40 protein-coding genes (2 of these 40 cut by a window edge) are annotated in these 57,671 nt (G+C 72.3%); 26 read left to right on the top strand and 14 right to left on the bottom strand.

The window, feature by feature from the left end:
• Nucleotides 1–142 carry the 5' portion of a SpoIIE family protein phosphatase gene (locus A3IG_RS0107195; RefSeq protein ID WP_018382872.1) on the bottom strand. Its footprint begins 2,516 nt before the window's first position, so only the first 142 of its 2,658 coding nucleotides appear in the window; its start codon is at nt 140–142; its stop codon lies beyond the left edge, outside the window.
• A 539-nt stretch (nt 143–681) separates the two neighbouring features.
• On the opposite strand from A3IG_RS0107195, the gene A3IG_RS0107190 reads away from it, so the two are divergent.
• From A3IG_RS0107190 to A3IG_RS0107140, 9 genes are all read left to right on the top strand, one after another.
• Nucleotides 682–5,754 carry a HAMP domain-containing protein gene (locus A3IG_RS0107190; RefSeq protein ID WP_104530681.1) on the top strand — a complete coding sequence of 1,691 codons (5,073 nt, stop codon included), beginning with the start codon at nt 682–684 and terminating at the stop codon, nt 5,752–5,754.
• Between the two features lie 246 nt (nt 5,755–6,000).
• Nucleotides 6,001–6,651 (top strand): response regulator, encoded by a 651-nt coding sequence (locus A3IG_RS0107185; RefSeq protein ID WP_018382870.1) that lies wholly within the window; start codon nt 6,001–6,003, stop codon nt 6,649–6,651.
• 427 nt (nt 6,652–7,078) lie between these two features.
• Nucleotides 7,079–9,682 (top strand): DNA translocase FtsK, encoded by a 2,604-nt coding sequence (locus A3IG_RS0107175; RefSeq protein ID WP_018382868.1) that lies wholly within the window; start codon nt 7,079–7,081, stop codon nt 9,680–9,682.
• 237 nt (nt 9,683–9,919) lie between these two features.
• A complete protein-coding gene (locus A3IG_RS0107170) occupies nt 9,920–10,735 on the top strand; it encodes a helix-turn-helix domain-containing protein (RefSeq protein ID WP_018382867.1) in 816 nt (271 codons plus the stop codon).
• A 186-nt stretch (nt 10,736–10,921) separates the two neighbouring features.
• The gene (rimO, locus tag A3IG_RS0107160; RefSeq protein ID WP_018382865.1) at nt 10,922–12,373 is read left to right on the top strand and encodes a 30S ribosomal protein S12 methylthiotransferase RimO; all 1,452 of its coding nucleotides are present in this window, start codon (nt 10,922–10,924) and stop codon (nt 12,371–12,373) included.
• The gene (gene pgsA / locus A3IG_RS0107155) at nt 12,370–13,104 is read left to right on the top strand and encodes a CDP-diacylglycerol--glycerol-3-phosphate 3-phosphatidyltransferase (RefSeq protein ID WP_051087415.1); all 735 of its coding nucleotides are present in this window, start codon (nt 12,370–12,372) and stop codon (nt 13,102–13,104) included. The genes rimO and pgsA overlap by 4 nt, the downstream gene beginning before the upstream one ends.
• Nucleotides 13,101–13,628, top strand: a complete 528-nt coding sequence (locus A3IG_RS0107150) for a CinA family protein (RefSeq protein WP_018382863.1) — start codon at nt 13,101–13,103, stop codon at nt 13,626–13,628. Before pgsA ends, A3IG_RS0107150 begins: the two co-directional genes overlap by 4 nt.
• A gap of 106 nt (nt 13,629–13,734) precedes the next feature.
• The gene (locus A3IG_RS0107145) at nt 13,735–14,082 is read left to right on the top strand and encodes a helix-turn-helix domain-containing protein (protein WP_018382862.1); all 348 of its coding nucleotides are present in this window, start codon (nt 13,735–13,737) and stop codon (nt 14,080–14,082) included.
• Nucleotides 14,083–14,286: 204 nt separating this feature from the next.
• Nucleotides 14,287–14,514, top strand: coding sequence for a hypothetical protein (locus A3IG_RS0107140; protein WP_026219986.1), 228 nt, complete (start codon nt 14,287–14,289; stop codon nt 14,512–14,514).
• Nucleotides 14,515–14,538: 24 nt separating this feature from the next.
• Here the strand turns inward: A3IG_RS0107140 and A3IG_RS0107135 are convergent, their stop codons facing one another.
• Complete coding sequence (locus A3IG_RS0107135; protein WP_018382860.1) at nt 14,539–15,372, bottom strand: DNA-formamidopyrimidine glycosylase family protein; 834 nt, start codon at nt 15,370–15,372, stop codon at nt 14,539–14,541.
• Nucleotides 15,373–15,473: 101 nt separating this feature from the next.
• Complete coding sequence (locus A3IG_RS0107130; protein WP_018382859.1) at nt 15,474–20,171, bottom strand: Lhr family ATP-dependent helicase; 4,698 nt, start codon at nt 20,169–20,171, stop codon at nt 15,474–15,476.
• A gap of 216 nt (nt 20,172–20,387) precedes the next feature.
• On the opposite strand from A3IG_RS0107130, the gene A3IG_RS0107125 reads away from it, so the two are divergent.
• The 4 genes from A3IG_RS0107125 (at nt 20,388) to recX (ending at nt 24,270) form a co-directional block, all read left to right on the top strand.
• On the top strand, nt 20,388–21,926 hold the full coding sequence (locus tag A3IG_RS0107125) for a S8 family peptidase (protein ID WP_018382858.1): 1,539 nt from the start codon (nt 20,388–20,390) through the stop codon (nt 21,924–21,926).
• Between the two features lie 23 nt (nt 21,927–21,949).
• Complete coding sequence (locus A3IG_RS0107120; RefSeq protein ID WP_026219985.1) at nt 21,950–22,144, top strand: DUF3046 domain-containing protein; 195 nt, start codon at nt 21,950–21,952, stop codon at nt 22,142–22,144.
• 289 nt (nt 22,145–22,433) lie between these two features.
• A complete protein-coding gene (gene recA / locus A3IG_RS0107115; RefSeq protein ID WP_018382856.1) occupies nt 22,434–23,612 on the top strand; it encodes a recombinase RecA in 1,179 nt (392 codons plus the stop codon).
• A 7-nt stretch (nt 23,613–23,619) separates the two neighbouring features.
• Nucleotides 23,620–24,270 carry a recombination regulator RecX gene (recX, locus tag A3IG_RS28830; RefSeq protein ID WP_018382855.1) on the top strand — a complete coding sequence of 217 codons (651 nt, stop codon included), beginning with the start codon at nt 23,620–23,622 and terminating at the stop codon, nt 24,268–24,270.
• A 267-nt stretch (nt 24,271–24,537) separates the two neighbouring features.
• On the opposite strand, the gene A3IG_RS28825 is transcribed toward recX, so the two are convergent.
• From A3IG_RS28825 to A3IG_RS0107085, 5 genes are all read right to left on the bottom strand, one after another.
• Nucleotides 24,538–26,469, bottom strand: coding sequence for an FAD-dependent monooxygenase (locus A3IG_RS28825; RefSeq protein WP_018382854.1), 1,932 nt, complete (start codon nt 26,467–26,469; stop codon nt 24,538–24,540).
• Between the two features lie 231 nt (nt 26,470–26,700).
• Nucleotides 26,701–27,630 (bottom strand): amino acid ABC transporter permease, encoded by a 930-nt coding sequence (locus A3IG_RS28820; RefSeq protein ID WP_078500127.1) that lies wholly within the window; start codon nt 27,628–27,630, stop codon nt 26,701–26,703.
• Nucleotides 27,627–28,277 carry an amino acid ABC transporter permease gene (locus A3IG_RS0107095; RefSeq protein WP_018382852.1) on the bottom strand — a complete coding sequence of 217 codons (651 nt, stop codon included), beginning with the start codon at nt 28,275–28,277 and terminating at the stop codon, nt 27,627–27,629. The genes A3IG_RS28820 and A3IG_RS0107095 overlap by 4 nt, the downstream gene beginning before the upstream one ends.
• A gap of 166 nt (nt 28,278–28,443) precedes the next feature.
• Nucleotides 28,444–29,367, bottom strand: coding sequence for a glutamate ABC transporter substrate-binding protein (locus A3IG_RS0107090; RefSeq protein WP_018382851.1), 924 nt, complete (start codon nt 29,365–29,367; stop codon nt 28,444–28,446).
• Between the two features lie 111 nt (nt 29,368–29,478).
• Nucleotides 29,479–30,261: an amino acid ABC transporter ATP-binding protein gene (locus A3IG_RS0107085; protein WP_018382850.1), complete on the bottom strand. Its 783-nt coding sequence runs from the start codon at nt 30,259–30,261 to the stop codon at nt 29,479–29,481.
• Nucleotides 30,262–30,605: 344 nt separating this feature from the next.
• Between A3IG_RS0107085 and A3IG_RS0107080 the strand changes: the two genes are divergently transcribed.
• Together A3IG_RS0107080 and A3IG_RS0107075 are read left to right on the top strand one after the other, a co-directional pair.
• Nucleotides 30,606–31,301, top strand: a complete 696-nt coding sequence (locus A3IG_RS0107080; RefSeq protein WP_018382849.1) for a response regulator transcription factor — start codon at nt 30,606–30,608, stop codon at nt 31,299–31,301.
• A 6-nt stretch (nt 31,302–31,307) separates the two neighbouring features.
• On the top strand, nt 31,308–32,729 hold the full coding sequence (locus A3IG_RS0107075) for a sensor histidine kinase (RefSeq protein ID WP_026219984.1): 1,422 nt from the start codon (nt 31,308–31,310) through the stop codon (nt 32,727–32,729).
• Here A3IG_RS0107075 and A3IG_RS28815 read toward each other — a convergent pair.
• From A3IG_RS28815 to A3IG_RS0107055, 4 genes are all read right to left on the bottom strand, one after another.
• The gene (locus tag A3IG_RS28815; RefSeq protein ID WP_018382847.1) at nt 32,692–34,044 is read right to left on the bottom strand and encodes an MFS transporter; all 1,353 of its coding nucleotides are present in this window, start codon (nt 34,042–34,044) and stop codon (nt 32,692–32,694) included. The two genes, A3IG_RS0107075 and A3IG_RS28815, sit on opposite strands and share 38 nt — an antisense overlap.
• A gap of 5 nt (nt 34,045–34,049) precedes the next feature.
• Nucleotides 34,050–35,708 carry a B12-binding domain-containing radical SAM protein gene (locus A3IG_RS0107065; RefSeq protein ID WP_018382846.1) on the bottom strand — a complete coding sequence of 553 codons (1,659 nt, stop codon included), beginning with the start codon at nt 35,706–35,708 and terminating at the stop codon, nt 34,050–34,052.
• A gap of 266 nt (nt 35,709–35,974) precedes the next feature.
• Nucleotides 35,975–37,870, bottom strand: a complete 1,896-nt coding sequence (locus tag A3IG_RS0107060) for a bifunctional serine/threonine-protein kinase/glutamate ABC transporter substrate-binding protein (RefSeq protein ID WP_051087411.1) — start codon at nt 37,868–37,870, stop codon at nt 35,975–35,977.
• Between the two features lie 259 nt (nt 37,871–38,129).
• The gene (locus A3IG_RS0107055) at nt 38,130–39,164 is read right to left on the bottom strand and encodes a TAXI family TRAP transporter solute-binding subunit (RefSeq protein ID WP_018382845.1); all 1,035 of its coding nucleotides are present in this window, start codon (nt 39,162–39,164) and stop codon (nt 38,130–38,132) included.
• A gap of 125 nt (nt 39,165–39,289) precedes the next feature.
• Here A3IG_RS0107055 and miaB point away from each other — a divergent pair, with 125 nt between their 5' ends.
• The 7 genes from miaB to hflX all read left to right on the top strand — a co-directional run bounded on the left by miaB (nt 39,290) and on the right by hflX (nt 48,500).
• A complete protein-coding gene (gene miaB, locus A3IG_RS0107050; protein ID WP_026219981.1) occupies nt 39,290–40,792 on the top strand; it encodes a tRNA (N6-isopentenyl adenosine(37)-C2)-methylthiotransferase MiaB in 1,503 nt (500 codons plus the stop codon).
• Between the two features lie 9 nt (nt 40,793–40,801).
• Nucleotides 40,802–41,533 carry a class III extradiol dioxygenase subunit B-like domain-containing protein gene (locus A3IG_RS0107045; protein ID WP_018382843.1) on the top strand — a complete coding sequence of 244 codons (732 nt, stop codon included), beginning with the start codon at nt 40,802–40,804 and terminating at the stop codon, nt 41,531–41,533.
• A 217-nt stretch (nt 41,534–41,750) separates the two neighbouring features.
• The gene (gene miaA / locus A3IG_RS0107040; protein ID WP_018382842.1) at nt 41,751–42,680 is read left to right on the top strand and encodes a tRNA (adenosine(37)-N6)-dimethylallyltransferase MiaA; all 930 of its coding nucleotides are present in this window, start codon (nt 41,751–41,753) and stop codon (nt 42,678–42,680) included.
• A 125-nt stretch (nt 42,681–42,805) separates the two neighbouring features.
• A complete protein-coding gene (locus tag A3IG_RS0107035) occupies nt 42,806–43,315 on the top strand; it encodes a hypothetical protein (RefSeq protein ID WP_018382841.1) in 510 nt (169 codons plus the stop codon).
• 55 nt (nt 43,316–43,370) lie between these two features.
• Nucleotides 43,371–44,288 (top strand): diaminopimelate epimerase, encoded by a 918-nt coding sequence (gene dapF, locus A3IG_RS0107030; protein WP_018382840.1) that lies wholly within the window; start codon nt 43,371–43,373, stop codon nt 44,286–44,288.
• 229 nt (nt 44,289–44,517) lie between these two features.
• Nucleotides 44,518–46,764 (top strand): RelA/SpoT family protein, encoded by a 2,247-nt coding sequence (locus A3IG_RS0107025; RefSeq protein ID WP_051087410.1) that lies wholly within the window; start codon nt 44,518–44,520, stop codon nt 46,762–46,764.
• A 323-nt stretch (nt 46,765–47,087) separates the two neighbouring features.
• The gene (hflX, locus tag A3IG_RS0107020) at nt 47,088–48,500 is read left to right on the top strand and encodes a GTPase HflX (protein WP_018382838.1); all 1,413 of its coding nucleotides are present in this window, start codon (nt 47,088–47,090) and stop codon (nt 48,498–48,500) included.
• A 313-nt stretch (nt 48,501–48,813) separates the two neighbouring features.
• Here hflX and A3IG_RS0107015 read toward each other — a convergent pair whose 3' ends face one another.
• A complete protein-coding gene (locus tag A3IG_RS0107015; RefSeq protein WP_040910975.1) occupies nt 48,814–49,968 on the bottom strand; it encodes a trypsin-like serine peptidase in 1,155 nt (384 codons plus the stop codon).
• A 342-nt stretch (nt 49,969–50,310) separates the two neighbouring features.
• Between A3IG_RS0107015 and A3IG_RS0107010 the strand changes: the two genes are divergently transcribed.
• The 4 genes from A3IG_RS0107010 (at nt 50,311) to A3IG_RS0106995 (ending at nt 56,853) form a co-directional block, all read left to right on the top strand.
• Complete coding sequence (locus A3IG_RS0107010; protein WP_018382836.1) at nt 50,311–52,260, top strand: IucA/IucC family protein; 1,950 nt, start codon at nt 50,311–50,313, stop codon at nt 52,258–52,260.
• Entirely contained in the window at nt 52,257–52,910 is a 654-nt protein-coding gene (locus A3IG_RS0107005; protein WP_407701014.1) for a GNAT family N-acetyltransferase, read from the top strand. The genes A3IG_RS0107010 and A3IG_RS0107005 overlap by 4 nt, the downstream gene beginning before the upstream one ends.
• A gap of 122 nt (nt 52,911–53,032) precedes the next feature.
• Complete coding sequence (locus A3IG_RS0107000) at nt 53,033–54,802, top strand: IucA/IucC family protein (protein ID WP_051087413.1); 1,770 nt, start codon at nt 53,033–53,035, stop codon at nt 54,800–54,802.
• Entirely contained in the window at nt 54,799–56,853 is a 2,055-nt protein-coding gene (locus tag A3IG_RS0106995; RefSeq protein ID WP_018382833.1) for an ATP-dependent DNA helicase, read from the top strand. Before A3IG_RS0107000 ends, A3IG_RS0106995 begins: the two co-directional genes overlap by 4 nt.
• Nucleotides 56,854–56,931: 78 nt before the next feature.
• On the opposite strand, the gene A3IG_RS0106990 is transcribed toward A3IG_RS0106995, so the two are convergent.
• Nucleotides 56,932–57,671 carry the 3' portion of a sugar phosphate isomerase/epimerase family protein gene (locus A3IG_RS0106990; RefSeq protein WP_018382832.1) on the bottom strand. 217 nt of this gene lie beyond the right edge of the window, so 740 of the gene's 957 nt are visible here — the last part of the coding sequence; its start codon lies beyond the right edge, outside the window; it ends in the stop codon at nt 56,932–56,934.

Here is a 57,671-nt window from a genome sequence, read left to right as displayed (position 1 = left end):
CCAGTTCGCTGGTGAGGACCACCGCGTCGTCCACGATGTCGGAGAAGCCCCAGCCCTGGAGGGTGTCCCGGACGAAGGCGCGGGCGGTCGCAACGGAGCGCCCGACCGGTTCGAAGGTGGCGGCTGCCCGCGCGGTGATCACGGTTCTCCTTACCTGTGCCTGGTGGCCGGGGGGGATGTCGTCAGGGCCGGGGCATCCGCTCACGGCGGTTGGTTCGACGGCGCCAGGAGCTGGCCCGTGCTGCCCGATCACGACGGCCCCCCTCCCTCCCGGCCTGCCGGTGTGCGCCGTACCCCACGCGGGGTGGTCCGTGCCAGGTTACTTACCCACCGGGCCGCCGTGTGTCCCGGTCGTGGGTGTTTTCCAGCGGCGTCCGCTGGCGGCGCTGGCCGGAGTGCCGGACGGGCCGGGTGAAGCTCCGGAAGCGTTATGGCCTTGAGCCTTCGTGGTGAAACACTGGTGGTTGACCCGATGCTCATCCGGGTGGTGTTTTGGTTCGACCCTGCGGGAGGGACACGGTGGAGTCTGGCCCATCGGCGCGAGGTGGCGTCGCCTCGGGTGTGCAACGTGCTACTCGACGCGGCTCGTCCGCCGTGCGGAACGGTACGCGCGCCAGGGCCCGGGGGACCGTCGAGGTGGACGCCGCGTCGCTGAACCGGCTGCTGACGGCGCTGGAGGCGATGCGGGACGGCAACTTCCGCAAGCGCCTGACCGTGACCGGCGACGGTGTGATGGCTGAGATCGCCGCGGTTTTCAACCAGATCGCGGACCGCAACCAGCACCTCACCGGGGAGCTGTCCCGGGTGCGCAGGCTGGTCGGCCGGGAGGGCAAGCTCGCCGAGCGGCTGGAGACGGGGCCGTGTGACGGCTCCTGGGCCACGGCGATCGACCACTCCAACGCGCTCGTCGACGACCTGGTGTACCCGGTGGCCGAGGTGGGGCGGGTGCTCGCCGCGGTGGCCGAGGGGGACCTGGAGCAGCGGATGGAGTTGCGTCCGCGGTCCTTTGACGGCTCCCAGCACGCCTTGCGGGGTGAGTTCCTCAAGGTCGGCCGGACGGTGAACGGTCTGGTGGACCAGTTGTCCACGTTCACCGACGAGGTGACCCGGGTGGCCAGCGAGGTGGGCACCGAGGGCAAGCTCGGCGGGCAGGCCAGGGTGCGCGGCATGTCCGGGAGCTGGCGTGACCTGATCGACTCGGTGAACACCATGGCGGCGCAGCTCACCGCGCAGGTCAGGGACATCGCCCTGGTCACCACGGCGGTCGCCAGGGGTGACCTGTCCCGCAAGGTCACCGTGCGGGTGGACGGCGAGATGCTGGCCCTGAAGGACACCGTGAACACCATGGTGGACCAGTTGTCCACGTTCGCGGAGCAGGTGACCCGGGTGGCCCGGGAGGTGGGCACCGAGGGCAAACTCGGTGGTCAGGCGCAGGTGCCGGGTGTCGCGGGCACGTGGAAGGACCTGACGGACTCGGTCAACACCATGGCGGGGAACCTGACGGCGCAGGTGCGGGACATCGCGCAGGTCACCACCGCGGTGGCCAACGGGGACCTGTCGCAGAAGATCACAGTCAGCGCGAGCGGTGAGGTCGCACGCCTCGCTGAAACGATCAATGCGATGACGCAGACGCTGAGCACCTTCGCCGACGAGGTGACGCGGGTTGCGTCGGAGGTCGGTGCGGAGGGGCGGCTGGGTGGTCAGGCGCAGGTGCCGGGTGCCGCGGGCACGTGGAAGGACCTGACGGACTCGGTCAACACCGCCTTCCGCAACCTGACGGCGCAGGTGCGGGACATCGCCCAGGTGACCACCGCGGTCGCGTACGGTGACCTGTCGCAGAAGGTCGCGGTGGATGTCTCCGGCGAGATGCTGGAGCTCAAGAACACCGTGAACACCATGGTGGACCAGCTCTCCGCCTTCGCGGCCGAGGTCACCAGGATGGCGCGGGACGTGGGTACCGAGGGCAGGCTCGGCGGCCAGGCCGAGGTGCCAGGGGTGTCCGGGGTGTGGTGGGACCTGACGGACTCGGTCAACTCCATGGGCCGCAACCTCACCGACCAGGTCCGCAACATCGCGCAGGTGACCACGGCGGTGGCCCGGGGCGACCTGAGCCAGAAGATCACCGTCGACGCCCGTGGCGAGATCCTGGAGCTGAAGGACACCGTCAACACGATGGTGGACCAGCTCTCGGCGTTCGCGGCCGAGGTCACCCGGGTGGCCAGGGAGGTCGGTACCGAGGGCAGGCTCGGCGGCCAGGCCAAGGTGCAGGGCGTGGCGGGGGTCTGGCGGGACCTGACCGACTCGGTGAACGGAATGGCCGGGAACCTGACGGCGCAGGTCCGCAACATCGCCCAGGTCGCCACCGCGGTGGCCCGGGGCGACCTGAGCCAGAAGATCACGGTGGACGCCCGTGGCGAGATCCTGGAGCTGAAGAGCACCCTGAACACGATGGTGGACCAGTTGTCCACGTTCGCCGAGCAGGTGACCCGGGTGGCCAGGGAAGTGGGCACCGAGGGGAAGCTGGGCGGGCAGGCCGACGTCAAGGGCGTCGCCGGGACGTGGAAGGACCTGACCCAGTCCGTCAACGAGATGGCGAACAACCTGACGGCGCAGGTGCGGGGGATCGCCGAGGTCACCCAGGCGGTGGCCCGCGGGGACATGTCCAAGAAGATCACTGTGGACGCCAAGGGAGAGATCCTGGCGCTGGTGCTCACGGTGAACACGATGGTGGACCAACTCTCCGACTTCGGCGACGAGGTGACCCGGGTGGCCCGCCAGGTGGGCACCGAGGGGCGCCTCGGCGGTCAGGCCCGGGTCCGCAACGCCTCGGGGATCTGGAAGGACCTGACCGACAACGTCAACCTGATGGCCAACAACCTGACCAGCCAGGTGCGGAACATCTCGCAGGTCGCGTCGGCGGTGGCCAGCGGCGACCTCACCAAGAAGGTCACCGTGGAGGCACGCGGCGAGGTCGCCGAGCTGGCTGACACGGTCAACGAGATGACGGAGACGCTGCGCAAGTTCGCCGAGCAGGTGACCCGGGTGGCCCGTGAGGTGGGCACCGAGGGCCGGCTGGGCGGGCAGGCCGACGTGCCCGGGGTGTCGGGCACCTGGAAGGACCTCACCGAGTCGGTGAACTCGATGGCGTCGAACCTGACCACCCAGGTGCGGAACATCGCGCTGGTCACCACCGCGGTGGCCAAGGGCGACCTGACCAAGAAGATCGACGTGGACGCCCGGGGGGAGATCCTGGAGCTGAAGACGACGATCAACACGATGGTGGACCAGCTCTCCGCGTTCGCCGACGAGCTGACCCGCGTGGCCCGGGAGGTGGGTACGGAGGGCATCCTCGGCGGCCAGGCCCGAGTCCCCGGTGTGGTCGGCACCTGGCAGGACCTGACGGAGTCGGTGAACGAGCTGGCCAGCAGCCTGACCCGGCAGGTCAGGGCGATCGCCGAGGTGGCCACCGCGGTGACCCGTGGGGACCTCACCCCGAGGATCGACGTGGACGCCGCGGGCGAACTGGAGATGTTGAAGAACAACATCAACCAGATGATCCACAACCTGCGGGAGACCACGCAGACCAACCGTGAGCAGAACTGGCTGAAGACCGAGCTGGCCCGCATCTCCGGGCTGATGCAGGGCCGGCGGGAGCTCCGGGACGTCGCTGCGCTGATCATGAGCGAGCTGACCCCGGTGGTGGGTGCCCGGCACGGCGCCTTCTTCCTCGCCGAACCGGCGCTGGAGGCCGAGGGCGGCGACGAGGCCGGTCTCCGGCCGGGCAACGAGGAGGTGGAGCTGCGGCTGATCGGCGGCTACGGCTACTCCACCCGCTCCATGCCGACCACCTACCGCATGGGTGAGTCACTGGTCGGTCAGGTGGCGTTGGAGAAGGCGACGATCCTGGTGGAGTCCGCTCCGCCCGGCTACTTGAAGATCGCCTCGGGGCTGGGGGATGCCTCTCCGGTCAACGTGGTGGTGCTGCCGGTGCAGTTCGAGGGCCAGTTGCTCGGGGTGATCGAGCTGGCCTCGTTCCAGCCGTTCACCCAGGTCCACCGGGACTTCCTGGACCAGATCGCGGAGATGATCGCGGTCACCGTCAACACCATCGGGGTCAACACCAAGACCGAGGCGCTGCTGCGCCAGTCCCAGGAGCTGACCACCCAGCTCAAGGAGCGTTCGGCCGAGCTGGAGAGCCGGCAGGCGGCGCTGCAGAGGTCCAACGCGGAACTTGAGGAGAAGGCCGAACTGCTCGCCCGGCAGAACCGCGACATCGAGATCCAGAACAACAAGATCGAAGAGGCCCGGCAGGTGCTGGAGGAGCGGGCCGAGCAGCTCGCCCTGTCCATGCGGTACAAGTCCGAGTTCCTCGCGAACATGTCGCACGAGCTGCGCACCCCGCTGAACTCGCTGCTGATCCTGGCCAAGTTGCTCGCCGACAACGCGGAGAGCAACCTGTCGCCGAAGCAGGTGGAGTTCGCCGAGACGATCCACGGCGCCGGCGCCGACCTGCTCCAGCTCATCAACGACATCCTTGACCTGTCCAAGGTCGAGGCAGGGAAGATGGACGTCAGCCCGACCAGGATCGCGTTGGTGCAGTTGGTGGACTACGTCGAGGCCACGTTCCGGCCGTTGACCGCCGAGAAGGGCCTGGACTTCTCGGTCAGGGTCTCGCCGGAGCTCCCGCTGACCCTGCACACCGACGAGCAGCGACTGCTCCAGGTGCTGCGGAACCTGCTGTCCAACGCGGTGAAGTTCACCGACACCGGCGCGGTGGAGCTGGTGATCCGACCGGCCGGCGAGGACGTTCCGGTGTACATCAAGGAGCAGTTGCTGGAGTCCGGGGCGATCCAGGACCCGGAGCAGGAGATGATCGCGTTCTCGGTCACGGACACCGGGATCGGCATCGCCGCCAGCAAGATGCGTGTGATCTTCGAGGCGTTCAAGCAGGCCGACGGCACCACCAGCCGCAAGTACGGGGGTACCGGCCTGGGCCTTTCGATCAGTCGGGAGATCGCCAGGCTCCTCGGCGGGGAGATCCACGCGGACAGCCAGCCGGGGCGGGGCAGCACCTTCACGCTGTACCTGCCGCTGGTCTGCGGGGAATGGCCGGCCTCCGGCTACCCGCAGTTGTCCGCGCTGCCCGAGGGCGACTCCACGGAGGGCGCGGACGCCCCGCTGCACGACCTGGAGCCGTCGGCGACCACCCGCAGTAGGGCCGGGGGCGGCCTGGCCAGGATTCGCAGGAGTCGGGCGGCGCGTCGGGAGAGCGCGTCGGCCGCTGCGGCCGGCCAGCCTGCGGTACAGTCACCCGCGCGGGACTCATGGGTCCAGCCCTGGGAGGACTCCGCGGGTGGTGAAGGTTTCAAGGCCGGGTTCCAGGGACAGAAGGTCCTCGTCGTCGATGACGACGTCCGTAATGTGTTTGCGCTCACCAGCGTGCTCGAGCAGCATGGCCTGACCGTGCTGTACGCCGAGAACGGACGCGAGGGGATCGAGGTCCTCGAACAGCATGACGATGTCGCGCTCGTCCTGATGGATATCATGATGCCGGAGATGGACGGGTACGCAACGACGGCGGCGATCCGCAGGATGCCGCAGTTCGCCGGGCTGCCGATCATCGCCCTCACCGCGAAGGCGATGAAGGGGGACCGGGAGAAGAGCATCGAGGCGGGCGCGTCGGACCACGTGACCAAGCCGGTGGACACCGACCACCTGCTGACCGTCATGGGCCAGTGGCTGGGCGCGCGTTGAGCGGCTGACGACCCGTGGGCCACACGGTGCGGGCGGCGCTCAGCGGAACCTTCCCGGTCCGAAGCGCGTTCTCGGTACGTGCACAGTGACATGTCGGTGACAGGGTGTGGCGAACGGTGGGGTGCGGCTACCATGACCGGCACAAGGACGGGCGGCCTACAGAAGCCGTCCCTGGGGGCAGCGCCCGGTGCTTCCCCGAGCTCTTCGAGCAGGGGAGGCCCCATGCCGGGACGAGGAGGTTGGGCCATGGTGCAGAAGGCCAAGATCCTCCTGGTCGATGACCGGCCGGAGAATCTGCTCGCGCTGGAGGCCATCCTCTCCGCGCTCGATCAGACGCTGGTGCGGGCATCGTCCGGAGAAGAAGCACTCAAGGCATTGCTCACCGACGACTTCGCGGTGATCCTGCTCGATGTGCAGATGCCGGGCATGGACGGGTTCGAGACCGCGGCGCACATCAAGCGGCGAGAGCGGACCAGGGACATCCCGATCATCTTCCTGACGGCGATCAACCATGGCCCGCACCACACCTTCCGGGGTTACGCGGCGGGTGCCGTGGACTACATCTCCAAGCCGTTCGACCCGTGGGTGCTGCGCGCCAAGGTGTCGGTGTTCGTCGAGATGTACCGGCAGAACTGCCAGCTCAGGGAGCAGGCGTCGCTGCTGCGGCTTCAGGTGGAGGGCGGTCAGGGGGAGGGCGGCAGCGGCCCGGCCCAGGAGTCCACCGGCCTGCTGGCCGAGCTGTCGGCCCGGCTGGCCGCGGTGGAGGAGCAGGCCGAAGCGCTGTCCAAGCAGCTCGACGGCTCCTCGGACGCGGCGGCGATCGCCACCGCGGCCCATCTGGAACGCAAGCTCTCCGGGCTCCGGCGTGCCCTGGACGCGCTGGAGCCGGGCAGCTAGCCCCCGGTGCGCCCGTCGTCCGGTAGCTGGTGCCCCTGGTCGCGCCCCCTGGTCACACTGCATGCTCCGGGGTGCGGGTCACTGCCGGTCGGGCGCCGATCGACACGCGTACCCGGTGTACACGTGTTCCTGCGTGGGCGGAACGCTAATCTCCCAGCATGGCCACAGGTACGGCCCGGGGCGGGCCGGGAAGCAGGGGCGGCCCGCGGGCGCGGCGGCCACCAAGAGGGCTCCAGTGAAGAAGACTCCCGCCAAGAAGGCGCCGGCGAAGAAGAGTTCGGCGAGCAGGGCCGCGGCCAGCAAGGCCCCGGCGAAGCGGACCGGGGCGAAGAAGGCCCCGGCGAAGAAGGCTGCCGCCAAGGCCCCGGCGAAGAAGGCCCCGGCCAAGGCCGCGCCCCCACCGCCCCCGCCGTCGCCCACCCGTCCGGTGCTGCGGCTGCTGCGTGCCTGCTGGCTCGCGCTGGCCCACACCGTGGGGGCCGTGCTGCGCGGAATAGGCAAGGGGGCCAGGGGGCTGGATCCGGCGCTGCGCAAGGACGGGCTGGCGCTGTTCCTGCTCGGACTGTCGCTGGTGATCGCCGCGGGAACCTGGTCCCGGTTGGACGGGCCCGTCGGGGACCTGGTGACGTGGTTGATCACCGGTGCCTTCGGTCGGCTCGACCTCGTGTTCCCGGTGGTGCTGGGCGTGGTGGCGGTCCGGCTGATGCGCCATCCGGACCGGCCGGACGCCAACGGACGGGTGGTCATCGGCCTCTCCGCGCTGGGCGTCGGTGTGCTGGGGCTGGTGCACCTGTGGTGTGACGCACCGGAACGTGACGCCGGCTCCAGGAGGCTTCGCGAGGCGGGTGGCCTGGTCGGCTGGGGCGTCGCCAAACCGTTGTTGTTCACCGTCGGGTCGGCGTTGGCGCTCGTGCTGCTGCTCCTGGTGACCTTCTTCGGGTTGCTGGTGATCACCGCGACCCCGGTGAACGCGGTACCCCGGCGGATGCGGCAGTTGGGCGCCAGGATCGGCGTGGTGCGGGCGCCGGTGGCCGAGGGGGAGTGGGAGGACGAGCGAACCGGCGGCCACCCCGTCGCGGAAGACGGGGCCGAGGCGGTGCCGGCACCGCGTCGCCGCTCCGTCCGCCGTCGGTCCGAGACACCGCCGTTCGAACACCTGCCCGTTGACGAGGACGACCTCTGGGACGAGGCGGAGGAGGAGGCCGGTTCGCCAACCCCGCCGCCGTCCCCCCGCCGCCCCCGGCGCCGCTCCCGGGCGAGGACCGCGGCGCCCTCCTCGGACGCCGTGGAGGTGGCGCAGGCCGCCGCGGCGGCTCTGGACGGCGCGGTGTTGCACGGGGTGCAGCCGTCCCCGGTCGTCGCTGGTCTGCGGGAGACGGTACGGGGAGCGGGGGGCGCCGAGGGGGGCGAGCGGGACGCCGGCCGGGAGGCGACGCCCACCCCGCCACCGGCGCGGCCCCAGGCCCCCTCGGGGCACGAGTCGGAGGCTGCGCCCGAGGTGCCGCCGAGGACCGAGCCGCTGCCGCCCCGCGCCGAGCAGTTCCAGCTCTCCGGGGACGTCGGCTATGCGCTGCCGCCGTTGCGCCTGCTGGAGCGCGGCGGGCCGGGCAAGGCGAGGAGCCAGGCCAACGACGACGTGGTGCGGGCCCTGACCGTGGTGTTCTCCGAGTTCAAGGTGGACGCGAGGGTCACCGGGTTCACCCGTGGTCCGACGGTGACCAGGTACGTGGTGGAGCTCGGGCCCGCGGTCAAGGTGGAGCGGATCACCGCGTTGGCCAAGAACATCGCCTACGCGGTGGCCAGTCCGGACGTGCGCATCCTCAGCCCGATCCCGGGCCGCTCGGCGGTGGGCATCGAGATCCCCAACACCGACCGGGAGATGGTCAAGCTCGGCGACGTGCTGTGTTCCCAGGAGGCGGGGCAGGACGAGCACCCGTTGCTGGTCGCGCTGGGGAAGGACGTGGAGGGCGGCTACGTCGTCGCCAACCTGGCCCGGATGCCGCACGTGCTCGTGGCCGGCGCGACCGGCGCGGGCAAGTCCTCGTGCATCAACGGACTGATCACCTCGGTACTGGTCAGGGCCACCCCGGACCAGGTTCGGATGGTGTTGGTCGATCCCAAGCGGGTCGAGCTGACCGCGTACGAGGGCATCCCGCACCTGATCACGCCGATCATCACCAACCCCAAGCGGGCCGCGGAGGCGTTGCAGTGGGTGGTGCGCGAGATGGACCTGCGGTACGACGACCTGGCGGCGTTCGGCTTCCGGCACATCGACGACTTCAACCGGGCGGTGCGTACCGGCGGGATCACCCTGCCGCCGGGCAGTGAACGGGAACTGGCGCCGTACCCGTACCTGTTGGTGATCGTGGACGAGCTGGCGGACCTGATGATGGTCGCGCCGAGGGACGTGGAGGACTCCATCGTCCGGATCACCCAGTTGGCCCGTGCCGCGGGCATCCACCTGGTGCTGGCCACCCAGCGTCCCAGTGTGGACGTGGTCACCGGGCTGATCAAGGCGAACGTCCCGTCCCGACTGGCGTTCGCGACGTCCTCGCTGGCGGACAGCCGGGTCATCCTGGATCAGCCGGGGGCCGAGAAGCTCATCGGCAAGGGCGACGCCTTGTTCCTGCCGATGGGCGCCAACAAGCCGGTCCGGATGCAGGGGGCCTATGTCACCGAGCCGGAGCTCGGTGCGGTGGTGGAGCACTGCAAGGCCCAGCTCACCCCGACGTACCGGGAGGACGTGACCGTCGGCGGCGGCCGCAAGAAGGAGATCGACGAGGACATCGGGGACGATCTCGATTTGCTCTGCCAGGCCGCGGAGCTGGTGGTCTCGACACAGTTCGGGTCCACCTCGATGTTGCAGCGCAAGTTGCGTGTAGGTTTCGCTAAGGCGGGCAGACTGATGGACCTGATGGAGTCTCGCGGGGTCGTAGGCCCGAGTGAGGGATCCAAGGCCCGTGACGTGCTGATCAAGCCCGATGAGCTCGATTCCGTCCTGGCCACGCTCCGTGGGGACGGCCCGCCCTGAGAGCCGGTCGGCGATCCGCCGTCAGGCCGCCTGTTAGCTCGAACGAGTGAGACTTGTGGGGGAGGTGCATAACCGTTTCCGCCTTTCGTGAAAAGTGCCTGGGCAATGGTGGTGAACCCGGGGACGTCATCGGGCAATCCCGATGGCCGACAAACCGGCGCCACCGCTTGCCTATCGCTTTCCGACCGGTCCTAGACTGAATGACCAGCAGGTGGCTCACGCTCGAAAGGCGCTCTCGTGTCCATCGGCAACCTCCCTCCCGGTGACTCCGTTCCCGACCCACAGCCCTCGGTCGGCCGTGTCCTCGCTCAGGCGCGTCTGGACGCCGGCCTGACCGTCGACGAGGTCAGTGCCCGCACCCGGATTCGTGTCCCGATCGTGCGTGCGATCGAGGAGGACGACTTCTCCCGGTGTGGCGGCGACTTCTACGCCCGCGGCCACGTCAGGCAGATCGCCAAGGCCTTGGGGATCGATTCGGGCGCCCTGGTCGCGCGGTACGACGCCGAGTACGGCGCGCCCACACCCACTCAACCCGCTCAACTGTTCGAGACGGAGCGGGTCCGTACCGACCGACGCAGGCCCAACTGGACGGCGGCGATGGTGGCCGCCATCGCGGTGGTGATCGCGTTCGTCGGGTTCAACCTGGTCCGAGGCGGCGATGACTCGGGCTCTCCCAGGGCCGGCGGCTCGTCCGCCAGTCCGACCGCCAAGCCGACGGACAAGAGCAAGGAGCCCGGAAGCAAGGTGGGCCGGCCCGCGCCCACGGACAGCGCCATCGCCGCCGCGCCCCCGGACAAGGTCACGGTCAAGGCCACCGCGGTCGATGACCGCAGTTGGATCTCCGCGACCAGCAAGAACGGCAAATCGCTGTTCCAGGGGACGCTGGAGAAGGGCAGTTCCGAAACCTTCACCGATGACGAGGAGATCAAGCTGGTGATCGGCAACGCCGGTGCCATCAAGATGTTCGTCAACGGCAAGGACCTCGGGACGCCCGGCGAGCCAGGAGACGTCGCCCGACTGACCTTCACCCCCGGTGATCCGGAGGCCGGCTGACCGACGGCGCTGCCCGACCGGCGTCCTCCTCGGTGCCGCCGCGGTCCTGGACCGCGGCGGCACCGACGTGTCCGCCACCCCCGGCCCGCCCGCTCCTGGCCGGCGGCGGGCGGCGGGCGGCGCGATGTGAATACCTCACGTGGCCCGCGGGGTGGGCGCCGGGCTCGGACAAAGTAGGCTGACTCCATGCCCGAACGCCGTACCGTCGCCCTCGTCACCCTCGGTTGCGCCCGCAACGAGGTGGACTCAGAAGAGCTCGCGGGGCGCCTGGCGGCCGACGGGTGGCAACTCGTCGAGGACGCCGCGGACGCCGAGGTCGCCGTCGTCAACACCTGTGGCTTCGTCGAGGCGGCCAAGAAGGACTCGGTGGACGCCCTGCTCGAGGCCAACGACCTCAAGGGCGTCGGGCGGACCCAGGCCGTGGTCGCCGTCGGGTGCATGGCCGAGCGCTACGGCAAGGAACTCGCCGACGCCCTCCCGGAGGCGGACGGCGTGCTCGGCTTCGACGACTACGAGGACATCTCCGAGCGGCTGCGCACCATCCTCGCGGGAGGGGTGCACGCATCCCACCTCCCACGCGACCGGAGGAAGCTGCTGCCGGTCAGTCCCGCCCTGCGGCAGTCCGCGCAGGTCGCGCTCCCCGGGCACGGCGCGGCGCCGGACACGGGCCCCGCGGACCTGCCGCCCGGGGTCGCCCCCGCCTCCGGCCCCCGCACGCTGCGGCGCCGTCTCGCCGACGGGCCCTTCGCGGCGGTCAAACTGGCGTCTGGTTGTGACCGCAGGTGCGCCTTCTGCGCCATCCCCTCCTTCCGCGGCGCGTTCGTCTCCCGCCGCCCGTCCGACGTGCTCGCCGAGACCCGCTGGCTCGCCGAGCAGGGCGTGCGGGAGATCATGCTGGTCAGTGAGAACAACACCTCCTACGGCAAGGACCTGGGCGACCTGCGGCTGCTGGAGACGCTGCTGCCGGAGCTCGCCGCCGTCGAGGGGATCGAGCGCGTGCGGGTGAGCTACCTCCAGCCGGCCGAGATGCGGCCCGGGCTGATCGAGGTGCTGACGTCCACCCCCAAGGTCGCCCCCTACTTCGACCTGTCGTTCCAGCACTCCGCGCCGGCGGTGCTGCGCGCCATGCGCCGTTTCGGGGACACCGACCGCTTCCTCGAACTGCTGGCCCAGGTCCGGGCGAGGAGCCCCGAGGCCGGGGTGCGTTCGAACTTCATCGTCGGCTTCCCCGGTGAGACCGAGGCCGACCTGGCGGAGCTCGAGCGCTTCCTGGGGCTGGCCGGGCTGGACGCCATCGGGGTGTTCGGGTACTCCGACGAGGAGGGCACCGAAGCCGCCGGCTACCCGGGCAAGCTGGAGCCGGACGAGGTCGCCGACCGGCTGGCCCGGGTCTCCAGGCTCGCCGAGGAGCTCACGGCCCAGCGTGCCGAGGAGCGCCTGGGCAGCACGGTGCGGGTGCTGGTGGAGTCGGTCGAGGACGGGGAGGCCACTGGCCGCGCCGAGCACCAGGCGCCGGAGACCGACGGCCTGGTCCGGCTCGTCGGCGGTGACGTGCGCGTGGGCGCGATGGTGGAGGCCAAGGTGATCGACACTGAGGGAGCCGACCTGGTGGCCGAGTGCTGTGGGGCGACCCCGTGAGCTCGGTCCCCGCCTCCGGCGCGCCCGTCCCCGGTGTTCCGGGCACGGGTGCCTCCGCCTCGGTGCCGCAGCCGGGGGGAACGTCGGGGCGGGGGGCGACCCGTGGTGTGCGCCGGCCGGTGCCGCCCGCCGGTCTCGGTGACCGTACCGTCCGCGCCGTCAGCCTGTGGAACATCGCCAACGCGCTGACCATGCTCCGCCTGGTGCTCGTGCCGGGGTTCGTGGTGCTGCTGGTGCACGACGGCGGTGACGACCCGGCGTGGCGCTCCTTCGCCTGGGCCGCGTTCAGCGTGGCCATGATCACCGACCTCTTCGACGGCGAGTTGGCGCGGCGGAACAACCTGGTCACCGACTTCGGTAAGATCGCCGACCCGATCGCCGACAAAGCGATCATGGGGGCGGCGCTGATCTCGCTCTCCGCCCTCGGGGACCTCGCGTGGTGGGTCACCGCGCTGATCCTCGTCCGCGAGCTGGGCATCACCCTGATGCGGTTCTGGGTGATCAAACACGGAGTGATCCCGGCCAGCCGGGGCGGCAAGCTCAAGACCCTCACCCAGGGCATCGCGGTGGGGATGTACGTGTTGGCCCTGACCGGCCCACTGGCCACGGCCCGTGCCTGGATCATGGCGGCGGCGGTGGTGCTGACCCTGGCCACCGGCATCGACTACGTCAGGCAGGCAGTGGTCCTGCGTCGGGCCGGGCTGCGCCGGGCACAGGAGGGGACACGTTGAACCTGGCGGCCGAGGTCCTCGTACTCCTGCGGGAGCGCGGGGCCACCCTGGCCGTGGCCGAGTCGCTGACCGGTGGCCTGGTCGCGGCGGAGCTGACCGCGGTCCCGGGGGCGTCCCAGGCAGTCCGTGGCTCGGTGACCGCCTACGCCACCGCTGTCAAGAGGTCGGTGTTGGGGGTCGACCCCCGACTGCTCGAGGAGCGAGGGGCGGTCGACCCGCAGGTGGCAGAAGAGATGGCACGGGGTGTACGGCGGCTCCTCGGAGCTGATTACGCAATAGCCACTACGGGAGTAGCGGGTCCCGAACCGCAGGACGGCAAGGCGGTCGGCACGGTATACGTAGCGGTGGTCGGACCGGAGGGTTCCACAGCCGTTCGTCCCGCCGTCACCGGCGATCGGGACGGGATTCGCAAGGGCACGGTGGACGCGGTGCTCGGCCTGCTGCGCGACACGCTCCGTGGCGCACCGGGCGCCCGCCCCGACCAAGGGAGGGGATCAGTGGAGGAGCAGGGGGACAGCGGATGATTGCAGCCCTGAGTGAACACGACTTCGCTCCCCGCACGCTCGAGGCCGAAGGCGGTACGGTGGGGCAGAGACATTGCGCGACAACGGTCCGAGGAGGGAGCCACCGATGATCCTGCTTCGTCGCCTGTTGGGTGACGTGCTGCGTCGGCAGCGCCAGCGCCAGGGCCGTACCCTGCGTGAGGTGTCGGCTTCGGCTCGGGTGTCGTTGGGGTACCTGTCAGAGGTGGAGCGCGGGCAGAAGGAGGCGTCCTCCGAGTTGCTCTCCGCGATCTGCGACGCACTCGACGTGCGGATGTCCGAGGTGATGCGCGAGGTCAGCGATGACCTGTCGCTGGCGGAGCTGGCCCAGGGAGAGTCGGTGCGCCCGGTGCTGGTCGAGCCGGTCACGGTGCCGGAGGAGCGGGTGGGAAGCCTGGACTCCTCCGCCCAGGCGGTGGACGTGGTAGCCGCCTAGGCTCCAGCCGGCGGCCTCGGGCCAGGTCGTTGTCCGCGGCTTCGGCTCCTCGCATTCGGCACCCGGTGCCACCCTGGGCGGGCGGATCTCCAGTTCCCCGGACGTGGTGTGCCCCGGCGGAAGGCCCGTGTCCTGGGTGCGCCGGTCGGGGTGCCCACAGGCGCCGCGGATGCGAGACGCCCGTGCCGGGGGCAGGGTGGAGCCATGACCGAAGGCGTGTACCCCGCTATGGCCCCGATCATCGTCCTGGGTGTCAATGCCGCTGACCCACCCTTCCGCATCGTGGAGATCAAGGGCGAGGTGGTGGGCAAGGCGTTCGACCTGCGGGACGTCCTGGAGTTCGCTCGCCGCGCCGGGCTCGAGGACCTCGATCTGGACGATCCCAAGATGGTCACCTGGGTCGGTGGGGACCGGTACACCTGGCACGCCTGACCGAACCCACCACGAGGTGGTCCCTCAGTACGTGGAGGGCGGTGTGGGGGTGCGGCGGGTCGGTGCCGGAGCCGGGCCGTCCTGGCAGACCAAGCACCAGAAGGTGATCCGGGCCTGACCGGGCGGACCCTGTTCGGCACCGACGACCGTGGTGCCGCAACGCCGGCAGGGGCGCCCCGCCTGCCCGTAGACCCAGTGGCGGCGGCCGGGGCGGGTGTCCCCGGTGGTGACGTGACCGACGCGGTTCTTGTTCGCCTCCAGGGTCCGCTTGGCCAACGCGACCAGGCGTTCCGGCTCCGGGACGTCGGCCACCGGCGTCCAGGGCGTGATCCCCCGGAGAAAGCACAGCTCCGACTTGTAGACGTTGCCGATGCCGGCCAGGACCCGCTGGTCGAGCAGGGCCTCTCCGACCGGGCGACCGGGGTCGGCGACGAGCCGGCGCACCGCCTCGGCCGCGTCCCAGTCCGCGCCGAGGAGGTCCGGGCCGAGGTGACCGACCACCCGGTGTTCCTCCGAGGTGGGCAGCAGGTCCAGGACCGGAAGCCGGTAGCCGATGGCGACCCGCCGCACGTTGCCCAGGACGGCCCGCACCTGCCAACCCGGGCCGCCGCGCCAGCGTTCCCCGGCCGCCTGGACCCGCCAGGACCCGTCCATCCGCAGGTGGCTGTGGAGGGTGACCCGGCCGTCCACGCGGATCAGCAGGTGCTTGCCACGGGACAACACCTGGGTCACCCGCCGGCCGGTCAGGTCCACGGTGGCCAGCGCGGGGGTGCGCAGGTCGGCCGTGGTCAGCTCCCGTTCGGCCAGGGCCTCGCGAAGCCGCTGGGCGGTCAGCCAGATGGTGTCGCCCTCAGGCATGTCCTCTCCTCACCGGGCGCCCGTCAGGGCCCCGAACCGTCGGTGGGTGGCGGGCACGGGCCGACCGCGTGTCCGCACGGGCCCGGCGGGGCGCCGCAGGCTCAGGCCCGCAACAGCAGCCCCCTGGGGGTGGCGTGGAACCCCGCGGCTTCCAGGGCCCGACCCACTGCTGAGCCCAGGGCGGGCTCACCGTTGGCCCGTTCCACGGTGATCCTGCCGAGGGCCCCCTCCCGGACGGCGAGGGCCAGGGCGTCAGCCGCGCTCTGGAGCCGCTCGGGATCGGCCTGCCAGCAGATCAACGACTTGCCGCCCCGCTCCACGTACAGGGCGAGCTCGCCGTCGGTGAGCACCACCAGCGCCCCCGCCTTGCGCCCCGGTTTGTGGCCGTGGTGGGGCGGGTCGGGCCAGGGCAGGGCGGCGCCGTAGGCGTTGGCGGGGTCCGCGGCGGCCAGCACCACGGCACCGGGCCGCTTCCCGCGGTCCTCGGCGCCGTTCCTCTCCCGCGCGGTGTGCACCGCACGCAGCCGGTCCACCGCGCCGTCCGTGGCGAACTGGGCCGCTCCCAGGGACTCCACCACATAGCCGCGCCTGGCCCGTCCGGCCTCCTCGAACGCCGACAGCACCCGGTACGCCGCGGAGAACCCGCCGTGCACCCCCTCCGCCGCGACCGCGCCCCTGGTGACCACGCCGTGCCGGTCCAGCAGGGCCTGGGCGACGGCGTGCGCCCGGTGTGTGGAGTCGGTGACCCGGCCGGGGAGCAGGGACCAGCGGCCCGCGGTGGTCGGCGGCCCGGCCCGCGAAGCCGCGCTCCGGGCCGCCAGCAGCGGGCCGCCACCGACCCGCGGCAGGCCGTACCGGCCGCGGGGCACCGCGCGTGGTGCCCGGTGCGCGGTTGCCCCCGCCGTCCGCCCGGACCCCATCAGGGCACGCAGCGGGGCGAGGGTGTCGTTGGTCAGGTGTCCCGCCCAGGCCAGCTCCCACAGGGCCGCGGCCAGGGTGGCGTCGTCCACGTCCAAGCCGCTGGCGCCGACCCGGTCGGCGAGCTGGCGGAAGAACATCCCGTAGCCGCCGGCCAGCGCCTGGAGGACCGCCCGGTGCACCTCGGAGAGCTCCACCGGCTGTGGCTCGGGCAGCAACAGCGGCGCCGTGTCCGCCAGGTACAGCGCGACCCAGCCGTCCTTGCCCGGGGCCGCCCCGGCGCCGGCCCACACCACCTCGCCGGACGCGGTCAGCTCGTCCAGCATCGACGGCTGGTAGCCCGACACCCGGGAGGGCAGTACCAGGCGCTCCAGGGCCGAGGCCGGCACGGGAGCGCCCTGGAGCTGCTCCACGACCCGCAGCAGCCCGTCCACTCCGCGCAGGCCGTGCGCACCCAGGTGTTGCCACTGGGGCAGGAACGCGGCCAGGGCGCCCGGCGGGACCGGCTCCACCTCGCGCCGCAGCGCCGCGAGGGACCTCCGGCGCAGCCTGCGCAGCACCTCGGCGTCGCACCAGTCCTGGCCGGTGCCGCCGGGCCGCAACGCGCCGTGCACCAGCCGCCCGCCCGCGGCGAGCCGCTGGAGCGCCCCGGTGACCACGGCGGTGCCGAGCCCGAAACGGGCCGCCGCCTGGTCCGCGGTGAACGGGCCGTGTGTCCGGGCGTACCTGGCCAGCAGGTCACCCAGCGGGTCAGCGACCGGCTCGGTGAACGCCTCCGGCACCCCGACGGGCAGTGCGGTGCCCAGGGCGTCCCTGAGGCGGCCGGCGTCCTCGATCGCCGCCCACCGGTCCTCGCCCGCCACCCGCACGGTGATCAGCCGCCGGGCCGCGGCCAGCTCCGCCGGCCAGGACCGCTCACCGCCTCTCTCCTCGACCTCCGCGGTGGTCAGCGGGCCGAGCAGCCGCAGCAGGTCGGCCACTCCTTCGGCGTCCCGGACCCGGCGGTCGTCGGTGAGCCGTTGGAGCTCGCGCTCCAGCTCCTCCAGCGCCTCGGGATCGAGCAGCTCGCGCAGCTCGGCCTGCCCCAGCAGCTCGCCCAGGAGGCGGGAGTCCAGCGAGAGCGCGGCGGCCCGGCGCTCCGCCAGCGGCGAGTCGCCCTCGTACAGGAACTGCGCCACGTACCCGAAGAGGAGCGAGCGGGCGAACGGGGAGGGCTCCGGGGTGGTCACCTCGACCAGCCGCACGCGACGCGCCTGGACGTCCCGCATCAGCTCGACCAGGCCGGGTACGTCGAACACGTCCTGCAGGCACTCGCGGACCGCCTCGAGGACGATCGGGAACGAACCGAACTCCGACGCCACCTGGAGGAGCTGGGCGGCTCGCTGCCGTTGCTGCCACAGCGGGGTGCGCCGGCCCGGGCTGCGCCGGGGCAACAGCAGCGCCCTCGCCGCGCACTCCCGGAACCGGGAGGCGAACAACGCCGAACCGCCCACCTGGTCGGTGACGATCCGCTCGATCTCGTCCGCGTCGAACGTGACGGTGTCCGCGCCGACCGGGACGCCTTCGGGGGCGTCGCTGCTGGGGTGCGCGACCCCGGAGACCGGGGGCGGGGCGTCCAGCAGGTCCAGGCTGAGCATGTCCGCGTCGGGCAGCCGCAGCACGATCCCGTCGTCCGCGTGCATCACCTGGGCGTCGAACCCGTAGCGTTCGGTCAGTCTGGCGCCGAGCGCCAGCGCCCACGGGGCGTGCACCTGGGCACCGAACGGCGAGTGCACCACCACCCGCCAGTCACCCAGGTCGTCGCGGAAGCGTTCCACCACGATCGTCCGGTCGTCCGGGACGTGTCCGCATGCCTGCCGTTGCTCGGCGAGGTAGGCCTGGAGGTTCTCCGCCGCCCAGTCGTCGAGGCCGGCGGCGCGCAGCCGCTCTGCGGCCCGCTCCGGGGTGAGCCGGCCGACCTCCCGCAGGAACCCGCCGATCGCCCGCCCCAGCTCCAGGGGCCGGCCGAGCTGGTCCCCCTTCCAGAACGGCAGCCGGCCGGGGACGCCCGCGGCGGGGCTGACCAACACCCGGTCCCGGGTGATGTCCTCGATCCGCCAGGAGGTGGTGCCCAGGGTGAACACGTCCCCGACCCGGGACTCGTACACCATCTCCTCGTCGAGCTCGCCGACACGGCCCCCGCCCTTCTTCGGGTCGGCGCCGACCAGGAACACCCCGAACAGACCGCGGTCGGGGATGGTGCCGCCGGAGGTCACCGCGAGGCGCTGCGCCCCGGGGCGCCCGGTCACCGTGCCGGCCACCCGGTCCCACACCAGGCGCGGGCGGAGCTCGGCGAACGCGTCCGAGGGGTACCGGCCCGCGAGCATGTCGAGCACCGCCTCGTACGCCGACTGCGGCAGTGACGTGAACGGCGCCGCCCGCCGCACCAGGGTCAGCAGCTCCTCCACGTCCCAGGTGTCCAGCGCGGTCATCGCGACGATCTGCTGGGCGAGCACGTCCAGGGGGTTGCTCGGCACCCGCAGTGCCTCGATCCCGCCGGAACGCATCCGCTCGGTGACCACGGCGGCCTGCACCAGATCGCCCCGGTACTTGGGGAACACCACGCCGGAGGAGACCGCGCCCACCTGGTGGCCGGCCCTGCCCACCCGTTGCAGCCCGGAAGCCACCGAAGGCGGCGACTCCACCTGGACCACCAGGTCGACCGCGCCCATGTCGATGCCCAGCTCGAGGCTCGAGGTGGCCACCACGGCGGGGAGCCGCCCGGCCTTCAGGTCCTCCTCGACCAGGGCGCGCTGTTCCTTGGAGACGGAGCCGTGGTGGGCGCGGGCGAGCACCGCGGGAGCGCCCCTGGCGGCCCCGGACCCGGCCATGATCTGCGCCGGGGAGCCCGGCTCGGGCAGCGGCTCCCCGGTGGCGCGCTCGTGGCCGATCTCGTTGAGCCGGTTGCACAGGCGCTCGGCGAGGCGGCGGGAGTTGGCGAAGACGATGGTCGAACGGTGCTCCCGCACCAGGTCCGCGATGCGCTCCTCGACGTGGGGCCAGATCGACGCCTGCCGTTCCGGGCCCGCCGCGGGGCCGCTGTGCTCGGTCACGGGGGAGCCGCCGAGCTCGCCCATGTCCTCCACCGGGACCACCACGGAGAGGTCGAACGTCTTGTTGGACGGCGGCTGGACCACCGTCACCTTCCGCTGCGGCGACAGGAACCGCGCCACCTCGTCCACCGGCCGGACCGTCGCGGACAGACCGATCCGCCGCGCCGGGCGTTCGAGGTGGTGGTCCAGGCGCTCCAGGGTGAGCGCCAGGTGCGCCCCGCGCTTGGTGCCCGCCACCGCGTGCACCTCGTCCAGGATCACCGTCTCCACGCCGCCGAGCACGTCCCTGGCGGCGGAGGTGAGCATCAGGTAGAGCGACTCCGGAGTCGTGATCAGGATGTCCGGGGGCCGGGTGACCAGGGCGCGCCGCTCCGCGGCCGGGGTGTCTCCGGAGCGGATGCCCACCCGGACCTCGGGCTCGGGCAGCCCGAGCCGGACCGCCTCCTGGCGCAGACCGGTGAGCGGGCTGCGCAGGTTGCGCTCCACGTCCACGGCGAGGGCCTTCAACGGGGACACGTACAGCACCCGGCAGCGCTTGCGCGCCTCGGCCGGCGGCGGGGTGAAAGCCAGCCGGTCCAGGGCGGCGAGGAAGGCGGCCAGCGTCTTGCCGGACCCGGTGGGCGCGACCACCAGCACGTCGAGGCCCGCGCCGAGCGCCTCCCAGGCCCCCGCCTGCGCGGCCGTGGGCGCGCGGAAGGCCCCCGTGAACCACGCACGGGTGGCGGGGGAGAACGCGGCCAGCGCGGCCTTCGCCGACTGGTCCGCGCCCGGCGAACGCGGGTGCGACATTCCTCCATCCTGCCTCGCCCCACTGACAGACGGCCGACCGGTGGCCCCGACCGGTGGGGGGCCGCAGGGTGGCGGGGGACCGGGTGGCTGCGGGTGACGTCTCCCGGGACGTGCGGGCGACGCGTCTGCTTAATACCACCACTTATTAGGACATGCGAATAAAGTTCCCGTGGTGATCGCAGGCATGGGCGTGCGGCGCGACGGAGTGGAGGTGCCGTGCACCGAGGACGGACGGCCCTGTCGTGGTTGCCGACCGGTTCGGCGCTTGGCCGGTTCTGCCTGGTGCTGGTCTGCCTCGGTGCCGCAGTCCTCGCTTCCGCCCCGGTGCCCCGCCCCGACTTCCTCAGCTACCTGGTCGTGGCTGACCGGGCGAGTCCCGCCGGCGCCGCGGACGCGGCCGGCGCGGTGCGCTCCGCGGGGGGTGTCCTCGGCGCCGTCCACCGGTCGATCGGGGTCGCGGTCGGCTACGCGACCGACCCGGGTTTCGCCGACAGGGTCCGCGCCGCGCCCGGGGTGCGGGCCGCCGGGGCCACCCGCACCGCGCCGCTGCCGGTTCCGCCGGCGCCGCCCCGGAGGCCTCCGGGGGCGGCCGGGGCGGGGGACGGTCACCGCGCCTTCGGGGACGGGGGGGACGCGCCCCCGGGCTCAGCGGGAGCCGGTCCGCCCCGGACCGCTGCTCCGGGCGCCGCGGCGGGGCCCGGCGTCCCGTGGCGCGCCGGCGTGCGGCCGGCGCGGGAGGTGGAACCGCCTCTGGTCCCCGACCCGGGTGAGCGCCCCACCTGGAACCTGGCCATGATCGGTGCGGGGCACGGCCACCGGGGCCCGCCGCCGGGCCTGGCGAGGACCGTCGTCGCCGTCATGGACTCCGGGGTGGACGACACCCACCCGGACCTGCGGGCCGCGGTGGACCCGGAACGTTCCGTGTCCTGCGCCAGTGGCCGCCCCGACACCACCCCGGGGGCCTGGCGCCCCGTGCCCGAGGTGCTCGACAGCGGTCACGGCACCCACATCGCCGGAACCATCGCCGCCGCCAGGGACGGTCGGGGGATCGCCGGGGTCGCGCCCGGGGCGCGCATCGCCGCCGTGCGCCTGCTGGGCCCCGTGGGCCAGTACTACCCGGAGAACATCGTCTGCGGTCTTCTCTGGGCCGCTGACCACGGAGCCCGGGTGATCAACAACAGTTACTTCGCGGACCCGTGGAAGTACCACTGTCCGAGTGACCCGGACCAGGCGGCGGTCATCGCCGCGGTGGCCCGCGCCGTCGGCTACGCGCAACGGCGCGGGGCCCTGGTGGTCGCCTCCGCGGGCAACGACGGCCAGGACCTGCGGGCCGTCCGGATCGACCGGCGCAGCCCCAACGACCGGGTGGGCGGACCCCGTCCGGCCCGTCACCTCGGGGCCGACTGCATCCGGCTGCCCAGCCAACTGCCGGGTGTGCTCGCGGTGCGCGCGCTGGACCGGACGGGATCGGTGACCGTGTACTCCAACTACGGCGCCTCGGGTGCCTCGCTCGCCGCCCCGGGAGGCGACCCCGGCGCGGGACCGGACGGACAGATCATCTCGACCTGGCCCGGTGGTGGCTACGCCGCGCTGTCCGGGACGTCCATGGCGGCGGCCCACGTCAGCGGGGCCGCGGCCCTCGCCGCGGCACGCCACCCCGGGGCGACCCCGAAGGAACTCCTCTCCCTGCTCCGCGCGGGGCCGGAGAGCGGTGGGTCCCCGTCCGGCCAGCGCATCCTCGCCGTGGTCGGGTGACGGGCCGGGCGATACTGGTGGGCATGAGGTTGACGGAGTTCTGGCGGCGGATGCGCGAACAGTTCGGGGAGGCGTACGCCGAGTCGTTCGCGTCCGACTACGTGATGTCCGAACTCGGTGGGCGCACCGTGCGCGAGGCCCTGGACGCCGGCTGGGAGGCCAAGGACGTGTGGCGCGCGGTCTGTGATGCCATGAACCTGCCGAAGTCGAGCCGCTGATCCGGGTGGTTGCCGGGGCGACGGCTCGTTCGGCCGGGGCGGTGAGGACCGGGCCTGCCGCGGATCTCCGCGATGCGAACCCACCGGGCGTGGGGCCGTCGCGCGTGGGGGCCCGTCCCGCGTGCTGCTCGCCGGGGCGCCGCTCGGACAGGTAATCGAACATGCATTCACCTAGGATGGGTGTCCGGAGAGTTATCCACAGGCGGTGTCCGGACCGGGCGCGTTGTCGGTGGGACCGGCTAGCGTCGGGGACGTGAAGCGCTCAACACAGACCACCAGGGTGGAACCGATGGCAGGAACCGACCGCGAGAAGGCGTTGGACGCCGCCCTCGCGCAGATTGAACGGCAGTTCGGCAAGGGTGCCGTCATGCGCCTAGGCGACGGGGCGCGCGAGTCGGTGGAGGTCATCCCGACCGGGTCCACCGCTTTGGACGTCGCCCTGGGGATCGGCGGCCTGCCCCGGGGGCGGGTCGTGGAGATCTACGGCCCGGAGTCCTCCGGCAAGACGACAATGACCCTGCACGCGGTGGCCAACGCCCAGCGGCTCGGCGGCGCCGTCGCCTTCGTGGACGCCGAGCACGCCCTCGACCCCGAGTACGCCAGGAAGCTCGGCGTTGACACCGACTCACTGATCATCTCCCAGCCGGACACGGGTGAGCAGGCGCTCGAGATCACCGACATGCTGGTCCGCTCCGGCGCGCTCGACCTCATCGTCATCGACTCGGTGGCCGCACTGGTCCCCCGGGCCGAGATCGAGGGTGAGATGGGTGACTCCCACGTGGGCCTCCAGGCCCGCCTCATGAGCCAGGCCCTCCGCAAGATCGCCGGTGCGCTCAACCAGTCCAAGACCACCGCCATCTTCATCAACCAGCTCCGGGAGAAGATCGGCGTCATGTTCGGCTCCCCCGAGACCACCACCGGTGGTCGGGCGCTGAAGTTCTACGCGTCGGTACGGATGGACATCCGGCGGATCGAGACCCTGAAGGACGGCACCGAGGCGGTCGGCAACCGCACCCGCGTGAAGGTCGTCAAGAACAAGCTGGCCCCGCCGTTCAAGCAGGCGGAGTTCGACATCCTCTTCGGTCAGGGGATCAGCCGCGAGGGCGGCCTGATCGACATGGGCGTGGAGCACGGCTTCATCCGCAAGTCCGGCGCCTGGTACACCTACGAGGGCGACCAGCTCGGCCAGGGCAAGGAGAACGCGCGGAACTTCCTGCGGGACAACCCCGGCCTCGCCGACGAGATCGAAAGGAAGATCAAGGAGAAGCTGGGCATCGGCCCCAAGCCCGCCGCGACCGAAGGCCCGGCCCCCGAGGCGCCCGCCGCCGACAAGTCAGACAAGGGCGACAAGGCCGTCGGCAAGGCCACCGCAACCCCCGCGGTGAAGGCCGTCGCCGCGGCCCCCAAGACCCCCAGGGCGGCCAAGGCGACTGCGGCGACCACGTCGACCACGGCGGTCAAGGGCTGAGGCGCCGATGGTGGCCGAGGAGGACGAGGTCCTCGGGGCCGCCCGGCACCCCGAGGACTCCCAGGACGGGGAGCGGCCACGGGGCAGGCGCCGCAGGGGGCGACGGCCCACGGAGCGCGCCCGAACCCCCGGCGGAGGCACCGCCCCGCGGCCGACGGACCCCGAGGAGGCGGCTCGGGCGCTGTGTCTGCGCCTGCTCACCGGTACGCCGCGGACCCGCAAGCAGCTCGCGGACGCCCTGCGGCGCGCGGAGACGCCGGACGAGGTCGCCGACCGTGTGCTGGCACGGTTCGAGGACGTCGGCCTCATCGACGACGAGCTCTTCGCCAACGCCTGGGTGGACTCGCGGCACCACGGCCGGGGCCTTGCCCGGCGGGCCCTGGCCCAGGAGCTGCGCCGGCGCGGTATCGACGAGACGCTGGTGGCGGAGGCCGTCGCCAGGGTTGACTTCGACCAGGAGGAGGCGACCGCCCGGGAGCTGGTTGAACGCAAGCTGCGGGCCACCCGTGGCCTGGACCGGGACCGCCGCATCCGCAGGCTCGCCGGGATGCTGGCCCGCAAGGGATACCCGGAGGGGCTCGCGCTGCGCGTGGTCCGGCGGGCCCTGGAGGAGGAGGGAGAGGACCCGGAAGTGCTGGAGGCCTACCTCCCCGACTGACCTGCCCGCCGGCACGCCCCCAATGAAATCCCGCCCGTGGACCGCGGGGCACCTCGAGGGGCGCCCCCTCCCTCGGACGCCGCCTTACCGGCAGGCCGGGCCCGGCCGGGCATTGGCCTCCCCCGGAACCCACGTCCCTGGGGGAAGGCGCCTCCCGGGACGGGCAGCGGAGGATCCGGCCACCAGGTGCCGCGGTCACCTGAGGTTCGCCGGCGGCTCGGGCGCGGTTGCTGACCGGCTGTGCGGGACGCTGTCGCCCCCGGAAGGTCAGGCGCTGGTGGGCAGGGAGGGCTCGGCGTCGGCCGTTCCGCCCTCGTCGTCGAGGAGCAGCTCGGTGTAGGCGAGGAGCTCCGCGGGGCGGCAGCCGTGCATCACGGCTCCGAGGTGCCCGTCCGGGCGCACCAACAGCACGGTGTGCGGGGGAGAGCCCGGATAGGACTCGGTGACCAAGAGCTCGGCGGCGACCGGAAGCGCCTCCGTGGCCTCGGTCAGCGCCGGCATCAGCCCGGCGGAGAGCCAGTGCCGGCTTTCCCAGACGGCCGTCCCGGGGGCCACCAGCACCACCAGCAGCCCGCGGCCGAGCTCGGAGCGGAGCCGGGTGCGGCCCCCGTCCATGCTGATCACCGGTACGTCCTCCACCTGACCGCCGACCGGAGTGGCGCAGGCGCCGGAGGGAGCCGCGGCCGACGACTTCGTCACCGGCCCCAGGACGGAGGGGGACAACACCGAGCGCCGGTACTCCGCGGGGGCGCCCAGCACTCCCGTTCCCACCTGGGCGTCGGCCAGCAGCGCCGCGTGCCTGCGGGTCGGCCCGGTGAGCAGCGAGCGGCGCACCGAGCGCAGCGCTCCCGACGACCGGAGCTGCGGCAGCGCCTGGTCCACCGCGCGCAGCCGGGCGCCGACGGCCGCGCGGCGCTCCTGCTGGTAGCTGTCGAGCAGGGCCCGGGAGGCCCGGTGGTGCCAGGCGACGGCGATCTTCCAGGCGAGGTTGTCCGCGTCGTGCAGCCCCTCGGCGACGGACTGCACACCGAGCGCGCCGAGCTGGTGGGCCGCGTCTCCGGCGAGGAAGACCCGGCCCACCCGCCAGCGCTTGGCCAGCCGCTGGTGCACCCGGTACTCGGCGGAGGCCAGCAGGTCGTACTCGGGTACGGTGCCGCACCAGCCCGTCAGGGTCGAGCGGATGCGGGCCACCAGGGCGTCGGAGGTGAGCGCCGGATCGGCCGGCGTGGCCTGGCGGGGCAGGGGTGGCAGACGCCAGTCGAGTCGCCAGCACCCGTGCGGCAGCGGGCGGGCGGTCACCTCGCTCTCCCCCGGCCACGGCGGGTCCCAGTGCAGCAGCGCCTCGCCGGAGAACGGCAGCTCGGCCCGGAGGACGGCGACCGCGTACCGGTCCACCGTGGTGCGCCCGGGAAATCCCACCTGAAGCAGCTTGCGTACGGTGGACCGTGGGCCGTCGCAGCCCACCAGGAAGCTGCCGCGCCACCACGCCGTGCTGCTGCCGGTGGTGTGCGCGCTCACACCCTGCCCGTCCTGCTCGAGCGCGTCCAGCCGGCAGTCAGCGACCAGCCGTACCAGCCCGCTGCGGGACGCGGCCGCGGCCAGTGAGCCCAACAGGTGGTGCTGGGCCAGGTGGAGCGGTGACGCCGGGCCGGAGACAGACGGTGGGGACGATCGGTCGTCGCGTGCCTGGTGGCCCGCCGCGGGTGCGGCGGGGGACGGCCCCTGGATCCCGGGGGCCCCGGCGGCGGTCCGGTCCCGCCGGGGCACCGGGGGCCGTTCCCGCGGGAGGCGGCCCCCCGGTGGGGTCTCCGACGTCGCCGCGGGCAACGCGGCGGTGGGTCGGGACTCGATGGACCGGGGCGCCCCGGACGCGCGGGATGTCCGGGACGGCGACGACGCCGAGGACGGGGCGGGGGTGAAGTCCACCCGTACCAGCTCCTGCCGTCGTCGCAGGGTGCGCCAGGCGGTCCAGCCGGCGGCTTCGGTGAGCGCGTCCGCACAGCCCATCCGGGCCACCATGGCCGCGGTGTCGGCCCGGAGCACCACCGTGCGCGGGTCGCTCCAGCCGTTGGGCCCGTGGGGAGCGGCGGCCAGCCCCTGGGTCTGGTCGATGACGACGCTGGGGACCTCGTGCCGGGCGAGGGCGAGGGCGAGGGCGAGGCCGACCGGCCCTCCCCCGACCACGATCACCGGGTCCACGCGACCGCCCTCGGACGCGGGATGACTGTGGCGGGCGCGGTGACCCGCCCGTTCCGCTCGGTGGGGCGACTGCCAGCCCGGCCATCGATCACAAGGCGTATGCAACCCACTGCGACCCGCCGAGTCAAGCGGGGCCGGCGCACACCGGTACGCCCGGCACACGGCCGAGCGCCCCACCGGTTGGTGCAGGTCGGTGGGGCGCTCGGAGGAGTGGTCAGCTCTGCGGGCGGTTCACCGACCGCTCTTTGACGCGCCCGTCGTGGACCCCGGGTCGGTGGGCTGGCCCTCCGCGCTGTGCGACGGGTCCACCATCACCGTGGCGGCGGTGGCCGGCAGCCCTGCCGGGGCGCCCTTGGCGCTGCGCCTGGTGCGCCGTTCGATCAGCGTGGCCAGCGAGGACAGCGCCAGGCACATCAGGATGTAGATCGACCCGAAGATGATGACCATCGGGATGAACGCGTACACGCCATCCACCGGGGGGGTCTGCTGCGCGAACGACTTACCGACGAACAGCAGCTCCTGGTACAGGATGATGGAGCCGAGCGAGGTGTCCTTCAGCGTGACCACGAGCTGGCTGATGATCGACGGCAGCATCGACCGCACGGCCTGCGGGATCAGTACGGTCACCATGACCTGCGTCTTGCGCATCCCCAGGGCGTAGGCGGCCTCGCCCTGGCCCTTGGGCACCGCGTTGATGCCGGCACGGAAGATCTCCGCCTGCACCGAGCCGTTGTACAGGGTCAGGCCGAACACCACGGCCCACATCGGGTCGTTGGGGAAGAACGCCGCCCAGAGCAGGAAGATCATGATCAGCAGCGGCATGGCGCGGAAGAACTCCACCACCACCGTCGCCGACCAGCGGATCGCCCGGTGGTCCGAGAGCCGGCCCGCGGCCAGGACCGCGCCCAGCACCAGCGACAGCACCGCCGCTATCCCGAACGCCTTCAGGGTGGCGACCAGGCCGTCCAGGATGCGCTCCTGGGTGGCGGTGTACTGGTAGTCGTCCCACAACCCGCCCTGGAACTGGCCGGTCTCGTCGAACCGGTAGATCACGAAGACGATCAGACCCACCAGCAGCAACGTGGACGCCACGTTGTAGATCCGGTTGCGTGCGCGGGCCTTGGGGCCGGGCACGTCGTACAGCACACTGGCACTGCTCATCGGGCCACCGCCAGCCGGTTCTCCAGCAGCCGGAACAGGCCGCTGATCGTGAAGGTGATGATCAGGTAGCACAACGCGATCCAGAAGAAGATCACGTAGATGTTGTAGCCGGCGTCCATGTTGAGCGTCTTCTGTACCGAGCCCAGCTCGGTGACATTGAACCCGGAGGCGATCGCCGAGTTCTTGGTCAGCGCGATCAGCAGGCTGCCCACCGGCGGGATGGCGGTCCGGACGGCCTGTGGCAACACGATCTGCCCCAGCGTCTGGGTGAACGTCATACCGACGCTCCGGGCCGCCTCGGCCTGGCCCACCGGGACCGTGTTGATGCCCGACCTGACGGCCTCACAGATGAACGCCGAGGTGTAGCAGCCCAGGGCCAGGATCGCCAACCAGTCCTCGTCCCAGCCCCTGAGTCCCAGCGCCGGCAGCCCCAGGGTCACCACGAAGAACAGCAGAACCAGCGGGGTGTTGCGCAGCAGCGTCACCCAGGTCACGCCGAAGACCCGCAGCGCGGGGACCGGGGAGACCCGGAACCCTGCAATGATCGTGCCCAACACCAGGGCGAGCAGCGAGGCGAGCGCCGTCAGCCTGACGGTGCCGACGAATCCTTCGCGGAACATCGCGAAGTTGTCCACCAGTACGTTCAAGTCAAGTCTCCGTCAGGTCGCATGGCCTGTGGCTCGGGTCCCGTCCGCCGCCGGGCCCGGCCCGGTGTGCTCACCGGTGCCGGTCCGCCGGGTTCGCGGTCACGGGCGGACGTGTCCGCCCGTGACCGCGGCGGCGCGGCGAGGGGCCTCCGTCGCGCGGCCCTGATCAGTAGCGGTCGACCGCCGGCGGCTCCGGGGCCGCGGCGCCGGACTGGCCGAGGGTGGCGTCGTAGGCGGCCTTCCAGTCGCCGCTCTTCACGTGGGCCTCGATGGCGTTGTTCACCGCGTCGCGCAGCGCGTCGTCGCCCTTCTTCAGACCCACGCCGTAGGGCTCCTCGGAGAAGGTCTTGCCCACGACCCGCAACTGGTCGGGGTTCTGCGCCGCGTAACCCTTGAGGATGGTGTCGTCGGTGGTGACCGCGTCCACGGTGCCGTTGGTCAGCTCCTGCACACAGAGCTGGTAGCCCTGCTGTGCCTTGGCCTCCTTGACTCCGTACTGCTTCTCCTTGATGCGCTTCAGCGGGGTGGAGCCGGTGGCGGAGCAGACCTTCTTGCCCTTGAGGTCGTCGGGGCCCTTGATGTCGCTGTCCTTCTTCACCAGCAGGTCCTGACCTGCGATGTAGTACGGACCGGCGAAGTCCACCTGCTTCTTGCGCTCGTCGTTGATCGTGTAGGTGCCGACGTACAGGTCGACGCCACCGCTGGCGATCTGCGTCTCCCGGGACTCGGAGGGCACCGTCTTCCACTCGATCTGCTTCTCGGAGAAGCCCAGGTCGGCAGCGATCATCTTGGCGATCTCGATGTCGAACCCGGTGCGCTCACCGGTGGTCGGGTTCTCGAACCCCAGGTTGGGCTGGTCGGCCTTGGTCCCGATGGTGATCTTCTTGCCCTTGATCCGGTCGAACGTGGGCGAGCCGGTGATCTTGGGGTCCTTGTTGACCGTGTAGGCAGGGGTCTTCGGCGCGTCACTGCTGCCGGGGTTGGCGTTGTCCTTGGGCTTGTCGTCCGGGCTCCCGTCCTTCCCGCACGCGGCTGCGGCGAAGAGGCTGAGAGCCGCACAGGCGACGACGGCGGTCTTGCGGAGTTTCATGACACTTCCTTCGGTCTGCTGCCTTGGTGGGCGGGGCGGAGCGTGGAGCGGCGGGCCGGGTCGCCGGAGCGGGGCCGGTGCGCGGCACGGCCCCGGTCGGCGGACGACGCGTCAGTGGTGCAGGATCTTGGACAGGAAATCCTTGGCCCGGTCGCTCTTGGGCGCGGTGAAGAACTGCTCGGGTGTGGCCTGCTCGACGATCCGCCCGTCGGCCATGAACAGCACGCGGTTGGCGGCCGAGCGGGCGAAGCCCATCTCGTGGGTCACCACGACCATCGTCATGCCGTCCCGGGCGAGCTGCTGCATGACCTCGAGGACCTCGTTGATCATCTCGGGGTCGAGGGCCGAGGTGGGCTCGTCGAAGAGCATCACCTTGGGGTCCATGGCCAGGGCCCGGGCGATGGCGACGCGCTGCTGCTGGCCGCCGGAGAGCTGGGCGGGGTACTTGTCGGCCTGATTGCCCACGCCGACCCGGTCCAGGAGCTGGCGTGCCTTCTCCTCCGCCTCCCGCCTGGGCACCTTGCGGACCTTGACCTGGCCGAGCGCCACGTTCTGGAGCACGGTCTTGTGCGCGAAGAGGTTGAAGGACTGGAACACCATGCCCACCTCGGCGCGGAGGCGCGCCAGGTCGCGGCCCTCGGCCGGCAGCGGCTTGCCGTCGATGCGGATGACCCCGCTGTCTATGGTCTCCAGTCGGTTGATGGTGCGGCACAACGTCGACTTGCCCGACCCGGAGGGACCGATGACGACGACCACCTCGCCGCGGGCGATGGTCAGGTCGATGTCCTGGAGCACGTGGAGGGGGCCGAAGTGCTTGTTCACGTTCTCCAGCACGACCAGGGCGTCCGCGGCCGGGGCGGAGTCCTTGTCCTTCGTCACGACAACCTCGGTCATGGGCGACATGCTCCTCAAGGGCCTGGTAGAGCACCGGCCTTGGCTCGGCGGCGCGCGTCTTCGTTGGCGAAGACCTTATGAGGAGCGGCAACGACCGTCAGTAGATCTGAGCTGAAGTTGAGCATAACGATCTGGCCACCTCAGTGGGGTGGCCTGGCGATCACACCCGTCCTGGTGTAAATGCCGAACTCCAGCCTTGTTCACCCTTAGGGATGAGAAGTGCGCGTACCGGCTCGGTAACGGTCCGCGAGGGCCCCTTGAGAGGGCTTGACGCCCGCCTTCTGGATCAGCCTGACTTTCTGCACGGAACAGTGCAGGTCGGTCGAGGAAGGAGGAAAACTGGTATGCGCTTGCTCCTGGTCGAGGACGACAACCACGTCGCCGCCGCGCTCTGCGCTGTCCTCGGCAAGCACGGATTCGACGTGGACCACGCCCGCAGCGGGGCGGAGGCCCTGCATGCCCTCCTCCCCGACGGCGGCGAGCCCCACCGGGTGATCCTGCTCGACCTCGGCCTGCCCGACCAGGACGGGTTCGAACTGTGCGGCCGGATCCGCCGGCGCTCCACCATCCCCGTGATCATGGTGACGGCCAGGGCGGACGTCCGCTCCCGCATCCACGGGCTCAACCTCGGGGCCGACGACTACATCGTCAAGCCCTACGACACCGGGGAACTGCTGGCCCGCATCCACGCCGTCAGCCGCAGGACCGATCCGGTCAACGAGCCCGTCGGCGCCGGAGTCGCGCAGCTCATCCGGCTCGGCCAGATCACCGTGGACCTGGCCACCCGGCGGGTGTCGGTGGCGGGGGACCCGGTGACGCTCACCCGCAAGGAGTTCGATCTGCTGGCGCTGCTCGCCCAGCGGCCGGGGGTGGTGTTCCGCAGGGAACAGATCATCAGCCGGGTCTGGAGCACCAACTGGGAGGGCACGGGACGCACCCTAGAGGTGCACATGGCCTCGCTGCGGGCCAAGCTGCGCCTGCCTGCACTGATCGAGACGGTGCGGGGCGTGGGTTACCGTCTGGTCGCGCCCCGGGACTGAGTGTCGTTGCGTACCCGTCTGCTGGCCATCCTGCTCTCCCTCATGGCGTGCGTCCTGCTCGCCCTGGGAGTGCCGTTGGCGATCAGCCAGGCCCGGGCGGAGCAGCAGCGGGTGGTGGTGGACCGCATCGACGACACGGCCAGGTTCGCCGCCCTCGCCCAGTTCGGCAACGAGACCCCGGCCCGGGCCGGGGCGCCCGCAGTGCTCGGTGGGCCCAGGCGGCTGGACATCCTGGAGTCCGAACTCGACCGCTACCACGAGCTCTACGGAATCCGAGCCGGGGTGTTCTACCGGGCACGGGACCCGGTGGCCTCGGCGCCGACCGGCTGGACGGTGCCGGCGGACCCCGAGGCGGAGCGGGCCTTCGAGGAGGCGCTGGACGGCCGGCGCAGTCACGACCCGGCGCAGGTGTGGCCCTGGGAGGACGACCGTCTGGTCGTCGCCTCGCCGGTGGTGTTGGACGGGGACGTGGTGGCTGTGGTCCTCACCGACTCACCGACCGACGCCATGCGGGAACGGACCGAGAACGCCTGGCTGCTGATCGGACTTGGCGAACTCGCGGCGATGCTGGTCGCCGTCCTGCTCGCGGTGCGGCTCACCAGGTGGGTGCTGCGTCCGGTCCGCGTCCTTGACCGGGTGACCCACGACATCGCCACCGGCCGGCTGGCCTCCCGGGTCGCCGCTGCCAGCGGCCCGGAGGAGCTGCGCCGCCTCGGCCGGTCCTTCAACGAGATGGCCGACCACGTCGAGACGGTGCTGGACCAGCAGCGCGCCTTCGTCGCCGACGCCTCCCACCAACTGCGCAACCCCCTGTCCGCGCTGCTGCTGCGGATCGAGGCACTGGGCCTGGAGCTTCCGTCGGGGCACGAGGCCGAACTGGACGGGGTCCGCCAGGAGGGCAAGCGGCTGGCGCGGGTCCTCGACGACCTGCTGGGCCTGGCCCTGGCCGAGCACAGCCGTCCCGACCTGCGTCTGTCCGACGTCGCCTCGCTCGCCGCGGAGCGGGTGGAGTCCTGGCAGCCGGTCGCCGACCGGGACGGGGTGGCACTGTGCTACTGCGGTCCCGCGGCGGCCACCGGATGGGTCGATCCGGTGGCACTGTCCAGCGCGCTGGACGTGGTGGTGGACAACGCCCTGAAGTTCACCCCCCGGGACAGCGAGGTCCGGGTGCGGGTCGCCCGCGGCCAGGGCACCGTCACCATCACCGTCACCGACCAGGGGCCCGGCCTGACCGCGGAGGAGCTGCAACGGGTCGGCGACCGGTTCTGGCGCAGCAGCCGGCACCAGAACGTCGCCGGTTCCGGCCTCGGTCTGTCCATCGCCCGGGCCCTGCTGACCTCCGGCGGCGGCTCCCTCACCTTCGGCGCCAACGAGCCGCGGGGCCTGGCCGTCACCGTGACGGTTCCCCGTTCCGCCCCGTCGCCCTGAGCGTCGGCGCCCGCCCCGCGGACCGGGACCCGCCGCCGGCCGAGGACCCGGTCCCGGCCGCGGCGGCTGCGCCGACCGGTGCGCCGGTGTTCAGCCGCCGCACCACGCAGAACGCGATCAGGCATCCCGGCGCCCCGAGCGCCCCGAACCCGATCACCGCGGGGAGCAGGCCGGCCCGGCTGGCGGCCGCGCCGACACCCAGCACCGGGACGGACAGCGCCAGGTACCCGATGACGTAGGCCGCGGACAGCACCTCGGCCCTGACCCCTGGCGGGGTGACCGCCGCGAGGTCGGTCAGCGCCCCGGCGAAGCCGAGCCCCTGCCCCACGCCCGCCGCCACAGCGGCCACCAGCAGCAGGGGCAGACTGCCGAGGTGGGCGGCGACGGCGAGCCCCGTGAGCCCCACCGGCATGACGGCGAGTCCGGTGAGCTGGCCCCGGCCCGCGGCCATGCGCTTCGCCCAGGGCTGGGTGAGCGCGGACGCGGTCAGCATCAGGGCCACGATCGCGCCGCCCAGCGCCGTCCCGGAGCCGCCGTCCAGTTCCCGTGTCACCGAGGGGATCAGCGCGAGGAACAGGCCCAGCAGGCTCCAGGAGAACACGGTGGTGACGGCGACGCCGGTGAACGTCCGGCGGGCTCTCCTCGGGATCGTCGGGCGCCGCGGACGCCAGGAGGTGCGTTCCCCGCTCACGCCCGGCGGCCAGGGCAGCAGCAGGGTGGGCAGCAGCAGCACCAGGTTGACCAGGAACGGGTAGACCAGGGGCGCGGGGGAGGCCGCGGCCACCAGGCCCGACATCAGGGGACCCCCCGCGCTGCCCAGCGAGATGGCCAACGACGCCAGGGAGACGGCGCTGCCCCGTCCCACCCGTCGGGGACGCCCCGTGCGGGGTTCGGGCCCCGCACCTCCGGCACCGGTGCGCGCCCCGCCAGTGGCCCGTGCCGACTGCTCGCCGTCGGCCAGCGCGGCGGTGGCGGCCCCCGTCACCAGACCGGCGGCGGCGCCCTGGAGCAGTCGTCCCGCGTACAGGGCGACGGGGGTGACCGCGGACGCGAACAGTCCGGAGGCGAGTGCGGACAGCGCCAGTCCGCAGCCCGCCACCCGGCGTCGCCCCCAGACGTCGGAGCTGCCCCCGCAGAGCAGCATCGTGGGGATGACCGCCGTCACGTACACCGCGAACAGCGAGGTGACCGCCAGCGGGGAGAGGTGGTAGGTGCGGGCGTACTCGGCGTAGAGCGCGGTGGGCACGCTGGACGCGGCGCAGATCACCGCGATGGTGTAGGCGGGCCCGAGCAGGTGGTGCCGGCGGGGGGCCACGCCGGTCAGAGCCGCGCGCAGATCTCGTCGAGTTGGCGTTGTTCGGCCGCCTCCTGCTCGTCCACCCCGCCGAGCATGTAACCGCCGAACTTCATGTGGCCGCGCTGCCGGCCCAGCGCGATCACGCCCCGGCCCACCTCGGCGATGGCGGCCTCGACGTCCGCCAGGGTCACCTCGGTGTTCTCCCGGACGTACAGCTCGGTGAGCCGTCGGGCCGGGATGATCTCGCCGTGCGAGGCCCGCACCTCGGGGTGGGACTGGAAGCTCTCCCAGTACATGCGGGAGCCGGGAATCACCCCGGGGGCCGCGACGGAGATGGTGGTGACGGAGTCACGGTACGTCTCGGCCAGTGACAGCCAGTTGTCCACCTCGGCGCGCAGCATGGCCAGTGTGGTGCCGGGCAGCCCCAGGATGCCGGAGATGTACAGCTTGTAGTCGAGTTGCTGGGCCAGTTCGAGCGCCTCGAAGACCCGGTCGGGCCCCTTGTTGATGCCCTTGGAGTCACCCTTGAGCAGCTTGGGGTCGAACGCCTCGAGCCCCACGTTCCAGGTCCGGACGAACCCCTTGCACAGCTCCGCGGACTGGAGGAACTCGAAGACGAGGCCGTAGGCGAGCATGAAGCGGTGCCCGTTCAGCACCGGCGACGCCGCACAGCGCTCCGCGAGGTCGTCGAGGTAGCTGCTGGCACCGGACCACTGGTCCCGGGAGAACCCCAGGGTGGAGTCACCGGCGGCGTAGACGTTAGCTCCCAGTTCGCCCACCACCGTCTCCAGCACCGGCACCACGGTGTCCACCTCGGCGGTCTTCGGGGTCAGGCCCTGGATCGAGCAGTGCTTGCACCGGCGGCCGGGTCGCCGCCCCCAGGTGCACCCGCCGTCGAGGGGGAGGGTGACCATGCGTTTGAGCGCGTAGTGCTCGGCGTACCAGACGTCGAACGCCCTGTCGTAGTACTGCTCGAGCTGGTCCTCGATCAGTTGGTAGTCCGGCAGCATCCGCCGGTCGAGGGGCCAGGTCGGCGCCGGCTGGTTGACCACCCGCCCGTCCCGCAGGTACGCGAGCGAGGGCACCCGCTCCCACGCGAGCTGTCCGCGCAGGGCGTGGAGCAGTCCCAGCATGGTGAACGGTCCGTTGTTGCCGGTGCTGACGAAGTCCACCAGGCGGCGCCCGTAGTGTCCGGTGAGGACCTCCCGGTGCAGGATTCCGGCGTGGTCGTTGCCGAAGACCACCACCGCCGCGGGATTCGCCCGCTTGATCTCGGCGGCCACGATGAACGCCCACAGTGCGGTGGAGGTGTAGACGGTCAACGCCGCCACGTCCGGCGGGTTCTCGTGGATCGCGGCGCGGACCTCCTGCCAGGGGAGGTGGCTCAGGTCGAGGTAGCGCCAGTCCAGTTCGGGGAGGTACTTCTGCTGGTAGGTGATCATCTCGACGAGACCGGCGTGCGGGTACACCGTTCCCTCGTTGGCGTACCGTTCCTGTCCCTCCACCCCGTCGATGAGCGCCCCACCACCGGAGTGCCCGCCGCGGTGGGCCGAGGTCAGTGGTAACGCGAAGTACCACACCGAGCGGATCGTGGACCGGGTTCCCGGTTGCCCCGCGAGGGGGTACTGCCACTGGTAGCGCGTGTCCGTACCGACGACTTCCTCGACCGGCTGCAGACCCATGTCCATGGTTTCCTCCGAGGCAGGGAGCGGCTGGAACCGTGCGGGGGAGGAGCGGCAGAGCAGAATTCGATCACGACAGTGAGGCCTGGGTCTGGCAGGTACAAGTCATAAATTGGACAGGTGGCGGCATGGGGCGCAAAGGGGGTCCACCGCGCCGGGGTCGACACCGGGGCACCGATGCCGGGCAACCGCCGTCCACCCACCCGGACGACAGGGGCGCGGGACCCGCCGGCAGGTCCTGTCCTGCCGGCGTCCGACGACGCGGCCTACTGGCCTTCGTCGCACTCCTTCAACGTGGGCGTACGCGGTATCACCCGCTCGGGGAACAGCGGCTCGAGGTGTTCGCGGTAGAGCCGCGTCCAGTCACCGTCCGCGATCACCTGCGCCAGGGCGTCGCACACCGCGCTCTTCAGTGCCTCGTCGCCCTTGGCTATGCCGATGCCGTACTCCTCGGTGGAGAACTGGTCATCGAGGATCTTCAGCTCCTTGTCGTACTGGCTGCGGTACCCGGCCAGGATGATGTCGTCGGTGCTCACCGCGTCAACCGTCCCGGCCAGCAGGTCCTGGACGCACTTGCCGTACGAGCTGCGCATGGTGCGGATCGCCTTGGGCACGTACTCCTTGAGCCCCGCCACCGGCGTGGACTTGTCCACGGTGCAGACCTTCTTGCCGTCGAGGTCCTCCCGCCCGTCGATCTCCTCGGCGTCCTTGCGGACCAGGAAGTCCTGACCCGCGTAGTTGTACGGGCCGGCGAAGTCCACCTGCTCCTTGCGCTCCGGGGTGATGCTGTAACTGGCCACGATGAGGTCCACGTCCCCCTTGCGCAGGCGGTACTCCCGACTGGCGGTGTTCACCGTCTGGAACTGGATCTTCTCGAACCCCAGGTACTCGGCGACGGCCTTGGCGATCTCGATGTCGAAACCGCGGTAGGTCTCCTTCTCCTCGTTCACCACCTCGCTCAACCCCGGCTGGTCCGACTTGACGCCGATGGCGAGGTAGCCGCGTTTGCGGGCCTCGCGGTACGTGGCGGAGTCCTGGAGCGACGGGGTGTCCTCGGAGTCCCAGCCGTCCATGGCGTACCAGCCCACGCCCAGCAGCACCGCCAACGCCACCCCCCCGACGAGTGCGGAGCGCCGGGTGCGGCGCCGGCGGTCGGCCCCGTCGCCGTCCACGCCCCCGGAACGGGGCGGCCGCAACCGGGAGAACCGGCCGACGAGCCGCGTCGCGTTCCCCTGCTCCCCGGCGCCCCCAGCGGGTCCGTGGGGTCCGTCCGGGCCGTCGGCCCCCTGCCCGCCGCCGGCCCGGCCCGGCCCGTACGGCCCCTGGTGGGAGAGCCCGCCGTGGCTCGGCGTCTCCTGGGCGATGTGCTGGAGCAGTTCCTCGGCGCGGGCCGCGGTCATGCGCTGTTCCGGGTCCTTGACCAGAAGGCCCTCGATCAGCGGACGCAGGGGTCCGGCGTACTGCATCTCCGGCAGGGCCGACTCCCGCACCGCCTCCAGCACCTCGAAGGGCGTCGGGCCGCGGAACGGAGCCCGACCCTCCACCGTCTCGTACAGGGTGACCCCGAACGACCACAGGTCGGAGGCCGGTGTCGCGGAGCGCTGCTGGCCGCCCCAGGGTGTGGCCAGCTCCGGCGGCAGGTACTGCGGGGTGCCCACCGTCTCGTGACGTCTGGTCACCTGCGCCGCACCCTCGAAAGTGGCGATGCCGAAGTCCATCAGCACCGCCCGCGCGTCCTTGCGGAACAGCACGTTGTGCGGTTTGACGTCCCGGTGCAGCACCCCGGCGGCGTGTACCGCGCGGAGCCCGCGCAGCACCTGCAGCCCGATCCTGGCGGTGTCGCCCACCGGCAGCCGTTCGTGGTCCCGCAGCAGGTCCGCCAGGGAGCGGGGGTTGACCTGCTCCATCACGATCCACACCTGGCCGTCGGACTCGATCACGTCATGGACGGAGACCACGTGCTCATGGCCGATCCGGGCGATGGCCTGGGCCTCGCGGCGGGCCCGCTGTACCCACTGGGCCTGGGTTTCCGGGTCCATCGCGTTGCGGAAGAGCAGCTCCTTGATGGCCACCTGGCGGTTCAACCGGGTGTCCCTGGCCTCCCAGACCACCCCCATGCCCCCGCGGCCGAGCTCGCGTTGCAGCTCGTAGCGACGGTCCACGAGGGTGTGTGGGGCACCGGTGCCCTCCCCTCGTCGCGGTCCACTCCCAGGCGTCGGATCCCCGGTTCCCATTCCAGTGCCCCCTGCAAGAGTCGTCGGCGATCAGGTTAGGGGGCGGAACGTCAATGGAGCACGACATCGAGGATCCGTGCCCAGAGCACGGGCCGCGGGCACGGACAGCGTGCCGGTGGTCGACCGTGCGGTGAACGGCGGATCGCGGGGAGGGAGTGTCGTCGTGTGTGCGAGGCCCCCAGCCGTCCTACGGCTTAACCGAACGGTAGTAGCGTTCCGACCCTTCGTGCAGGGGAAGTGGCGCGGTGTATATGGCGGTGCGCAGGTCGAGTTGTTGGGCGGCGTGGACCTTGTTGCCGATCTCGTCCCGGTTGTCGATCACCGCGCGGGTCAGTCGCTCCATCAGCGCCGGGTCCGTCTGATCGGTGGTGACCAGCAGGTTCGGCACGGATATGGTCGAAACCACGGCGTCCCGCTGGACCATCTCCGGGTAGGCGTCGCGGGGGATCGTCGCCTGTCGGTAGTAGCTCCCGCCCTCGGGGCCGCCCTGCTCGCGCATCGCCTCCACCAGGTGTCCCAGTGGCACCAGACGCAACTCGAACTCCTCGCTGTACCGGGCGAGCCGTGCCGTGGGCAGCCCACCCGACCAGAAGAACGCGTCCAGCTCCCCCCGGCGCAGCGCGGTGGGGGCCGTGTCGATCCCCAGGTAGCGCGGGGAGACGTCCCGCTGCGGGTCGAGGCCCGCGGCGCGCAGCACACGCTCGCTGAGCAGACGCACCCCCGACTCGGCCTGCCCCACCCCGACGCGCCTGCCCCGCAGGTCGGCCACGGTGCGCACCGGCGAGTCCTTCTCGACCACCAACTGCACGTAGTCGTCGTACAGCCGCGCGCAGGCCCGCAGCCGTTCCCGACCCGGGCCGGTGTACGCGGCGACCGCGTCCGCCGCCGCCACGGTGAGGGTGGTCTTCCCGGTGGCGACCCGACGGACGTTCTCCACCGAGCCCTCGCTCGGCACCAGATCCACCCGCACCCCGGGCAGTTCCCGTTCGATGGGGGGCTTGAGCAGTTTCCCGTACAGGGCGTACACCCCGGTCCCCACTCCCGTGGAGAACGAGATCCGTCCCCGGGGGTAGGGAGCGTCGTCGGACGGCGCCAGCCCCCAGGTGAGCAACCCGGCGACGACGAGGACCACGGCAGTCCAGCGGACCCGGCGGGAACGCGCCAGCGCGCGTGGCCGCGGCCAGCGTCGCCCCGGTTCCTCGGTCAGCCCCATGCCCGGCATCCTAGGGCCTGCCCGAAAGGTCCCGCCTGGTCCTTGGTCGCCCGGTCCCTCCAAGGCCGGGCGCCCGCCCGGCCCGGCGCCACGGCGGCGGCGCCCGGGCCCCACCGCGTACCCTGTGCCGTGAGATGAGTGCCAGAACTTATGCGGTCCGCACCTACGGCTGCCAGATGAACGTCCACGACTCCGAACGCCTCTCCGGCCTTCTGGAGGACGCCGGTTACGTGCGCGCGTCCGTGGAGGACGAAGCGGACGTCGTGGTGTTCAACACCTGCGCGGTGCGGGAGAACGCCGACAACCGGCTCTACGGGAACCTGGGCCGGCTCGCCCCGATCAAGTCCGGCCGGCCGGGGATGCAGATCGCCGTCGGGGGCTGCCTGGCGCAGAAGGACCGGGACACCATCGTCCGGCGGGCCCCCTGGGTCGACGTGGTGTTCGGCACCCACAACATCGGGCACCTGCCGACGCTCCTGGAGCGGGCCAGGGTCAGCGACGAGGCGCAGGTGGAGATCCTGGAGGCGCTGGAGACCTTCCCCTCCACGCTGCCCACCCGCCGTGAGTCGGCGTACGCGGCCTGGGTGGCCATCTCGGTGGGGTGCAACAACACCTGCACCTTCTGCATCGTCCCCGCGCTGCGGGGCAAGGAGAAGGACCGCCGCCCGGGCGACATCCTCGCCGAGGTGCAGGCGCTGGTCGCCGAGGGCGTCATCGAGGTCACGCTGCTGGGGCAGAACGTCAACGCCTACGGTTCCGACATCGGCGACCGCGAGGCGTTCTCCAAGCTGCTGCGGGCCTGCGGCCGGGTCCAGGGCCTGGAACGGGTCCGTTTCACCTCCCCGCACCCGAGGGACTTCACCGACGACGTGATCGCCGCCATGGCCGAGACCCCGAACGTCATGCACCAACTGCACATGCCGTTGCAGTCGGGGTCGGACCGGGTGCTGAGGGAGATGCGCCGCTCCTACCGGCAGGACCGCTACCTGGGGATCATCGAGAAGGTGCGGGCCGCCATGCCGGACGCGGCCATCTCCACCGACATCATCGTCGGCTTCCCCGGTGAGACCGAGGAGGACTTCGAGCAGACCCTGCACGTGGTCCGCGAGGCGCGGTTCGCGCAGGCCTTCACGTTCCAGTACTCCAAGCGCCCGGGCACCCCCGCCGCCACGATGGACGGGCAGGTGCCCAAGGAGGTCGTGCAGGAGCGGTACGAACGGCTGGTGGCGACGCAGGAGGAGATCTCCTGGGAGGAGAACAAGAAGCAGGTCGGCCGCACGGTCGAGGTGCTGGTCGCCGAGGGCGAGGGCCGCAAGGACGACGCCAGGGACCGGCTCTCCGGGCGGGCCCCGGACAACCGGCTGGTGCACTTCTCCCGGCCCGACGACACCGGCGCGGGCCCCGGTGCGCCCAGGCCCGGGGACATGGTCACCGTGGAGATCACCTACGCCGCCCCGCACCACCTGTTGGCCGAGGGGCCGGTCCTGGCCGTGCGCCGCACCCCGGCGGGCGACGCGTGGCAGCGCCGCACCGGTTCCCCGTCCGCGCCCCGGGGCGTCCTGCTGGGCCTGCCCACCGTGGGCGCGCCGGCCGCCCCTCCGGCCGCCGGGCCGGGCTGCGGCCCCTGCGGGGAGTGAGGGCCACCGATGCTGGTCGCCGCCGCCGTCTGCCCAGCCACGCCGTTGCTCGTGCCCGAGGTGGCGTCCGGGGCCGCCGGGGAACTCGCCGGGCTCCGTGCCGCCTGCGGGCGGGCGTTGACCGGCCTCGCCGCGGCCCGGCCGGACCGCCTGCTGGTCGTCGGCCCGGCGGAGCCGGACGAACGCGGACCGCACGCCCAGGGCGCCGTGGGATCGTTCCGCCCCTTCGGGGTCGACCTGACGGTGCGGCTCGGCGAGCCGGCCGAGGGGACCGTGGCAGAGCCCGCCGGGGGAGCCCGCCGGCTTCCGTACGCGCTCGCGGTCGCCGCCTGGTTGCTGGGTCAGCGGGGCGGGTGGGCCGGTCCCTGCGAGGGCCTCGGCGTGGGTGAGCCGCTCGCCCCCTCCGAGTGCCTGCGGGTGGGCCGGGAGCTCGCCGCGCCCCCCGGACGGCTGGCGCTGCTGGTGATGGGTGACGGCAGTGCCTGCAGGGAGCCGGGTTCGCCCCGGGCCGAGGACGCCCGCGCGGTGGCGTTCGACGAGCGGGTCGCCGCCGCGCTGGCCGCGGCGGACGTCGAGGCGCTCGCCGGGATCGACGCGGAACTCGCCGCGGAGTTGCAGGTAGCCGGCAGGGCGCCCTGGCAGGTGCTGGCGGGTGCCGCGGCGGACGCGCGGCTCACCGGACGCCTGTTGTGCCAGGACGCGCCGTACGGGGTGGGTTACTTCGTGGCGTTGTGGAGCTGACCTCTCGGCCCTCCCGACGGCCCCGCGCGGGAACGGGCTGACTGCGCCGGGGTGTGCGCGGCGATCGCGGAACCTCGGCTCCGCAACCGCCGTGCACACCCCGGCGGCCAGAAAAAGCGGGCGAATCGCTCTTTTCTCCACATCCTACGCCGGTCCCGCCCCGGACGCCCTCCGGGGGGCCCGCCTGGCAGGACCGCTGATTTGTCAGACTGGGGGCGTGAGCAGCAACCTCCCCCGTGTGATCGCGGTCGTCGGCCCGACGGCCGCCGGCAAGTCCGACCTGGCCGTGGCGCTCGCCCGGAGGCTGGGAGGAGAGGTGATCAACGCGGACTCCATGCAGCTCTACCGCGGCATGGACATCGGGACGGCCAAACTCACCGAGGAGGAGCGGCAGGGCGTGCCGCACCACCTGCTGGACATCTGGGACGTCACCGAGACCGCCAGCGTCGCGGAGTACCAGCGCCTCGCCCGGCAGGAGATCGACCGGTTGCGGGCGACCGGGCGGACCCCGGTGCTCGTGGGGGGCTCCGGGCTGTACGTGCGCGGGGCCATCGACGCGCTGGAGTTCCCCGGCACCGACCCCGACGTGCGGGCCCGTCTCGAGGCCGAACTGGCCGAGTGCGGATCCGGGGCACTCCACTCCCGCCTGGCCGGACTCGACCCCGAGGCGGCGGGCGCGATCCTGCCAAGCAACGGCCGCCGGGTGGTGCGGGCCCTGGAGGTGATCGAGATCACCGGCCGGCCCTTCACCGCCACCATGCCGGGGCACAGCGCCGTGTACGACGCCGTCCAGATCGGGGTGGACGTGCCCCGCCCGGAACTTGACCGGCGCATCGCGTCGCGAGTGGACCGGATGTGGCAGGCCGGTCTGGTGGACGAGGTGCGGGGCCTGGTGCGCCTCGGGCTCCGCCGCGGGCGTTCCCGCACCGCCTCCAGGGCGCTCGGCTACCAACAGGTCCTGGCCCACCTGGCCGGGGAGTGCGACGAGGAGGGGGCCCGCACGGAGACCGTTCGGGCGACCAAACGGTTCGCCCGCCGACAGGACTCCTGGTTCCGCCGGGACCCGCGGGTGCACTGGTTGTCGGCCCGGGGCGAGGCGCTCCACGAGCGGGCTCTCGACCTGGTCGAACACGCGGTCACAGCCTGATCACGTGATGGCTACGGGACGTTCCCCCGGGGGTGCGTGTCATCGCCGGCATGCCATCATCGACGCGGCGGAACGGCCCCTACGAGTTCCCCGATCGAGCGACGCATGTCGAGGCTGGAGGGCGCGTGGCGATGGAGGCCAGCCCTCGGAACAGTACCTACGGGGACGAGCCGGACCGGGCCCCCGACGAGCTGTCCGCCGTCAACCCGACCGCAGCCGAAGGCCTGGCCGAAGGCGTCATGGTGTCGGGCGTCGTGGAGATTCCCGGAGTGGCACCGGACGACGTCATGGCTGCCGCGGACGTCCCGGACGTCCACGAACTCCGCCCCGAGCGGCGCCTGCGGATCTGGGAGGCGGCGCCCATCGGTGCCGTGGCGGTGCTGGGCTCGTTGATGTTCGCGTTCCCGCTGGCGTTCGGCGACGGGGGCCGGGTGGTCGCCATGCTCGGGCTGCTGCTGTGCGCTTGTTCCGCCGGCTCGGGGATCATGGTGGCCCGCCGGCTCCGCCACACCTGGCCCGGGATGCCCGAGCGCGGCTCGGACAGCCGGCCCGACTGGCGGTACGTCGCCGCCTACCTGGCCCTCGGGGTGCTCCTCGGGGTCCTCACCATCTGGCGGGTGTCCCGGCTTCAGTAGCCCCCGCGCACCGGCACGGACGGGCCGGGGCCGGTGCGAAACGTATCCTTGAACCGTGAGCGACCAAGCACCACCTCCCGCGCCGATCCCCTTCCTCAAGGGACACGGCACCGAGAACGACTTCGTCATCGTCCCGGACCCCGACGGGCTGCTCGAGCTGTCCGCGGGGACGGTGGCCCTGCTGTGTGACCGCAGGGCGGGCGTCGGCGGGGACGGACTGCTGCGGGCGGTGCGTTGCGCCGCACACCCCGAGGCCGCCGGCATGGCCGCCGAGGCCGAGTGGTTCATGGACTACCGCAACGCCGACGGCAGCGTGGCCGAGATGTGTGGCAACGGCATCCGGGTCTTCGCCCGCCACCTCGCCGAGGCGGGCCTCGTCCCGGCGGGTGACCTGGCCGTGGCCACCAGGGCCGGGGTCAAGCACGTGCACCTGGCCAAGGCGGAGCCGGACGGGACGCCCGGGGAGATCACCGTGGACATGGGGCCCGCGGTGCTCCCGGAGAGCGACGGCATCGAGGTCGCCGTCGCCGGGCACCGCTGGCCGGCCCGGAAGGTGGACATGGGGAACCCCCACGCGGTCGCCTTCGTCGACGACCTCGCGCACGCCGGCGACCTGCTGACCCCGCCCCGGGTCACCCCCGCGACGGCCTTTCCCGCCGGGGTGAACGTGGAGTTCGTGACCGAGGTCGGCGTCCGTCAGGTGGCCATGCGGGTGCACGAGCGCGGATCCGGCGAGACCCGCTCCTGCGGGACGGGTGCCTGCGCGGTGATGGTCGCCGCGGCGCGCCGGGACGGGCTCGACCCCCGGGCCACCGGCCGTCCGGTCACCTACACCGTGACACTGCCCGGGGGCCGACTGGTGATCACCGAGCGGGTGGACGGCGGGGTGGAGATGACCGGTCCCGCGGTGATCGTCGCCCGCGGTGAGATCGACCCCGGCTGGTTGTCCGGGCGGCTGGCCCGGGGGCGTTGACGGGGCGGGCCTGCTGGACGGTGAGTCAGGCGCCGGGTCCGGTGCCACTCCCGGCCCTGGCGTCCGCGTTCGGATTCCCCGTCAGTCTCCTTGCCCGCGTTGGCCATCGCCTGATGGGGTGATGTGGCTCACTCCCACCGAGAGGCGGCTCGCGCCGCATGGTGGGGTCGGTAGCATCAAGCACCGACGGTGGCCGCCCATCGCCGGTGATCGCATGCCGGAGGAGCCCATGGGCGTCATCGACCGCAATCCCGCGCAAGCGTCGGACTCACCCACCCCGCCCTCGTCGGTCACGCCGTCGGGCCCGCAGGGTGCTTCGGGTTCCGCACGGGAGCCCCACCGTGCTCCCCCCACCCGCTGGCGGGCCAGGAGCGTGGAGCTGCGCAGGCTGGGCCGCGCCGCCGTCCTGGGGTCGGGACGCCAGCCCAGGGTTCCGGACGCGTTGGAGCACATCGTCAAGGTGCACCGCGGTCACCACCCCAGGGCGGACCTCGAGGCGCTGCGCCGGGCCTACCTGCTGGCCGCCTCCTCGCACAGCGGTCAGATGCGCAAGAGCGGCGAACCGTACATCACCCACCCGCTCGCCGTGACCATGATCCTGGCCGGGCTCGGCGCGGAGACCACCACGCTGGTGGCGTCGCTCCTCCATGACACCGTCGAGGACACCGACGTGACGCTGGAGCAGGTGGGCGCGGAGTTCGGTGAGGAGGTCCGCTACCTGGTCGACGGGGTCACCAAGCTCGAGAAGGTGGACTACGGCGCGGCGGCCGAGCCGGAGACCTTCCGCAAGATGCTGGTGGCGACCGGCAACGACGTCCGGGTCATGGTGATCAAGCTCGCCGACCGGCTGCACAACATGCGGACGATCCGTCACATGAAGCCGGCGAGCCAGGTGCGGATCGCCAAGGTCACCCGCGAGGTGCTGATCCCCCTCGCCGAACGGCTGGGCGTCCAGGTGATCAAGACGGAGCTCGAGGACATCGTCTTCGCCACCCTGCACCCCCAGGAGTACTCCGCCACCCGGGAACTGATCGAGCGGCACGAGGCCGCGCCGCAGCCGCTCCACGCGGTCGCCGAGCGGGTGCGGCAGGTGCTGCGGGAGGCGAGGATCGACGGCGAGGTGACGATCCGGGCCCGGCACTGCCTGTCCGTGCACCGGTTCCGCCGCAAGCAGGGGGTGGCGCCCGGCGATCTCGGCCCCTTCGACTTCGCGCGGCTGCTGGTGGTCGTGGAGGAGGACGCCGACTGCTACGCGGTCCTGGGCGAGCTGCACACCTGCTTCACCCCCGTGATCGCCGAGTTCAAGGACTTCGTCGCCGCCCCCAAGTTCAACCTCTACCAGTCCCTGCACACAGCGGTCGCCACCCCGGAGGGCGGGATCGCCGAGGTGCTCGTCCGCACCAGACGCATGCACCGAGTGGCCGAGACCGGGGTCGTGGCGCTGGGCAACCCCCACTCCGCGGCCAACGACCCCGAGCAGCCGGCGGACGGCGAGCGCGGCGACCCCACCAGGCCCGGTTGGCTCTCCCGGCTCCTGCAGTGGCAGCGCGACGCCCCGGACACCGACACCTTCTGGTCCGCGCTGCGCGAGGAGCTCGCCGAGGACCGACAGATCGCGGTCTTCACCCCCGACGGCCGCACGGTCGAGCTGCCGGCCGGCGCCACCTGCGTGGACGCCGCCTACGCACTGGGGGAGCAGACGGGTCACCGGTGCATCGGCGCGCGCGTGAACGGCAGGCTGACCGCGCTGGCGACGGTCCTGCGCACCGGTGACGTCCTGCACCTGCTGGTCTCGTCCGACGAGTCCTCGGGGCCCTCCGCGGACTGGATGGACTACGCCCGCACCCCGGCCGCCCGGATCGCGATCAGCCGCTGGCTCCAGGCCCATCCGCAGGCCCCGGCCGAGCCGCCCGCTCCGGCGCGATCCGGGGAGCCCGGGCGTGCGAAGAGACGCAGACGCGCCCTGGTCGGCGGCCACGGCGACTACCGCGCCCCGGCGGTGTCCGTGGCGGTGCCGGGCCGGCCGGACGTACAGGTACGGCTCGCCCGCTGCTGCACCCCGGTTCCCCCGGATGCCGTGACCGGCTTCGTGACCAGGGGCGGGACCGTGGCGGTGCACCGGACCGAGTGCGCGGCGGTGCAGGGCATGCGGGCCAGCGGGCGGGCCCCCGTCGCCCTGGACTGGGCGCACGGCGCGGGCTCCGGGCTCCGGGTCACCGTGCGGGCCGAGGCGCTGGGCCGGCCCCGGCTGCTGGCCGACCTCACCGAGGCCATCGCGGCGGCGGGGGTGGCCATCGTCTCCGCGGCCGTCGAGCCGCCCAAGGAGCTGCGGGTCCGGCACACCTACACCGTGGAGCTGCCCGCGGCGGACGCCCTGCAGCCGTTGATGCGGGCCATGCGGGACGTTCCCGGGGTGTACGACGTCTACCGGGTGCGGCGCAGCTCCCGGGCGGTGAACGCAGAGGAACGGGGCTGAGGACGGCGTCCCGGGCCTGTCCGGGCGCGCCGCGCCGTCGGAAAACTGCGTGACGTGACCCCCGGCGCGTGCGACGATCGTCCGGACGACACGGTGCCGCGGGCGGCCCGGGGCCGAGGGGTTCCGCGGGCGCTCACGGGGAATCTTTCCCAGCAGTGCGGCGTTGTGCCCATCGATGGGTTCTCCATCCTTCCTCCGTCTCCCAGCCAAAGGACACAATGACCTCGGTTCTTTACCCAAGCCACCCCAACAGCGGCGACAAGGGCGCGGCGGCCGGGAAGCGCGGCGGCCGACTCCCGGAAGACCTCCGTGCGGAGGCGTTGATGGACGACGAGTTCAGCCACGCCGACGAATGGGACGGCGAGCAGTTCGACCGCACCGACCGGGCGGCCCTGCGTCGGGTGGTGGGCCTGTCCACCGAGCTCGAGGACGTCACCGAGGTCGAGTACCGGCAGCTCCGTCTGGAGCGGGTGGTGCTCGTCGGCGTGTGGACCTCGGGCACCGTCGAGGATGCCGAGAACTCCCTCGCGGAGCTGGCGGCGCTCGCCGAGACCGCGGGCTCCCTGGTGCTCGACGGCGTCATCCAGCGCCGCGACAAGCCCGACCCGGCGACCTACATCGGCTCCGGCAAGGCCCAGGAGCTGCGGGACATCGTGGAGGCCACCGGCGCGGACACCGTGGTGTGCGACGGCGAGCTGACCCCGGGCCAGCTCATCCACCTCGAGGACGTCGTCAAGGTCAAGGTCGTGGACCGGACCGCGTTGATCCTGGACATCTTCGCCCAGCACGCCAAGTCGCGCGAGGGCAAGGCCCAGGTCTCGCTGGCCCAGATGCAGTACATGCTGCCGCGGCTGCGTGGCTGGGGTCAGTCACTGTCCCGGCAGATGGGTGGCGGTGGCTCCGGTTCCTCCGGAGGCGGCATGGCCACCCGCGGCCCCGGTGAGACCAAGATCGAGACTGATCGTCGCCGGATCAACCAGAAGATGGCCAGGCTCCGGCGGGAGATCGCGGCCATGAAGACGGGGCGTGACCTCAAGCGTCGCGAGCGCAGGCAGAACAGGGTGCCCTCGGTGGCCATCGCCGGGTACACCAACGCGGGGAAGTCCTCCCTGCTCAACCGGCTCACCGGCGCGGGCGTGCTGGTGGAGAACGCGCTGTTCGCCACCCTGGACCCGACCGTGCGCAGGGCGCAGACGCCCAGCGGGCGGGTCCACACCCTCGCCGACACCGTCGGATTCGTCCGGCACCTGCCGCACGACCTGGTGGAGGCGTTCCGCTCCACCATGGAGGAGGTCGCCGACGCCGACCTCATCCTCCACGTGGTGGACGGTGCGCACGCCGAGCCGGAGGCCCAGCTCGCCACCGTGCGTGAGGTGATCCGCGAGGTGGGCGCCTCCGAGGTGCCGGAGATCGTGGTGATCAACAAGGCTGACGCGGCCGACCCCGAGGTGCTGCGGCGGCTGCTGCGGCTCGAACCGCACGCGGTGGCCGTCTCCGCCAGGACCGGCGAGGGCATCGAGGAGCTCCGGGCCCGGGTGGACGCCGAGCTGCCCCGCCCGTCCACCGAGGTGGAGGCCCTGGTGCCGTTCACCCGCGGAGACCTGGTCTCGCGGCTGCACGTCGAGGGCGAGCTCCTGCTCGAGGAGCACACCGCGGACGGCACCCGGATCAGGGCCATGGTGGACGAACTGCTGGCCAGTGCCCTGGCCCCGTACGCGGTGGCCACCCAGCGGTAGCCCGGGCGGGAGCCGCCCCACGGCTGACGCACGCACACGGCGGCCCGGCCCCCTCAGGGGGCCGGGCCGCCGTGTGCCGTTCCGGGCCGCCTGGCGATCGGTGCCGGGCACGGTGTCCGCACCCCGGCACCGGTGCCTAGGGCCTGTCTGATAAATCCCGCCTGGGTCGTGACGCCTGGCACGCACGCTCGCTGCGTTGTCGGGATCGTCCATGTACGCCCAGTACGAGGACGACCCTCCGCCTTGCGATCGCACGCACCAGACGCCGCGACCCCCGCCCTCCGGGCGGACGGCGCTACTCATCAGACAGGCCCTAGCTGTCCGCGAACTTGTCGCTGATCTCCTGGTAGACGCCCTGGGCCACCTCGCCCAGGTACGGGCCGGCCAGCCAGGTGTTGTCGTTGGGGCCGATCGAGGTGTTGCTGACCAGTGCGGGCTTCCCGTCCTCGCCCAGGGTGACCCAGCCGCCACCGCTGGAACCGCCAGTCATGGTGCAGCCGATGCGGACCATGGTCGGCGCGGACTCGTCCAGCGACAGTTTGGTGCCGGTGTCGTCGCAGCGGTGCATGATCTGCCCGTCGAACGGGGGCGCCGCCGGGTACCCGTACGCGGTCACGCCCTTGCGCAGCGAGTCCCAGGGGGCGTCGAACCACACCGGGAGGGCGTTGCCCACCGTTTCCTCGAGGGACTTGTTGCTGCCGTTGACCGGCACCACCTTCAGCACCGCGTAGTCATAGGACGCCCCCGCGCCGCCGGTGCTTGCGCCCTGCTCGATCCACTGGTCCGAGGTCTGCACCCATTCCGCCCAGTAGGCGCCGTAAGGGGACAGGTCGTCCTCGGTGACCTCGTTGTTGATGGGGTCCTGCCCCTTGTTGTTGTACGCCGGGACGAACTGGATGTTGCGGTACCAGCCGCCCTCGGTGCCCCCGTGCACGCAGTGCCCCGCCGTCCACACCAGGTTGCTCTTGCCCGGGTGCGCCGGGTCCTTGATCACCGTTCCCGAGCACACCGCTGGACTGTCCGGCGTGTCGAAGAAGATCTTCCCGATGGGCGCGGCGTGGTCGGTGTACGGCGTCTCCACCCGCTGCGCCTCCACCGGGTCGGGTACCGGGTCGGTGGTGTCCTGACCGTCGCCGCCACCATCCTTGAGGTCGAACTCCATGTCGAGGGGCACCGCCTGCTGCATCCGGGCCGCGTCCCACAGGTCCTTCACCAAGGGGTTCTTGAACGCGTCCTGGGCGGCCTCCTTGGCCCAACCCTCCCAGTCGTCCCACCGCCAGTCCTTCAACTGGTCGAGCGTGGTGGGCAGTCCGTCAGGGAGCTTGAAGTCCTCCTTGGCGTCCTTGCTGGCGGAGGCGCCGCCACTGGTGTCAGAGCCGGCACTGTCGTCCTCCGGCCCGCAGGCGGTCGCCACCAGCAGCGCGGTGACCACGCCACAGACGGCTGCGAGTCGGCGTATCGATGACATCGGGTGAGATCCCCCTGGTTGAGACGTGCTGTTTCCCCCGGTGCGGAGGAACGAGCCTCCTAACTATGCCGGTGTCCCCGGGGACGGTGGTACGCGGGTGCACGGTTCCCGACGCGGAACGCTGCCCGGTTCGACACCCGTGATCGGACGTGGTGTCACTCGTTGGTCCCCGCGAACGGGGCGCGGAGCGTAACCTGACGTCCTGGCCTCGTCGCACCCCGTAGCGGGAAGTGAGTCACGCGCCGTCTCCCAAGTGGGGTCCCGTGCGGGGTGGTTCCACCACGCGGCACCGCACCGTCCCGCCAGGACCAGTACGGCAAGGAGCCCTTGAGGAGTGACCTGATGAACGCCACCCCCGACACCTCCGCCCTGACGCTGCCGGCACAGCGGCCCCGCGCCACGCCCCCACGGCCGGCTCCCCACGAGCCGTCAGGTCCCCTCCCCCCGTCGGGCGCCGGCGACCGGTCGGGCCCCGGTGAGCCGGCCGGTCGCACCGCCTCGACGGAAGCCCGGGGCGCGGTGCCCGACCCCCGCCTCCAGGTGGGCCGCCGGGACTGGTTGGCCCACCCCGACCCGCACACCGCCGCGGACGCGGCCACGGTGGAGAACCTGCTGCGCTGCTGGATCAGGGAGACCCACCCCGTCCAGCCCGGCGACGGCGTCCTTCGTGTGCCGCTGCCCACCAGCGGCACCGCCCTGCACGCCCGGATCCGCTACTGGTCGCCCACCGGCCACCACCGGTTCTCCCGGGTCCTGCTCGACGGGGGCGCCCCCGCCGACGCCGTCACCGTCGCGGCCCTGTTGACCCGCGAGGCCCTGGCCGGGAGCGGCGCCGCCCCCGCCGCCCGGCGGCACCGCCTCGACCTGGTGGCCAGGGTCGCCGACTCGGTGCGGCTCACCGCGAGGTTCCTCGAGGAACGCCGGGCCGAGCCCGCGGCGGCCGCCAGAACCCCGTTCCTCGACGCCGAGCAGGCGCTGGTCCTGGGCCACCCGCTGCACCCCACCCCCAAGAGCCGGGACGCGCTGGACGACACCGGGGTCCGCGCCTACTCCCCGGAGCTGCGCGGCTGTTTCCCGCTGCACTGGTTCGCGGTGGACCGCTCCGTCCTGGCAGCGGACTCGGCGTGGACCCGCCGGGGGCGGGTGGTTCCCGCCGAGCATCTCGCCGCGGAGCTCGCCGGCCCGTCGTTGCCCCTGCCCCCGGGCACCGTGCCGCTCCCGGTCCACCCCTGGCAGGCCGCACACCTGACCAGGCAGCCGCGGGTGCGGGCCCTGGTCGAGCGGGGCCTGCTGCACGACCTGGGCCCCGCAGGCGACCCGTGGTACCCCACCTCCTCGCTGCGCACCGTGCACCGTCCGGCCTCCGAGGTGATGCCCAAACTCTCCCTCGCCCTGCGGATCACCAACTCCCGTCGGGAGAACCTGCCCAAGGAGTTGTGCCGGGGACTCGAGGTGCACCGGCTGTTGCGGACCGGCCTGGCCCGGCAGTGGCACGCCGCGCACCCGGGGTTCGACGTCGTCCGCGACCCCGCCTGGCTCACGGTGGCCGATCCCGAGCCGGACCCGGGTTTCGCGGTGGTGCTGCGGAACAACCCGTTCCGGCCCGGGGAGGACGTCGTCTGCGTCGCCGGACTCACCGCGCCCCGCCCCTGGCCCGGTCGCCCCGCGACCGAGCTGCGCTCCCGGCTGGCGGTGCTGGTGAGCCGCCTGGCCGCGCGCACCCGACGCCCGGCCCCCGCGGTCGCCACGGAGTGGTTCCTGCGCTACCTCGACCGCGTCGTCCTGCCCGTGCTCTGGTTGGACGGGGAGGCCGGCGTCGCCCTGGAGGCCCACCAACAGAACACCCTGGTCCGCCTCGACCGCGACGGCTGGCCGGTGGGTGGTGCGTACCGGGACAACCAGGGCTACTACTACCGCGAGTCCCGCCGCGAGGACCTCCAGACCCGGCTCCCGGGCATCGGCACGGCCAGTGACACCTTCGTCGCCGACGCCGTCGCCGACGAGCGGTTCGCCTACTACCTGGGGATCAACAACGTCCTCGGCCTCATCGGCTCGTTCGGCGCGCAGCGGCTCGCCGACGAACGGGTCCTGCTGGCCGCCTTCCGCCGTTTCCTCACCGGCGCCGCGGCCGGCCGGTCCACCTTCCCCGCACGTCTGCTCGACTCACCCACCCTGCGCTGCAAGGCCAACCTGTTGACCAGGCTGCACGGCCTGGACGAACTCGTCGGCCCGGTGGACGGGCAGTCCGTCTACGTCACCGTGCCCAACCCGCTCGCCCGGGGCGCGGAGTGACCGGGGGGCAGCGGCGGCAGGGCTGTGGGACCGGCGTGCGGGTCCCGGGCCCCGGGACCGGCGACGCCGATCCGCTGGACGACGTCGCCTCCTGGGGGTCCGCCAGCACCCGCCGCGGAACGTTCACGCTGGTGCCGGTGGACCTCTCCCGCGACCTGGACCTGATCACCGGCTGGATGAACGACCCCGCCGTCGCCGCGTTCTGGGAGCTCGCCGGGCCCGCCGACGTCACACGCGCCCACCTCGCCGCCCAACTCGACGGCGACGGCCGCAGCGTGCCCTGCCTCGGGGTGCTCGACGGCGTGCCGGGGAGCTACTGGGAGCTGTACCGGGCGGACCTCGACCCGTTGGCCGGCCACTATCCCGCCAGGCCGCACGACACCGGCGTGCACCTGCTGCTCGGACGGACCGCCGAGCGCGGCCGGGGGCTGGGCACGACGCTGCTGCGAGCGGTGGCCGACCTGGTGTTCGACCACCGCGCCCGGTGTGAGCGGGTGGTCGCGGAGCCGGCCGTGGAGAACACCCCGTCCGTCGCTGCCTTCCTCAACGCGGGCTTCCGCTACTCCCAGGAGATCGAACTCCCCGACAAACGGGCCGCTCTGATGCTGAGGGAACGGCCGCTGCGCCACCTGCTCGGGCCACCGCCCTGAGCCACCGCCGCCGAGCCCCGAGCACCGGTTCCACCCGTGAGTCCCGACACCGAGGAGACACCGTGCCGCTCTTCCGTCCCGACCACCTCACCGGAACGAACTGGCGCACCGCAGGGCGGGGGATGCTCGCCAAGGCCCTGGCCGAGTTCGCCTACGAGGAACTCCTCCACCCCCTCGCCAGGGACGGCGCCGCCGGGCCCGGCGGCGCCCGCGAGTACGAGGTCAGGCTGGAGTCCGGCGTGGAGTACCGGTTCCTGGCCCGCCGCGGTGCCTACGGGAGCTGGCGGGTGGCCCCGGACTCGGTGCGCCGCGACGGCCGACCAGCGGACGACCCGTTGACGTTCCTGCTGGACGCCCGCACCACCCTGGGCATCACCGACGACACCGCGGGACACCTGGTCCGCGAACTGTCCGCCACCCTCGTCGCGGACACCCGGCTCCTCGCCCAGGCGCCCACCGTGGCCCAACTCGCCCGCTACGAGTACGCCGACCTCGAGGGCCACCAGACCGGCCACCCGTGGATCGTGCCCAACAAGGGACGCCTGGGGTTCTCCGCCTCCGACGCCCACCACTGGGCGCCGGAAGCGCTGCGCCCCACCCGGCTGCCGTGGATCGCCGTGCACCGCGACATCGCCGAGTACCGCGGCGTGCCGGGGCTCGACGCCGACCGCCTCTACGCGCAGGAGCTGGCCCCCGCCACCCGGGAGGGCTTCGCCGCGGCCGTCCGCGACGTCGGCGGGGACCCGTCCCGCTACCTCTGGCTGCCGGTACACCCCTGGCAGTGGGACGAGACCCTGCTCCCACTGTTCGCCGCCGATGTCGCCGACTACCGGATCGTCCCCCTGCCGGAGGACCCGGACCTGCGCCTGCCCCAGCAGTCCGTGCGCACCTTCCTCAACGTCAGCCGGCGGCACCGCAGAACCGTCAAACTGCCGCTCTCCGTCCTCAACACCCTGGTCTGGCGCGGGCTGCCGACCGAGCGCACCCTGGCCGCCCCGGCCGTCACCTCCTGGGTGCTGGCGCTCCGCGACGCCGACCCGTTCCTGCGGGACGAGTGCCGGGTCGTGCTGCTGGGCGAGACCGCGTCGATCGCCGTCCGTCACCGGGCACTCGAGGACGTCCCCGGCGTTCCCTACCAGTACCGCGAACTGCTCGGCGCCATCTGGCGGGAGCCGGTGGACGTGCACCTCGAGCCGGGGGAGCGGGCCCGCACCCTGGCCGCCCTGCTCTACACCGACGGCGCCGGACGCTCCTTCGCCGCCGAACTGGTGGCCCGCTCGGGGCTCCCCGCGACGGAGTGGACACGCCGGCTGTTCCACGCCCTGCTGCCGCCGCTGCTGCGCTTCCTGTACCGCTACGGCCTGGTGTTCTCCCCCCACGGCGAGAACACCATCGTGGTGTTCGACGACCACGACGTGCCCGTCCGGCTCGCCGTCAAGGACTTCGTGGACGACGTCAACGTCAGCGCCGCACCCGTTCCCGAACTCACCGCCATGCCCGACGACGTGAGCGCGGTCCTGCTGCGCGAAGCACCGGAGTTCCTGCCGCAGTTCATCCACTCGGGCCTCTTCGTCGGCGTCTTCCGCTACCTCGCGCCGCTCCTGGCCGACCAGGCGGGGCTCCCGGAGGACGCGTTCTGGGCCCTGCTGCGGGAGGAGGTCCTGGCCCACCACGAGCGCTTCCCCGAGCTTGCCGACCGGTTCGACCAGTACCCGCTGCTCTCCCCGAGGATCGACCGGCTCTGCCTGAACCGCAACCGACTCCTGCTCGACGGCTACCGGGACCGGCCGGAGCGCCCCCACGCCGCGGTCCACGGGACGGTTCCGAACCCCCTGTTCGCCCCCGCTCCCCACGCGGTGTCGGACCGGGGACATAGGGTGGACCAGCTATGACCGAACCCGCACTCACCGAGCTCCTGCGCGCCGCCGTCACCGCCGTGGGCGGGGTGGAGCGCCCCGGCCAGGTGGCGATGGCCGAGGCCGTCGCCCACGCGGTCAGGAACGACGAGCACCTGTTGGTGCAGGCCGGCACCGGCACCGGCAAGTCCCTGGCCTACCTCGTCCCGGCGCTGGCCCACGGCGAGCACGTGGTGGTCGCCACGGCGACGCTCGCCCTCCAGCGGCAGCTCGTGGAGCGGGACCTGCCGCGCACCGTCGAGGCGCTGCATCCGGTGCTGCGCAGGCGTCCGGAGTACGCCATGCTCAAGGGCCGTTCGAACTACCTCTGCCTGCACCGGGTGCACGAGGGCGTGCCGCAGGACGAGGGGGACGGCCTGTTCGACCCCATGGAGTCCGTCGGCGGTCCCTCGAGCAAGCTGGGCAAGGACCTGCTCAGGCTGCGGGACTGGGCGGACGAGACGGAGACCGGGGACCGTGACGACCTCACCCCCGGCGTCTCCGACCGGGCCTGGGCGCAGGTCTCGGTCACCTCCCGGGAGTGTCTGGGCGCGACCAGGTGCGCCTACGGAGCCGAGTGCTTCGCCGAGGCCGCCCGGGAGCGGGCCAAGCTGGCCGACGTGGTGGTCACCAACCACGCGCTGCTCGCCATCGACGCCATCGAGGGTGCCCCCGTGCTGCCCGGGCACCAGATGCTGATCATCGACGAGGCGCACGAGCTGGTGTCCCGGGTCACCGGCGCGGCGACCGGCGAACTCACCCCGGCCGGGGTGAACCGCGCCGTCAAGCGGGCCGCCAAGCTCGCCAACGAGAAGGCCGCCGACGCCCTGCTCACCGCGGCCGAGGGGTTCGAGCGGATCATGGAGCTGGCCCTGCCGGGCCGGCTCGAGGAGATCCCGGAGGACCTGGCCTACGTACTCGCCGCGCTGCGCGACGCCTGCCGGGCGTGCATCACCTCCCTGGGCGAGGTCAAGGACGCCTCCGTCGACGACGCGGTGCGCAAGCAGGCGCTGGCCTCGGTCGAGGGCGTGCACGCCACGGCGGAGCGGATCTGCGAGGGCTCCGAGTACGACGTCGTCTGGTACGAGCGCCACGACCGTTACGGCGCCTCCCTGTGCGTGGCCCCGCTGAAGGTGTCCGGGCTGCTGCGGGAGAAGCTCTACGAGGACCGTTCCGTGGTCCTGACCTCGGCGACGCTCAAGCTCGGCGGCGACTTCACCGGGGTCGCCGCGTCCCTCGGGCTGGCCCCGCAGGACCGGCTGCCGGACCAGCCTCCGGAGACGGACGCGACCGGTCCCGAGGGAGCACAGGAGGCCGGGGGAGCCGACGGGCCGTGCTGGAGGGGCATCGACGTGGGGTCGCCGTTCTCCTACCCCAAGCAGGGAATCCTCTACGTCGCCCGGCACCTGTCACAGCCCGGCCGGGACGGGACGCGCGCCGACATGCTCGACGAGTTGGCGGATCTGATCGAGGCGGCGGGGGGCCGCACCCTGGGGCTCTTCTCCTCCATGCGGGCGGCCCAGGCGGCGGCCGAGGAGATGCGGGGTCGGCTGGACCACCCCGTGCTGCTCCAGGGAGAGGAGACGCTGGGCGAGCTGATCCGCACCTTCGCGTCCGATGCGGGCACCTGCCTGTTCGGCACCCTGTCGCTGTGGCAGGGGGTGGACGTTCCGGGCTCGGCGTGCCAACTGGTGGTGATGGACAGGATTCCCTTCCCCCGTCCGGACGACCCGCTGATGAGCGCGCGGGCCAAGGAGGCGGAGCGGGCCGGGGGGAACGGGTTCATGGCGGTGTCCGCCACCCATGCCGCCCTGCTGATGGCCCAGGGGGCGGGTCGCCTGATCCGGGCGGCACAGGACCGCGGGGTGGTCGCGGTACTGGACCCCAGGCTGGCCAACGCCCGCTACGGCAGTTTCCTGCGCGCCTCCATGCCCGACTTCTGGTACACGCTCGACCGCAACCAGGTCCGCCGCTCGCTCGCCGCGATCAACGCCAGCGCCCCGCCTCCGCACCCGGTCGCCGCGCGCACCGCCCAGCCCGTGCCCTGACCCGTGTCCGCCCCGCCCCGTCCTTCGGGGCCGGGAGGCACCGCCCACCACGGCGCCGGTGCCTCCCGTACGCCTCCGTCACGAGCCGGAGCGCCGACCCTCAGGGCGGACGAAGGGCCGGAGGTGGTCGGCGGCGATCCGCAGCCCGACCGTGGTCCTGTCGAGCGTGCCGCCCCACACGGGGTCCTCGTGCTCCACGGCGACCGTGCCGTCGTAGTACGCCCGGTGGAGCACGTCGACGAGGTGGTTCCAGTCGAGGGAGCCCCGGCCCGGGACGCGGTAGCCCCACCACCCCACGTCCGTCGGCCCGGTCCGTCCCACCGTCTTGCCGAAGACGCCGTAGCGGGTGCGTGCCTGCTCGTCGATCTCGATGTCCTTCGCCTGGACGTGCGCGACCATGCCGCGGCGCAGGGCGTGCCGCAGGGCCGCGACGGGATCGATGCCCAGCCACGGCAGGTGGGACGGGTCATAGGTGAGGAGGAAGCCGGACCCCGGCCCTCCGAGGTCGAACATCCAGTCCCACAGTTCGGGGGAGTAGGCGAGGTTGCCGGGGTACCCGTCGGGGCTCCAGCCCTCCATTGGGCAGTTCTCGGCGAGCAGCCGGACGCCGCGTTCCGCCGCGTACTCCAGCAACGGCAGCAGGAGGTGTTCGGCCCGTTGCAGGTTCTCGGCCACCGACCTCGTGAAGTCGCGCCCGACGAAGGTGCTGACGTGGGGGACCCCGAGGGTGCTCGCGGCGTCCACGCAGGCCCGCAGGTGGCGGTGGATGCGGTGGCGTTCCTCGTCGTCGTGATGCAGGTTGTTGTCGCAGTAGGTCA

This window comes from Wenjunlia vitaminophila DSM 41686 (genome assembly GCF_000380165.1).
Taxonomy (GTDB): domain Bacteria; phylum Actinomycetota; class Actinomycetes; order Streptomycetales; family Streptomycetaceae; genus Wenjunlia; species Wenjunlia vitaminophila.
Note: the sequence above shows the minus strand (reverse complement) of the source record. Positions and strands in the feature narration are given on the sequence as shown.

Excerpts from the sequence above, each read along its gene's own strand:
- A3IG_RS0107190 (WP_104530681.1), top strand. The coding sequence starts at position 682 with ATGCGGGACGGCAACTTCCGCAAGCGCCTGACCGTGACCGGCGACGGT.
- A3IG_RS0107185 (WP_018382870.1), top strand. The coding sequence starts at position 6,001 with ATGGTGCAGAAGGCCAAGATCCTCCTGGTCGATGACCGGCCGGAGAAT.
- rimO (WP_018382865.1), top strand. The coding sequence starts at position 10,922 with ATGCCCGAACGCCGTACCGTCGCCCTCGTCACCCTCGGTTGCGCCCGC.
- A3IG_RS0107145 (WP_018382862.1), top strand. The coding sequence starts at position 13,735 with ATGATCCTGCTTCGTCGCCTGTTGGGTGACGTGCTGCGTCGGCAGCGC.
- A3IG_RS0107140 (WP_026219986.1), top strand. The coding sequence starts at position 14,287 with ATGACCGAAGGCGTGTACCCCGCTATGGCCCCGATCATCGTCCTGGGT.
- A3IG_RS0107135 (WP_018382860.1), bottom strand. The coding sequence starts at position 15,372 with ATGCCTGAGGGCGACACCATCTGGCTGACCGCCCAGCGGCTTCGCGAG.
- A3IG_RS0107130 (WP_018382859.1), bottom strand. The coding sequence starts at position 20,171 with ATGTCGCACCCGCGTTCGCCGGGCGCGGACCAGTCGGCGAAGGCCGCG.
- A3IG_RS0107120 (WP_026219985.1), top strand. The coding sequence starts at position 21,950 with ATGAGGTTGACGGAGTTCTGGCGGCGGATGCGCGAACAGTTCGGGGAG.
- recA (WP_018382856.1), top strand. The coding sequence starts at position 22,434 with ATGGCAGGAACCGACCGCGAGAAGGCGTTGGACGCCGCCCTCGCGCAG.
- recX (WP_018382855.1), top strand. The coding sequence starts at position 23,620 with ATGGTGGCCGAGGAGGACGAGGTCCTCGGGGCCGCCCGGCACCCCGAG.
- A3IG_RS28820 (WP_078500127.1), bottom strand. The coding sequence starts at position 27,630 with ATGAGCAGTGCCAGTGTGCTGTACGACGTGCCCGGCCCCAAGGCCCGC.
- A3IG_RS0107090 (WP_018382851.1), bottom strand. The coding sequence starts at position 29,367 with ATGAAACTCCGCAAGACCGCCGTCGTCGCCTGTGCGGCTCTCAGCCTC.
- A3IG_RS0107085 (WP_018382850.1), bottom strand. The coding sequence starts at position 30,261 with ATGACCGAGGTTGTCGTGACGAAGGACAAGGACTCCGCCCCGGCCGCG.
- A3IG_RS0107080 (WP_018382849.1), top strand. The coding sequence starts at position 30,606 with ATGCGCTTGCTCCTGGTCGAGGACGACAACCACGTCGCCGCCGCGCTC.
- A3IG_RS0107065 (WP_018382846.1), bottom strand. The coding sequence starts at position 35,708 with ATGGGTCTGCAGCCGGTCGAGGAAGTCGTCGGTACGGACACGCGCTAC.
- A3IG_RS0107055 (WP_018382845.1), bottom strand. The coding sequence starts at position 39,164 with ATGCCGGGCATGGGGCTGACCGAGGAACCGGGGCGACGCTGGCCGCGG.
- miaB (WP_026219981.1), top strand. The coding sequence starts at position 39,290 with ATGAGTGCCAGAACTTATGCGGTCCGCACCTACGGCTGCCAGATGAAC.
- A3IG_RS0107045 (WP_018382843.1), top strand. The coding sequence starts at position 40,802 with ATGCTGGTCGCCGCCGCCGTCTGCCCAGCCACGCCGTTGCTCGTGCCC.
- A3IG_RS0107025 (WP_051087410.1), top strand. The coding sequence starts at position 44,518 with ATGGGCGTCATCGACCGCAATCCCGCGCAAGCGTCGGACTCACCCACC.
- hflX (WP_018382838.1), top strand. The coding sequence starts at position 47,088 with ATGGACGACGAGTTCAGCCACGCCGACGAATGGGACGGCGAGCAGTTC.
- A3IG_RS0107015 (WP_040910975.1), bottom strand. The coding sequence starts at position 49,968 with ATGTCATCGATACGCCGACTCGCAGCCGTCTGTGGCGTGGTCACCGCG.
- A3IG_RS0107010 (WP_018382836.1), top strand. The coding sequence starts at position 50,311 with ATGAACGCCACCCCCGACACCTCCGCCCTGACGCTGCCGGCACAGCGG.
- A3IG_RS0107000 (WP_051087413.1), top strand. The coding sequence starts at position 53,033 with ATGCTCGCCAAGGCCCTGGCCGAGTTCGCCTACGAGGAACTCCTCCAC.
- A3IG_RS0106995 (WP_018382833.1), top strand. The coding sequence starts at position 54,799 with ATGACCGAACCCGCACTCACCGAGCTCCTGCGCGCCGCCGTCACCGCC.